Below are 57,671 nucleotides of genomic sequence, written 5' to 3' on the forward strand. Positions count from 1 at the left end.
TCGGATTCGAACGACGCGATGCCCGACGCGATCGCGCCGAGCAGGCCCGGGCTAGGTTGCGCAGACGCGGGCGCGGGCGGCCCGACGGTTTGCGCGGCGCTTTGCGATACGTCGCGCAGCTTTTTCAGCTGGGCGACCAGCGCGCTGCGCTGACGGTCGTTGTCGAGCGTGGCGATCACGCTGTCGAGCGAGCGCGCAAGCTCCGCCTGGCTGGCGGGCGATGGCGCCGACGCCGCCTCGGGCGCCGACGCACCCGATGCCGCGGACGCGGGCGTCGCGTTCACCGTCGCGCTGTTGATCAGGCTTTGCAACGCCGGAATCACCGGCGTGCCGCCGCCGACCGCGGGGCCCGCGGCTTGCGCGATGCGCGGCAGCGCGCCGAGGCACACAAGCAGCGCGGCGCACAGCAGTGCGGTGAACCAACCGACGGCATTTGCGCTCGCGCGCGCACGGGCGTCGCCGCTGGCTGCGTTGCGAACGGTGTGATCGAAGGAGATATGGGGGGCGGTGAGAACCGCCGGCTGCTGCCCGCCGCCAGACGGCGCAGCCTCGGACTCACGCCGCGACGGGCATGACTGCATGGCAATCCGTGAGAAAACGGCAGACGCCAGTGTAGCCGCAGTTTCGCCCGGCGCCCCCGAACATGCGTAACCGAATGTTAGTACGCTTGCGCTGCCGGCGAATTCGATACGCAGGTCGTCAGTACGCGACCGTCGCGATCTGGCGGATGAAGCGGCCCTGCTCCAGTTCGTCGACGAAGGCGATCGCGTAGTCTTCGGCCGAAATGCGGCTGTTGCCATCCGCATCCGCGATCAGCGTGTTCGCGCCCGTGCGGAACTGGCCGGTGCGCTCGCCCGGCGCGATCACCGCGGCCGGCGCGAAGAAGGTCCAGTCGAGATCGGTCACGCCGCGGTAGAAGTCGAACGCGTCGCGGTGCGCGAGCGCGATGCCCTTGTACGCGTCCGGAAAACCGTCGGTGTCGACCAGTTGCTTGCCCGGCGCGACTTCGAGCGAGCCCGCGCCGCCCACCACGACGACGCGTTTCAGCCCCGCCGCGCGCACCCCTTCGACCAGCGCGCGGGTGGCTTGCGTCAGCGTGGCGAGATCGCCTTGCGGCGGTGCGTACGCGCTTGCGACGACGTCCTGCCCGCGCACCGCCGCGCCGACGCTCGCGGCGTCGAGCAGATCGGCCTGCGCGGCGCGCAGATTCGCGACGCCGGCCGGCACGCGCGCCGGATCGCGCACCAGCGCCGTTACCTGATGCCCGCGACGCGCCGCTTCCGCGGCAATCCGCGAACCGATCATGCCGGTTGCGCCAAACAAGGCGATCTTCAGTTGCTTGCTCATATCAGCGTACTCCTCAGGTTGTCTTATGTGTAACTTTTATAGTTACACATAACGAGAAAAAAAGCGGGGCGCTCACCCCGTTCGTTTGTTATGCGCGCCTGCCGGAACCATTCGACCCGCGCGCCGCGACACTGCGCTTCTATCGGTTACTGCCGACGCGTGTTGCGCGCGAAGGCGCGCTCAAGCGCGACGTTTGCGCTCGCGCTGCTTCTCCGAGCGGACCACGTCGGCGGTCGCGTCGGCAAGCGTGCGTGCCGCCAGCGCCGCTTCCATCGCCTGCTGCGCTTCGTCGATGATGCCGCTCAGCACGCTCTGGATATTGCGCCCCACCATGCACGCGGGATTCGGCTCCTCGCGATGCAATGCGAACAGCTGCGCGTCTTCCACCGCGCGATAGACGTCGAGCAGCGTGATCTGCTCCGGCCGCCGGGCGAGCAATGCACCACCACCGGCGCCCATCTGCGACGTGGTGAGACCGGCGTCCGAGAGCATGGTCAGCAGTCGGCGAATCAGCGCAGGATTGGTGTTCACGCTGCCCGCGATCATCTCCGACGACAACGGCACGCCGCCCTGTAGCGACAGCAGCGCGAGCACATGCACGGCAAAGGCAAACCGGCTACTGGTGTTCACGGCAGATCCGTCCCGCAACGACAATGTGTAACCATCGTAATTACATATAGCTCAAAAGTCAAACTGCGGAAACCCGATCGAACGGTGCGCGGGTCATTTATCCATCTGCTTCTGCGCGTCGGCGGAATCGGTCGACGCGGTCGACGAAGCCGACGCGCCCGCATTCTGCGCCGACCACGCCTGCAGCTTGCGCCCCGCCGTTTCGAGGCCCTGGCCCGTGATCGATGCGGCCTTGCCGAGTTGCGCGTTGGCGGCGCTCGCGGCGTTCTGCAGGTTGGCCTGCGCGGTCGATGCGAGCGCGGACGGGTCGATCTTGATCGACGGCGCGGAGGCCGAGTCGAGGTTCTGCTGCGCGGCGTCCTTGGTCGCGTTGACCTGCTGGCCGACGTAGCTCGCGGCCTGATCGAGCTTCTGACCGGCGAGCTGCGCGGCGTCGTTGAGCTTGCCCGCGACCTGGCCTGCCGACGCGTCGTTCTTCTGGCACGCGGCCAGCGCGCCGAACACGAGGACCACGACCGCCGCGCGGCGCAATAACGATGAGGAAGGAGATGAAATCATGATCAGGAAGGAGCCGCATCGGGCGGCTCGCAGATGCGAAGACGTGCCCATGATACCGCCGTTGCGCCGCGCGGCCGCCACCGAGCGCTCGCTACCGCGTACTGATTCCTCGCACTGCGTCGATCGAAGCCACGGGCGACCCACCGCCTGCGCCCAGGCCAGTCCCCCCAGCGCCCTGCACGCTCTCACGCGCACCGCGCAGCGCCGGAGCCGGACCCGCCGCCGCGAGCGCAGGCGCACGAGCCACCACCGGTTCGGCGCCCGCGGCACCCGCCTCCGGAAGCGACAGATAGAACGTCGTGCCCATCCCTTCCTTCGATTCCGCCCACACGCGGCCGCCGTGCCGCTCGACCATCCGTCGCACCAGCGCGAGGCCGATGCCCTCGCCGACCGCCGCAGTGCCGTGCAGGCGCTGGAACGCGGTGAACAGACGCGGCAGCGCGATCGCCGGAACGCCGAGGCCGTTGTCGCGCACGTAGAAGATCCGCAGCGAATGCACGCCCGGCGGCGCCGGCGTGGTGCCGATTTCGATGCGGCCCTCGCGCGCCGGATCCAGATAGTTGACCGCATTGCCGAGCAGGTTCGCGAAGATCTGTTCGAGCGCGGTCGGGTCCCCCCATACCGCGGGCAGTACGCCCACCGTCACGCGCGCGCGCCGCGCGCGGATCGAGCCCTGCATCGCATCGACGACGCGCTGCACGATGTCGCGCACATCGACCTTCTGGCGCCGGTACTCGACACGCCCGACGCGCGACAGCCGCAGCAGCGCGTCGATGATGTGCGACGCGCGCAGCACCGCGGTCTGCAGATAATGCAGCGCCTCGCCGATGTCCTCGTCGACGATCCGCTCGATCCGTTCACGCGTGCTGATCGCGAGCGACGAGTCGCGCACCGCCTCGCGCAACTCGTCGCCTGCGCGGATCAGCTCCTTCGAAAATCCCTGCAGGTTCACGAGCGGCGCGCGCAGGTCGTGCGACACGCTGTAGATGAACATTTCGTTTTCCTGGGTCTGCTGGCGCAGCGTCTCGTTGATGCGCGCGAGTTCGGCGGCGCGGCGCTCGAGGTCCGCGTGAAAGCGCGCCTCGATGCGCTCGGCTTCGAGCAGACGGCGGCTCGTCTCGTGCAAGGTCAGATCGAGTCGCGCGATTTCATCGCGGCCCGCGCCGAGCGGTGCGAGCGGCTCGTTGCCGGCGAGCCGGCCGGCGTTGTCGGACAGCAGCGCGAGCCGGCCGCGCACGCCGCGCGTGAACATCCAGACGGCCACCGCGACGAACAGCAGCGAGCCGAACGCGGCCGCGACGATCAGCGTCTGTTCCCGTTCACGCACGGCGGCGACCGCACTCGAGCGCGAGGTATCGAGGCGGCGCTCCTCCGCCTGGAACGAGGTCACCTCCAAACGGAAATGATCGAGCACGTCGGCCTGGGCGAGATCGTGGAAGCGCGCGAGAATCTCGCCGCGCCGCCCAGCGTGCAGCAGGTCCTGGATCCGGTCGGACCACTGGCGGTACGCCTGCACCGCCTGGCGCATCTCGACCGCGCGCTCGACCTGGGCGGGATTGTCCGCGACGAGTTCGGCGAGCTCGTCGATGCGCCGGTCGACGTCCACCCATACCGCGACCCGCGTCGTGAAGTGCGCGTCGTTGGCGAGCACCGCGCCGCGCAGCGCGACCGATTCGGCCAGCACCGGATCGAGAATCGCCGTGGTCTGGCGCAGCACCTCCTCGCTATGCATCGCCCAGCGCTCGGCCGACGTCGCATCGGCCTGCGCCTTCACGAGGCCGCTGAGCAGCGCGAGTTCGAAGACGGCCGGGATCGCGATCAGCAGCAAGCCTTTAGTGGTGAGTCTCATGCGTGCCCATGGGAGGGGTTGGCCGGCGGATCATGCACGGAGTCGGCACATTATGTCGGCGTTTGCGCGCGAAAAGAAAGAGGGGCACGAACTCGTCGACGGCCGCCTCTCCCGCTGGCAGACCACGCGCCAGGATTGGGCATCGGCGCGTCCAGTCAGCATCTCGTGGCGTCAGGAATCCGAATGAATATGTAATAAAAATCGAAGATTTCGCCCTCGTCTGGGTCATCCCGCGCCGTCACGCCGATTCATGCACTTTTCTTGTGCTTCCGATGTCTGTTCAGGTGCATGACGCGCTCGGGCGGCGCACGCGTCAAAACCATCCGGATTCCCATCCCGGTGCCCAATTGCACCGCATCGACGCGACCCGCACAACTTTGGCCCGCTTCTTGCGTACATAGCGCACCTTTTTTTGGCATAAGCGGGACACATCGATGGAAAGTCTGAAATACGGCGCCGATACCGAGTTTCTTCTGATCGGCGCCGCCATGGTGCTGGCGATGCACGCGGGGTTCGCCTTCCTTGAGCTCGGCACCGTGCGCAAGAAGAATCAGGTCAATGCGCTGGTCAAGATTCTGGTGGACTTCGCGGTCTCGACGATCGCGTACTTCTTCATTGGCTACACGATCGCCTACGGCGTGCAGTTTTTCAGCAACGCCGCGACGCTCGCCGAGCACAACGGCTACGCCCTCGTGCGCTTTTTCTTTCTGCTGACGTTCGCCGCGGCGATCCCCGCGATCGTGTCGGGCGGTATCGCCGAGCGCTCCAAATTCAATCCGCAGCTGTTCGCGACGTTCGTGCTGGTCGGCTTCGTCTATCCGTTCTTCGAAGGCATCGCCTGGAATGACCGCTTCGGCATTCAGGACTGGCTGACGCAGGCATTCGGCGCGCCGTTCCATGACTTCGCGGGCTCGGTGGTGGTGCACGCGTTCGGCGGCTGGGTTGCGCTGCCGGCCGTGCTGCTGCTCGGCGCGCGCCACGGCCGCTATCATCGCGACGGCGGTATCGCCGCGCATCCGCCGTCGAACATTCCGTTTCTCGCGCTCGGCGCATGGGTGCTGACGGTCGGCTGGTTCGGCTTCAACGTGATGAGCTCGCAGACGCTCGACAAGATCAGCGGCCTCGTCGCGGTCAACTCGCTGATGGCGATGGTCGGCGGCACGCTGAGCGCGTGGTTCGCGGGCCGCAACGACCCGGGCTTCACGTACAACGGCCCGCTCGCCGGACTCGTGGCCGTGTGCGCCGGCTCGGATCTGATGCATCCGCTCGGCGCGCTGGTCACGGGCGGCATCGCCGGCGTGCTGTTCGTCTATATGTTCACCTGCGTGCAGAACCGCTGGCGCATCGACGACGTGCTCGGCGTGTGGCCGCTGCACGGCCTGTGCGGCGCGTGGGGCGGCATCGCGGCCGGCATCTTCGGCATGCATGCGCTCGGTGGGCTCGGTGGTGTGTCGTTCGTCTCGCAGGTGATCGGCACGCTCGGCGGGATCGTCGTGTCGGGCGTCGGCGGCACGATCGTGTACGGCGTGATCCGCATGACGGTCGGCCTGCGGCTCGACCAGGAAGAGGAATACAACGGCGCCGATCTGTCGATTCACAAGATTTCGGCAACGCCGGAGTGAACCCAGGCTGCGCTTGCGGAAAACGGGACCGGCGCGGGCCACGCGCCTGTCCCCAAATGCACGCGCCGATGTTAGACTTCGCGGCTGGAGATGGCATTCTCCATTAACCGCCCTTGGGGCTGATGATGCCTGCTACGCCCGGTCATGCGGACGCGGCATCAACTCGCCCGCATCAACCGGTTTGTCGACATTCCGGTTTCGATCCTCTTCCATGTATTGGTCTTTTCTCGCTGTCGCGATTGGCGGCGCACTCGGCTCGCTGTTTCGCTGGTTCCTCGGCTTCCGACTGAACGCGATCTTTAGCGACCTGCCGCTTGGCACGCTCGCCGCCAACGTGATCGCCGGCTACATCATCGGCGTGGCGGTCGCGGGCTTCGCGCGTGTGCCTCAGCTCGCGCCGGAATGGCGGCTGTTCGTGATCACCGGTCTGATGGGCGGCCTGTCGACGTTCTCGACGTTTTCCGCGGAGGTCGTGCAGCGCCTGCAGGACGGCCGGCTCGGCTGGGCGGCCGGCGAGGTGGCGATTCACGTGAGCGCGTCGCTGATCATGACGATTCTCGGCATCGCGACGGTTTCGCTGCTGGCGCGCTGAGACTGAGACGCGCACGTGAGCTTCAGCCGGCTACCGGATCGACTGCCGATACCGGAGCGCTACGGGCTTCGATCGCAAGACCGGCTTGCAGACACAGGTCCTCCCTGAAATGCGCGGCAACGATCTGAACGCCTACCGGTACTCCGTTCACGAGATCAGTCGTGACCGTGAGACCAGGCAAGCCCATCGCGGGTAGCGCTCGCATGGTGAGTTGCGACTCCCACACTCGCTCGAAGCCGTCGATTCCCTGCCGATCCAGATCGTCGGGAAACGGCAGTTCCGCCGATACCGGCAGGACCAGAACCGCATATCGATCGAGGAACGTTCGCCACTGCCGCATCAAGGTCGTCCGTCTCACGAGCGAGTCCTTGATGACGTCGGCTGGCAGATTGGCTACCTTGAGCCGCGCCGCGGCGACGACCGCAGCCGCGCCCGGGTCGCCATCGCTCTCCACCGAGCGTGCCAGGGCATCGAATCCATCTCCAAGCCACAGCCGCTCCTGAACTTGCGCCGCGTCGCGAATCGGGGGTGTGTCGTCGATTTCGTCGACGCTCCAACCGGCATCGACGAGTTTGCGCGCGGCTTCGCGCAGCGCCGCTTCGACTTCCGCAGTGATCCGCAAACCGCCCGGACGCAGACACAACGCTGCGCGCTTCGGCACCTCGGCGCCGACCAGCGGCATCGGCACATACCAGGGATCCCGAACGTCCGGCGCCGACAGCGCCAGCAGACCGAGACGCAGATCCTCCATCGTTCGGCCCATCGGACCGGCCGCCGACATCAGCTGAGCGCCGATCGCACGCTCGGGCCACGTTGCGTTATACGCCGGCACGCGTCCCAGGCTTGGGCGAATCCCATGGATACCACAGGCGTAAGCGGGATAGCGGATCGAACCGCCGATGTCGGTGCCGATCGCGAGTTGTCCGATACCCGCCGCAACGGCGGCGGCGCCGCCGCCCGATGAACCACCGGGCGTGCGCGACCGGTCTCGGGGATTGAAGGTCTTGCCGTGCACCTGGTTCGACGTGAACCAGCGCAACGCAAAGGTCGGCGAGTTGCTGCGGCCCAGCAGCACCGCGCCCGCTTTTTCAAGGTTGTCGACCAGCGGGCTGTTCTCCTGAGCGACGAGGTTTTCGTGGCTCCGCGCTCCGTTCGTCGTCGCGAACCCACGCTGGTCGATGTTGATCTTCACCGTCACCGGAACGCCGGCAAGCGGCCCCAACGTCTCGCCACGTGCGCGCGCGCGGTCCACCGCCTCGGCCTGCTGAATCACCGCTTCCGGCCGGTATGCAACGATTGCATTCAGCGCCGGATTCACCGACTCCAGGCGTTCCAATGCGGATTGCGCGGCCTCTTTTGCCGATACGTCACCGTTCCTGATCCGCGTCGCAAGTTCGTTTGCACTCAGGCGCCAAAGCTCGATCATGGTTCCTCCAGCAACTCGTGGTTAGTCTTCGCTAATCCGAACGAGGGTTTCGCCGCCGTGTCGGATTCGTCGGTCATGCACGCATGGCGTCATTTAGCGCGCACTTTGTATCCGCATGTTGTCTGATACTGCATTATTTGTAACCGAACACGGGTCCGTCTGAGTGCGGGCTGGCGCTATCCGTACTGCGCGATAAGCGACACCTGACTGCGAAATTCGGTTCGTGAGCAGCCTCAACGTAGTGATGTAAATCGGATAGATATCACTAAAGCGCCTTCAGTTATTTTTATTTTCCTTGTACGGAAACACCTCCTCATTGAGCTTCCATCCATTTTTTATCTGACTTACTTTATAGATTGAAAGTCTTTGCGCGACCCGATGTGCGGAGCATGATTCGTTGAGGCGCAGTCACCCTTATGCGCCCTTTCGCACTTATTGCTGCTACAAACCGCTTTGGTCACGCATTGCCGGAGGCGACAGTTTTAATGCTTTCAAGGCCTTCTTCGGCGCACCGCTTTTGCGAAGTTTTTCAGACCTGGCTACGAAGAGTTTTCCGATGAAAATGTATGCCAGCCTAGTTACTACGCAAGAATTTTGATGTGACGATTACCGAACCTATCCGTGAGCGCATAGCGTTTTGCCAATATGCGCATGACATATCACCGTGGCAATAGACACGGTGCCGCTGACAGTCAAGCTTCTGCTGTCGTGCGCTGATAGATGAAAAAAAAGGCGTCACGTTGCCGCGACGCCTTAAAAAGTTCTAGCCATTCCGAGGGCCGTGCTAGAACCTGAGAGAAGGTATTCGAAAGGCGCAAGCGCATTGGACGGACAAACGATCCTGCAATCCGGGATTTTTCCGCTCGCACGCACCAAACCGCAGCGGTGAAAAAGCGACTTTCGAAATGAGGTTCCATTTTTTATGGTTATGCTGACTAAGTCAAGCAAAAAGATATAGTCGCTCATGAATCGGCAATTTCTTCCGATACAATGAGATTCTTAAAGATATCTGAAGGGATGCCCCGGTTTGGAGATGCTCCCGCCCTCTACGAGCGGCCGTCAACAGGTTGTCGAACGAACAATTTGAAATACCGTTCCAAAAAAAGCGCATGAACCGATCTACACCCAACCAGACCGTCGCCGCCAAGGTCCCCGCCAGCAAAGACCGGGATGCCCCGGGCGATGAAGTCACCGCGCTCGCGCGCGGCCTCACGGTACTGCGCGCCGTCGCCGCCGCGCACGCACCGCTGAGCAATCGCGAACTCGCCGAGTTGACCGGCATCCCGAAACCCACCGTGTCGCGCATCACCGCGACCCTCGTGGGCGCCGGTTTTCTGCTGCGACTGCCCGACAGCGAGCGCTTCGTGCTGACCTCGTCGGTGCTCGAACTGAGCAACGGCTTTCTGCGCAACTTCGACATCCGCTCGCGCGCGCGGCCCTTTCTGATCGAACTCGCGGAACGCACCGCGCTGTCGGTGCATCTCGCGGTGCGCGATCGCTACGACATGGTCGTCATCGATGCGATCCGGCCGCGTTCGGCGGTGCTCGTCTCGCGGCTCGAAATCGGCTCGCGCATGAGCTTGACGCGCACGGCCGTGGGCCGGGCGTATCTCGCGGCGCTCGCGCAGCCGGAACGCGACCGTCTGCTCGTCGGCCTGCAGACGGCCGAAGGTGACGATTGGGGCTTTATCGGCAGCCGTCTCGTCAGCGCGATCCAGGACACGCTCGAGCGCGGCTTCGCGATCGCCACCGGCGAGTGGCACAACGGGCTGAACGCGATCGCGCTCGGCTTCATCGGGCCGTCGGGCGAGCGCTACGCGGTCAATTGCGGCGGCTCGGCCGACCAGTGTCCGCGCGACTGGCTGATCTCGCGCGCCGCGCCCGCGCTGCTCGAATGCATCGACAAGATCGTGCTGGAGATTGGTGGCGCACCGGGGCGCCGTCTCGACGAATAGGTCGTCGGCAACATCGTGCGCCATCGTGCACCAAACGGCGCCATCCCGACTTCGAGCCACGCCGTGGCAGTCGCATGCCGCCCTCACCCGACAATTTGCCGACATCCTGTAACCTTCGTAATCAACCGAAAAATACGCGGCTGGACTGTTACAGACGCCGCAACGTACGATCACGCATCCCGTCGCGGGACCGCGCGCGGCGAGCCGTGAGCGCCGTCGAAACGGCCTCGCCCATCCGTGTGATGATTCCGCATTGCGTTAACATCTCTGTCCCGCGCCTCGAGTAGCATCGCGCTGAACATTGCGCGGAGCCCACCGCCACGACCGCCTGACCTGCCGCCCATGTGCCGGCCGCCGTCCTTCGAACGGCGGCGAGCGCATCGGCGGCTCACATCACAAAGCCAGCCACCTGACCGAACCGATGGACGAACAACAAAAGCACCCGGAAACCCAACGCCCTACCGCTTCCCAGCCAGCCGCGAGCGGCGCGCAATCGAGCGCGCCCGGCACCGCGAAACGCCACCGCGGCCGCACCGTCGCGCTGATCGTCGCGGCGCTGGTGGTGCTCGGCGTCGTGCTGTGGCGCTGGCATCCGTGGGGCGGGCCCGGTAGCGGCGCGAGCGCGCCGGGTGCCGCGAGCGGCGCGCGCAGCGGCCGCTTCGGCCGCGGCGGTCCGAACGCGATGGCCAACCTCGCGCAGCCGGTGCACGTCGCCGCCGCGACGCAGGGCGAGATGCCGGTCGTGCTGACCGCGCTCGGCACGGTCACGCCGCTCGCCACCGTCACGGTGCTGCCGCAGTTGAGCGGCGTGCTGCAGGACGTCTATTTCAAGGAAGGCCAGATGGTCAAGAAGGGCGACGTGCTGGCCCAGATCGACCCGCGCCCGTATGAGATTTCGCTACGCAACGCCGAGGGCACACTGGTGCGCGACGAGGCGCTGCTCGCCACCGCGCGTCTCGATCTGAAGCGCTATCAGACGCTGCTCGCGCAGGACTCGATCGCGAGTCAGCAGGTCGACACCCAGGCGTCGTTGGTGCGGCAATACGAAGGCACGGTGAAGTCCGACCAGGCGAACATCGACAGCTTCAAGCTCGACCTCGTGTACGCGCGCATCACCGCGCCGGTGTCGGGGCGCGTCGGCCTGCGCCAGGTCGATCCGGGCAATTACGTGACCTCGGGCCTCACCAACGGCATCGTCGTGATTACGCAACTCGATCCGATCAGCGTGGTGTTCACCACTTCCGAAGACAACCTGCAGCAGATCATCCAGCACACGCAAAACGGCGAGTCGCTGTCGGCGACCGCGTACGACCGCAGCAACACGCATCCGCTCGAAGTCGGCTCGCTGAAGACGATGGACAACCAGATCGACACGACCACCGGCACGATCAAGCTGCGCGCGGTCTTCCAGAACAAGGACAACGGCCTGTTCCCGAACCAGTTCGTCAATACGCGCCTGCTCGTCGATACGATCAGGGACGCGGTGATCGTACCGACCTCGGCGGTGCTCAACGGCTCGATGGGCACCTTCGTGTACGTCGTGAAGGCCGACAATACGGTCACCGTGCGCCAGGTCAAGGTCGGCCCGGTCGACGGCGAGCGCACCAGCATCCAGTCGGGCCTCGCGGTCGGCGAGCGCGTCGTGATCGACGGTTCGGACCGGCTGCGCGAAGGCGCGAAGATCACGATTCCGGCCGAGCGGCCGCGTGGCGCAGCCGGCGCGCACGGCGCGAGCGCGCCGGCTGGCGCCTCGGCCGCCTCGGGCGCGCACGCGCATCACGGCCGGCACGCGTCGCAGGCATCGTCATAAAGTAAAGGCTCGGCACTTACCGCATGAATCCATCCCGCGCTTTTATTCTGCGTCCCGTCGGCACCGCGCTGCTGATGGCGGCGATCATGCTGGTCGGTCTCGTCGCGCTGCGCTTTCTGCCGCTGTCCGCGCTGCCCGAGGTCGACTATCCGACGATCCAGGTGCAGACCTTCTATCCGGGCGCGAGCCCGGACGTGATGACCTCGTCCGTGACGGCGCCGCTCGAGCGGCAGTTCGGGCAGATGCCGTCGCTGAACCAGATGTCGTCGCAAAGCTCGGCCGGCTCGTCGATCATCACGCTGCAGTTCAGTCTCGACCTGCCGCTCGACATCGCCGAGCAGGAAGTCCAGGCGGCGATCAACGCGGCCGGCAACCTGCTGCCGTCCGACCTGCCCGCGCCGCCGATCTACGCGAAGGTCAACCCGGCCGACGCGCCGATCATCACGCTCGCGATCACGTCGAAAACGCTGCCGCTCACGCAGGTGCAGGATCTCGCCGATACCCGTCTCGCGCAGAAGATTTCGCAGGTCGCGGGGGTGGGTCTCGTGAGCCTGTCGGGCGGCCAGCGCCCGGCGATCCGCATTCAGGCGAACCCGCGCGCGCTCGCCGCCTACGGCCTGAATCTCGATGACCTGCGCACCACGATCTCGAACCTGAACGTCAACACGCCGAAGGGCAATTTCGACGGCCCGACGCGCAACTACACGATCAACTCGAACGACCAGTTGACGAGTGCCGACGAGTACCAGAGCGCCGTGGTCGCGTACAAGAACGGCCGTCCCGTGATGCTGACCGACGTCGCGAGCATCGTGTCGGGACCGGAGAACACCAAGCTCGGGGCGTGGGTCGACAACACGCCCGCGATCATCCTGAACGTGCAGCGCCAGCCGGGCGCGAACGTGATCCAGGTGGTCGACAGCATCAAAACGCTGCTGCCGCAACTGCAGCAGTCGCTGCCCGCCGCGCTCGACGTCGAGGTCGTCACCGACCGCACGACCACGATCCGCGCGTCGGTGCGCGACGTGCAGTTCGAACTGGCGATGTCGGTCGTGCTGGTCGTGCTGGTGATGTACCTGTTCCTCGCGAACGTCTACGCGACGATCATTCCGAGCCTGTCGGTGCCGCTGTCGCTGATCGGCACGCTCGCCGTGATGTACCTGTGCGGCTTCTCGCTGGACAATTTATCGCTGATGGCGCTGACCATCGCGACCGGCTTCGTCGTCGACGACGCGATCGTGATGATCGAGAACATCGCGCGCTACGTCGAGGAAGGCGAGACGGCGCTCGAAGCCGCGCTGAAGGGCTCGAAGCAGATCGGCTTCACCATCATTTCGCTGACGGTCTCGCTGATCGCGGTGCTGATTCCGCTGCTCTTCATGGGCGACGTGGTCGGGCGCCTCTTTCATGAATTCGCGATCACGCTCGCGGTGACGATCGTCATCTCGGCGGTCGTGTCGCTGACGCTCGTGCCGATGATGTGCGCGAAGCTGTTGCGCCACACGCCGCCGCACGACAGTCACCGCTTCGAGGCGAAGGCGCACCGCTTCATCGACTGGGTGATCGCGCGCTACGGGGTCGCGCTCACCTGGGTGCTGAACCGTCAGCGCTCCACGCTGGTCGTCGCGGTGCTCACGCTGGTGCTGACCGGCCTCCTGTACGTGTACGTGCCGAAAGGCTTCTTCCCGGTGCAGGACACCGGCGTGATCCAGGCGATCACGCAGATGCCGCAGTCGGTGTCGTTCGCGTCGATGGCCGAGCGTCAGCAGGCGCTCGCCGACCAGATCCTGAAGAATCCGGACGTCGAAAGCCTGACCTCGTTCATCGGCGTGGACGGCAGCAACATCACGCTGAACAGCGGCCGCATGCTGATCAACCTGAAGCCGCGCGACGACCGCAGCAACACCGCGAGCGACGTGATCCGCCAGTTGCAGAAGGACGTCGCGCATATCCCGGGCGCGTCGCTGTACATGCAGCCGGTGCAGGACCTGACGATCGACTCCACCGTGAGTCCGACGCAGTATCAGTTCATGCTGACCGATCCGAACATCGGCGAATTCACGACATGGGTGCCGAAGCTGGTCGACCGCTTGAAGCAGTCGCCCGAGCTCGCCGACGTCGCGACCGATCTGCAGGACAACGGCCGCTCGGTGTTCATCGAGATCGACCGCGCGACCGCCGCGCGCTTCGGCATCACGCCGGCCACGATCGACAGCGCGTTGTACGACGCGTTCGGCCAGCGCATCGTGTCGACGATCTTCACGCAGTCGAACCAGTACCGCGTGATTCTCGAAGCGCAGCCGACGATGCAGCACTACACCACGTCGCTGAACTCGATCTACCTGCCCTCTTCCACATCGTCGGGCGGCCAGGTGCCGCTGTCGTCGATCGCGAAGTTCATCGAGCAACCCGCGCCGCTTCTGGTCACGCACCTGAGCCAGTTCCCGGCCACCACGGTGTCGTTCAACCTCGCGCCCGGTTCGTCGCTCGGCGCGGCCGTGCAGGCGATCGGGCAGGCCGAGAAGGACATCGGCCTGCCCGCGTCGTTCCAGACGCGCTTCCAGGGCGCGGCGCTCGCGTTCCAGGCGTCGCTCGCGAACGAGCTGTTCCTGATCCTCGCGGCGATCGTCACGATGTACATCGTGCTCGGCGTGCTGTACGAGAGCTTCATCCATCCGATCACGATTCTGTCCACTCTTCCGTCGGCCGGCGTCGGTGCGCTGCTCGCGCTGCTGATCACCGGCCACGATCTCGACATCATCGGCATCATCGGCATCGTGCTGTTGATCGGTATCGTGAAGAAGAACGCGATCATGATGATCGACTTCGCGCTCTACGCCGAGCGCGAGGAAGGCAAGCCGCCGCGCGAGGCAATCTACCAGGCGTGTCTGCTGCGCTTCCGGCCGATCCTGATGACCACGCTCGCCGCGCTGCTCGGCGCGCTGCCGCTGATGCTCGGCACCGGCGCGGGCTCGGAGCTGCGCCGTCCGCTCGGTATCGCGATCGCCGGCGGTCTGATCGTGAGCCAGCTGCTGACGCTGTTCACGACGCCGGTGATATACCTCGCGTTCGATTCGCTCGGCCGCCGGCTGCGCGAGCGCTTTCACCGCGGCGATTCGTCCGGTAGCGCCACGCCGCCCGCCACCGATGCAGGGAACTGAGCGATGAATCTGTCGCGTCCGTTTATCTCCCGCCCGGTCGCCACCACGCTGCTGGCGATCGGCATCGCGCTGTCGGGCGTGTTCGCGTTCACCAAGCTGCCGGTGGCGCCCCTGCCGCAGGTCGATTTCCCGACCATCTCGGTGCAGGCGACGCTGCCGGGCGGCAGTCCGGAGACCGTCGCGACGAGCGTCGCGAGTCCGCTGGAACGGCATCTCGGCTCGATTGCCGACGTGACCGAGATGACGTCGCAAAGCTCGGTCGGCTCGACGCGCATCACGCTGCAGTTCGGCCTGAACCGCAACATCGACGGCGCCGCGCGCGACGTCCAGGCGGCGATCAACGCGGCGCGCGCCGACCTGCCCGCCAGCCTGCGCAGCAACCCGACCTATCACAAGGTCAATCCGGCCGACGCGCCGATCCTGATTCTCGCGCTGACGTCGAGCACGCTCACGGCCGGCCAGCTCTACGATTCGGCGGCCACGGTGCTGCAGCAGTCGCTGTCGCAGGTGCAGGGGGTCGGCGAAGTGGACGTCAGCGGCTCGGCGAATCCGGCGGTGCGCGTCGAGCTGGAACCGAACGCGCTGTCGCATTACGGCATCGGCCTCGAAGACGTGCGCGCGGCGCTCGCGGCGGCCAACGCGAACAGCCCGAAGGGCTCGATCGAGTTCGGCGAAAACCGTGTGCAGCTCTACACGAACGACCAGGCGAGCAAGGCGTCGCAGTACAAGGATCTCGTGATCGCCTATCGCAACGGCGCGCCGGTCAAACTCTCCGATATGGGCGAGGTCGTCGATTCGGTCGAGGATCTGCGCAACCTCGGCCTCTTCAATGGCAAACGTTCGGTGCTGGTGATCCTGTACCGGCAGCCGGGCGCGAACATCATCGAAACCGTCGACCGTGTGAAGGCGATGCTGCCGCAACTGCACGCGTCGCTGCCCGCCAACGTCGATATCGCGCCGACCTCGGACCGCTCGACGACGATCCGCGCGTCGCTGAAGGACACCGAGCGCACGCTCGTGATCGCGGTCGCGCTCGTCGTGATGGTCGTGTTCCTGTTCCTGCGCAACTGGCGCGCGACGCTGATTCCGAGCGTGGCCGTGCCGATCTCGATCATCGGCACGTTCGGCGCGATGTACCTGATGGGTTTCTCGATCGACAATCTGTCGCTGATGGCGCTGACCATCGCGACCGGCTTCGTCGTCGACGACGCGATCGTCGTGCTCGAAAACATCTCGCGCCACATCGAAGACGGCGTGCCGCGCATGAAGGCCGCGTTCCTCGGCGCGCGCGAGGTCGGCTTCACGGTGATGTCGATCAGCATTTCGCTCGTCGCCGTGTTCCTGCCGATCCTGCTGATGGGCGGCATCGTCGGGCGGCTGTTCCGCGAGTTCGCGCTGACGCTGTCGCTCGCGATCGCGGTGTCGCTGGTCGTATCGCTGACGCTCACGCCGATGATGTGCTCGCGCCTGCTGCGCGAGCCGCACGAAAAAGAACAGGAAAGCCGCTTCGGCCGCTGGCTCGAACGTGGCTTCACGTCGATGCAGCGCGGCTACGAGCGCACGCTCGGCTGGGCGCTGCGACATCCGCTGCTGATCGTCCTCGTGCTGCTGCTGACCATCGCGCTGAACGTCGCGCTCTACATCATCGTGCCGAAGGGCTTCTTCCCGCAGCAGGACACCGGGCGTTTGATCGGCGGCATCCAGGCCGACCAGAGCACGTCGTTCCAGGCGATGAAGGGCAAGTTCTCGCAGATGATGGAGATCGTCGGCAAGAACCCGGCGGTCGACAGCGTGGTCGGCTTCACCGGCGGCCGGCAGACCAACTCGGGCTTCATGTTCGTGTCGCTGAAGCCGAAAAGCGAACGCAAGATCTCCGCCGACCAGGTGATCCAGCAGCTGCGCGCGCCGCTCGGCGACGTGGCCGGCGCGCGCACCTTCCTGCAGGCGGTGCAGGACATCCGCGTCGGCGGCCGGCAATCGAACGCGCAGTATCAGTTCACGCTGCTCGCCGACTCGACGCCCGATCTGTACAAGTGGGGGCCGAAGCTCACCGAGGCGCTGCAGGCGCGCAAGGAGCTCGCCGACGTGAACTCCGACCAGCAGCAAGGCGGTCTCGAGGCGATGGTGACGATCGACCGCGCCACCGCATCGCGTCTCGGCATCAAGCCCGCGCAGATCGACAACACGCTGTACGACGCGTTCGGCCAGCGCCAGGTGTCGACGATCTACAACCCGCTGAACCAGTATCACGTCGTGATGGAGGTCGCGCCGCGCTACTGGCAGAGCCCGGAAACGCTGAACCAGATTTTCGTCAGCACCTCGGGCGGCAGCGCGAGCGGCGCGCAGACCACCAATGCGCCGGCCGGCACCGTGACGTCCAAAGCAACCAGCACGGCGAGTACGACGAGCGCGGCAACCGGCGGCACGGCGGCCACCACCGCGACGAGCGCGGCCAGCATCGCGGCCGACTCCGCGCGCAATCAGGCGATCAACTCGATCGCGGCGAGCGGCAAGTCGAGCGCTTCTTCAGGCTCGGCGGTGTCGACCGCGAAGGAAACGATGGTGCCGCTGTCGGCGATCGCCAGCTTCGGGCCGGGCACCACGCCGCTGTCGGTCAATCACCAGAGCCAGTTCGTCGCCTCGACGATCTCGTTCAACCTGCCGCCGGGCGTGTCGCTGTCCACCGCCACCCAGGCGATCTACGACACGATGGCCGAGATCGGCATGCCGGGCACGATCCACGGCAGCTTCCAGGGCACCGCGCAGGCGTTCCAGCAGTCGATGTCCGATCAGCCGATCCTGATCCTCGCCGCGCTCGCGGCCGTGTATATCGTGCTCGGCATCCTGTACGAGAGCTACATCCACCCGCTGACGATCCTGTCGACGCTGCCGTCCGCGGGCGTCGGCGCCCTGCTCGCGCTGCTGCTTTTCAACACCGAGTTCAGCATCATCGCGCTGATCGGCGTGATCCTGCTGATCGGCATCGTGAAGAAGAACGCGATCATGATGGTGGACTTCGCGATCGACGCGTCGCGCAAGGGGATGTCATCGCGCGACGCGATCCACCAGGCCTGTCTGCTGCGCTTCCGGCCGATCATGATGACCACCTTCGCCGCGCTGCTCGGCGCGTTGCCGCTCGCGTTCGGCAGCGGCGAAGGCGCGGAGATGCGCGCTCCGCTCGGTATTTCGATCGTCGGCGGCCTGATCGTCAGCCAGATGCTGACGCTCTATACGACGCCGGTCGTGTATCTGTACATGGATCGCCTCCGCGTGCGCTGGGAAGCGAGAAAGGCGCGCCGCGCGGGTGGCACGGCGCCGACGTCGTCATGAGGTAGCGGCGGTGGCGCTTACAGCTTCTGCTCGATGGCCAGCGAGAAAATCCGCTGCCATTGGCGCGCCACCCGTTCGTTCGACATCGGCACGAGCCACTCGCCGTGCCGTGTGTCCTTGACCTTCAGCGCGAGCCGCGCCTGTGCGTTGCGGCCCTGCACTTCGGCGCCGAGCAGATCGGCGAAGATATACGCACCCTGCTCGTCGCCGACGCGAATCTCGCAGAACCGCTTGGCCGCCGCGAGCCGCACCGAACCCCAACTGCCCTTCAGTTCATGCGTCCAGTCGCCGTCCCGCACGTTTGGCGCGACTTCGCGGCGCCGCTGTCGCCAGTACGCGAGCGCACCGGCGATCAGCAACGCAACCAGCACGGCCACGCCCTCCGCCACCGCCAGCCCGAAATCGGCCCGCAGCGCATCAAAGGCGCGCACCGCGCCGTACCCCAGCGCGATCAGCGCAATCAACGCAACGACAATCGGCATCGCAAGCTCATCCGGCAAGAGGTTTTAGTCGGCTGGCACGGGCAAACGCGATGGCGCGTACGGCCCCTCACTGCCCCTTATGCGCGGCCGCCCACTCCTTGAGCGCGTTCAGCGTGTTCTCGACATGCTTGTCGGGCGACAGGCTCGTGTACTCGTAGATGATCTTGCCGTCGGGCGCGATCACGTACGACACGCGATTCGCCATGCCGGCCTTCAGCGGCATGGCCGCGTCGTACGCGTTGATCACCTTCGCGTCGGCGTCGGCGGCGACCGGGAATTTGCTGCGGCATTCGCTGACCGAAAACTTCGTCAGCGTGTCGATGTTGTCGTGCGACACGCCGATCACCGTCGCGCCGTACTTCTTGTATTCGTCGACCGCATCGGCGAACTCGTGCGCCTCGATCGTGCAGCCCTTCGTGAACGCGGCCGGATAGAAGTACAGCACGACCGGCCCCTTCTTCAGTTCGTCGGCCAGCGAATACGTGTAGGTCTTGCCGCCGAGCGAGGCCTCGGCGGTAAACGTCGGCGCGGTATCGCCGGGCTTCAGGGTTGCCGAAGCGAGCGGCGAATGCATTGCGAATCCGAACGCCATGACGGCGGTCAGTACCGCCGGTATGTGTTTTATCTTCATCTGCTCCTCCATGCGTGAGCGCACGCGGCTGATCCGGTCCATCGAAGAGAGCTTCGGCCGGCGTTACGGGCCGTCGCTGAACTTATTATTGGACCACGGATGCGCCCGCCGCGTCGCTCGGCGCCCCGGACCACAAGCGAATCGAAAGAATGCGGCGCGCGAGCTCAGCGCATCAAACGCCCAACTCCGCCACGTGCGCGCCGAACCACGCCGCCGCCGACAGGTTCAGCTCCGACAGCACGTCGGGCGTCAGCGCGTGGAAACCCGCCGCCGTCGCGACCGGCGCGGCGTCGCCGCCCTCGCCCGCGACCTCGGCGATCAGCAGCAGCGCGCCCAGTTCGCCCTTGCGCGCAACGATCGCCTCGCGGATCTGCGGCGCGAGGCCGAGCTTTTCGAGGACCGTCTCGGGTGTGCTGTCGAGCACGATGTGCACGAGCGAAAAAATCCCGGTCATGAACGCGGCGTCGGCGAATTCGCCGTCGGCCGGATGCAGCCAGTTCGCGGCGAGCTCCATGAAGCGCGAGCGCGTCGCGGCCAGTTGCACGAGCGGATCGGCGCGCCACGGCAGATCGCCGGTATCCGAGTAGAGCAACAGTTGCGCCCAACGCGCGATCTGCCGCGTGCCGGTCGCGATGATCGCCTCGCGCAGCGACGCGATGTTGCGCCCGAGGCCGAACGCGCTCGAATTGACCAGCCGCAGCAGTTGCACGACCACGCCCGGATTGACCTTCAGCTCCGCCTCGAGCTCGACGATGCCGGCGTCGCGCGACAGCAGCGCGAGCAGCCGCAGCAGGCCCGGGCGCAGCGAACGGTTGCGCGGCGCGGCCAGCACCTGCGGCCGCGCGAAGAAGTAGCCCTGGAACAGATCGAAGCCGAGTTCGTGGGCGAGCGCGAAGTCCTCGTGCGTCTCGACCTTCTCGGCGAGCAGCGTCTTGCCGTGGCCGCGCAGTGTCTTCGCGAGTTTCGCGACCATGGGGCGCGGCGTCTGCAGGAAATCGATCTTGACGATGTCGGCGTAAGGCAGCATCGCGTCCAGCTCGTCGGTCAGATCGCGCACGTCGTCGAGCGCGACCTGGAAGCCGGCGCCGCGCAGCTCGTCGAGGCGGCGTCCGAGCGAGGCGTCGTAGCGTACGGTTTCGAGGATTTCGAGCACGAAGCGCTCGGGCGGCATCAGATGGACGATGTCGCTAAAGAGCAGCGCGCGGTCGATATTGACGAACCCGCGATGCTGGCCGAGCACGGCCGGCACGCCGATTCCGCCGATCGTGCGCGCGACCACCTGCGCGGTGGCCTGCGCGTCGTCATTGATTTCGGCGTAGTTGTACGTTCCGGCACGGAACAGCAACTCGTAGGCGTGAAGCGCGCCGGTGCGATCGAGAATCGGCTGACGGCCGACGTAGACGTACTGCGGGACCGCGTCCGGGTGCCCGTGCTCACGATAGCCGGTCAACGCGCCGGCGAATACATCACGCACCTCGACGTCCCGCGGGACGGGCCGTGGGGGTCGGGCAGACCTGACGACGGGGCGTTCGGACATGGATCATCGGTGCAAGGTTCGGAAAGTCAACGCTACGCGACGTCATCAGCGTCGCCAGATTAGGGGAGATTCGCCGTGTTAACGGTCACTAAGCGGCGTCACTTTAACCGAATCGTCCCGGCGACGGCACCGGGCTTCTCCTTACCAGATGTTTTTCTCCGCGGGCCGCTAAAGATTTCGCCATAAGAGTCGTTATCTCGTTCTGATGGGGCGGCCTGATATCTCCCGGCCGCCCGGACCGGCGGACAAGCAGCCCCGCCAGCGGACGAAACCAGGTTGCCAGCGACAAACATGGAAGCGAACACGATCACCGCGCCCCGCCGGGGCTCCTTGCGCACGGTCATCGACCGGCTGCGGGCGTTCGGCCGGCGCGAGGACGACGACCAGCCGAGCAGCACGAACCGACCGCCCCCACTGGAACAGGTGGTGGGCGCGGTCGACCTGCTCGCGCACGTCGACGACGCGTTGCACTTCGTCTACGTGTCCGACGCGAGCCTGCGCTTCATCGGCTATCACCGCGAATACCTGAAAACGGCGACGCTGCACGATCTGGTCGCGCCCGCCGACGTGCCGCGCCTCGACGCGCTGCTCAAGCACGCGGCGGCCTCGGGCAACGTCGAGAAAGCGACCCTCGGGCTCGTCAAGTCGCTGACCTACCCGATCACGGTCGAGCTGCGGGTCGTGCGCAGCAGCCACGACGGCGTCGACGGCTATGCGATCGCCGGTTTCGACGTGTCGTCGTGGCGCGCCACCGAAGAGCGCCTGACCCAGGCGTTGCATCTGGACCGGCTGACCAGCCTGCCGAACCAGTCGGGACTGCTGCACGCGTTGCTCGACGCGCAGCACAAGGCCGACGCGCACGGCACGCCGGTCGCGTTGCTGCTGCTCGATCTCGACGACTATCAGCGCGTGAACCGCGCGCTCGGCTACGACGCCGGCGACGAAATGCTGCGCGACACGTCGCGGCGCCTGTTGAACATGACGAGCCCGAACGAAACGATCGCGCGCGTCGCCAGCGACGAGTTCGCGATCCTCGTGAAGCCGGCCGCGAGCCGCACCGACGCGGCGGCCGCCGCCGAAGCGCTGGCGCGGCGCCTGTTGAGCGCGATCCAGCAGCCGTACGTGTTCAAGGGTCAGCAGGTGCATCTGTCGGCCAGCATCGGCATCGCGCTGTATCCGGACGTACGCCACGCCAACGACACCGGCGGCCACGATACCCACCTGCTGCGCTGGGCCGACCACGCGCTGTTGCAGGCCAAGGCCGCGGGCGGCAACACGCTCGCGTTCTACGTGCCCGACGACAACCCGGCCGACGCCGAACGACTGAAGCTCGAGGCCGACCTCTACGACGGCGTCCGCAACGGCGAGTTTTCGCTACACTTCCAGCCGATCACGAGCAGCCGCACGCGGGGCGTGGTCGGTGTCGAAGCATTGATCCGCTGGTCGCATCCGGTGCATGGCCTCGTGCCGCCGTCGATGTTCATTCCGCTCGCCGAGTCGATCGGGCTGATCAACTTCCTCGGCAACTGGGTGCTGAAGGTCGCGTGCATGCAGCTGATCCAGTGGGACGCCAAAGGCATCCCGCTGCAGTACGTGGCGGTCAACGTGTCGCCGCAGCAGTTTCGCGATCCGCGCTTCAAGGACTCGGTGCGCGAGGCGATCGAGCTGACCGGCATCGATCCGCGCCGCGTCGTCTTCGAGATCACCGAAAGTCTGCTGATGCACGACCCGGCGCACGCCAAGGGCTTGCTCGAAGACCTGACGGCGATGGGCATCCGCTTCGCCGTCGACGACTTCGGCACCGGCTATTCGAGCCTCGCGTACCTGCAGCGTTTTCCGCTCGCGAAGCTGAAGATCGACCGGAGTTTCGTCGAGAATCTGCTAACCTCGCGAAACGATCAGGCAATCGTTAGCGCTGTCGTCGGCCTGGCGCAGACGCTCGACCTCGAACTGGTTGCCGAGGGCGTCGAAACGGAAGCGCAACGCGCGCTGCTCACCGAGATGGGCTGCGATCACATTCAGGGCTGGCTCGTCTGCAAGGCGCTGCCGTCCGAAGAACTCGCGCAGCGCTTCGAGACGCGCGAGCTTCAGTTGCACGGCGCGTAACGGGCGATGCGGACTCGACGCCCACGCAGCGGAACAAGCCGGCTCACGACCGGCATGGCATTCACTGGAACACGTATGGCTTTTGCGGGACTCACATGGTAAAGGCGGCAGTGCTCGACCGGCTCTGGACGCGAATGAGCGAGCGCGGCGATTTCCCTATGCTGTCGCAATCGCTGCGCACCACCATGGCAGCAGTGACCAACGACGACCTCGACTTCACCGGCCTCGTGCAAGTGGTGCTGTCGGACTTCGCGCTCACGCAGAAGGTGCTGCGGCTCGCGAACTCGGCGATGTACATGGCGTTCGGCGGCAACATCACGACCGTGTCGCGGGCGCTGATGGTGCTCGGCATGGATGCGGTCGGCCATCTGGTCGTCGGCCTGAAGATCGTCGATCACTTTCATCACAGCGCGCCGCGCCGCATCGATGCGAAACTCGAACTGAACCGCACGCTGCTGTCAGGCTGCGTCGCGCGCAAGCTGACCGAGCGCGGCGACCTGCGCGCCGGCGAAGAAGCGGTGGTCTGCACGCTGATGCGGCAGATCGGCAAGCTGCTGGTCGTGTTCTATCTCGACGCCGAGTGGGACCAGATTCGCCGCCATATCGACGGCGGCGCGCAGGAAGCCGATGCGTGCGTGCTGGTGCTCGGCGTCACGTTCGATGAAATCGGCCACGAAGCCGCGGTGCGCTGGCGCCTGCCCGACACGATCCGCTCGGGCATGGGCGAGTTCGATCCGGAAGATGTGACGCAACCGCGCCAGGTGCAGTGGTTGCGCGCGATCACCAATTACTCGACCGCGGTCGCCGACGTGCTCGCGCAGCAGAGCATGCCCGAGGGGGAGCGCGAGGCGCGCATCGGCGAGCTTGCGCACGAGTACAGCGGCGCGCTGAACACCGACCCCGAGGTGCTGCTGCAGATGAGCGTCGCGCTCGCGCGCGAGGATGGCGGCGACGGCGTGATGCGCGAAATCGTCGAGTTGCGCGCCAATGCCGATGCGATCGCGCGCGAGGCGATGACGCCCGAGGCGCGCATCGAGGTCGGGGTGAAGGATCTGCGCGGTCTGCCCGAGGGCAGCCCGCTCGCACCGGCGCTCGGGATGGCCGCCGAGACCGTGCTCGCGGCGCTCGGCTTCGCGCGCACCGTGGTGTACGTCAAGCATAGCAACGGCACGTTCAGGGCGCGTCTCGGCTTCGGGCCGAAGATCGACGCGGCGCTGCCGCGGCTCGCGTTCAGCACCGCGTTCGCACCCGACGTGTTTCATCTGGCGATCGCGAACTCGGTGGGCATCTTCATCGAGAATGCGCGCGACCCGAAGATGGTCGCGCGGCTGCCCGAGTGGTTCCGGCGCTCGTTCGACGACGCCCGTGCGTTCGTGCTGCTGCCGATACTCGACGAAACCGATCAGACCGTCGCGCTACTGTACGGCGACTGGTCGCATACGCAGGAGGCGCGCCGCATCTCGCAGAAGGAGATGAGCGTGCTCAACGAAATGGCACAGGAGTTAGGACGTTTTTTCGGCCAGGGGCAGATGCGGGAAATGGAGATGATGTGAAGACCTGGCGTGATCGTTGATCACTCTGCTTCACTTTGATCCTTGCCGTGTTTGCCCGAAAACGATTTTATCCGGGCACGATGTGGGGTTTTCACCCCACTCAATCCTCGATTCGCTCCAGCCCTTCCGCGCTGCGATCCGCGACGCCGGCCCATGCGCCGGCCGCGAGCCCCATCTGCGCGACCTCTTCCACCGTCAACGGCGCAAGACGCTCGCATAGCGTGGCGACGCGCTCCCATGCGCCGCCTTCGAGCGCCTCGACCGCGCTCAGCAGCAGACCCAGCCTGCCCTCGCGATGCAGGATCGCGGCCTGGATCGGCCGTGACAGCGTAAGGATGTTAAGGGTTTTTTCGAGCGAGCCGCCGAACACCGCATCGACGAACGAGAACACGCCGGTCAGGAAGGCCGCGTCGGCTTCGTCGCGGCCCGCCTCGGGCATGCGCTCGATCGCGAGCTCCATGAAGCGCGCGCGGCTGGCGGCGAGTTGCAGCAGCGGATCGTCCTCGAGCGCGACCTTGCGGCCGTCGGCGTAGAGCAGCAGCTGCGTCCAGCGCGCGATGCGGTCGGTGCCCGTCGCGTTGATCGCGTCGCGCAGCGTCGTCACCTTGTGACCGACCGCGAGGCCGCTCGAATTCGCGAGCTTCATCAGATGCATGACGAGCACCGGGTTCATCTTCAGCTCGGCTTCGAGCTGGGCGACCGTCGGGTCGCCCGCGAGCAGTTGCAGCAGATTGAGCAGCGCGTGGCGCGGCGCGCTGACGCGGCGCGTCGCCGAGCTTTGCGCACGCGCGAAGTAATAGCCCTGGAAGCGGTCGAAGCCGAGCTCATGCGCCGTTTCGAAGTCGGCCTGCGCGTCGACAGCCGATGCGAGCAGCAGCTTGCCCGCCGACTTCAGCACGCTCGCCAGCTTCGGCAGCAGCGCGCGCGGCGTGCGCGTGACGTCGATCTTGACGACTTCGGCGTAGGGCAGCAGCTTCGCGAAAGTTTCGTTGGGCTGCGTGACGTCGTCGAGCGCGAAGCGGTAGCGGCGGCCGTGCAGATACACGACACGCGCGATCAACGCGTCGTCGACTTCGAGAGACGAAGGCAGCTCGAGCATGAAGCGCTCGGCGGGCAGTCTCAGGATCGCGTCGTCGAGCAGCAGTTCGCGGTTCACGTCGACGTAGGCCGGATGGCCAGTCAGCGCGCCGCGCACGTCGGCCTGCACGAGTCCGCGCACGATCGCGCGCGCGACGCGTTGCGCCGGCGTGGGCGAGCGTCCCGGCAACGCGTCGGTGTCGGCGTCGGATTGGGAATGGGTCTCGGCGTGCGGTGCATCCTGATCGGCGTCGGCGAGCGGCAGCTCGGGCGCACGCACCTTGATCTCGTAGCCGCACAGCATGCCGTCCCGATTCAGAATGGGCTGCCGCGCGTAGCTGGCGGCGAGCGACGCGTCGTCGGTCGTGCCGCTGTGGCTCAGAGTCTCGATTGCGATGGTGGTCATTCCGGTCCCCCGCTCGGCGCCGCTGGCGCCTGGCCGCTATGTTCTGTTTTTCGCTGCACGTAGGCGCGTTTCTTTGACGTTAAAAGCTGCGTCGCGCGTGGCAGAGTGCGTCGCAATTTTATCGCAGCGTCATTGGGCGCGAACAGGCTTACGAGGCAATATCTCGAAATATTGTTGAACGTTTGCGACACGCGCGCGAAAAAGTAAAACGGCCGCATTAGCGGCCGTTCTGCATTGCGAGTCACGAATCGCTCGCTGCACCCGTTGCGCGTCGCTGGCGACGCGCAACACATCGATGCATCGTTACTTCAGCACGACTTTCACGTCGAAGTATTTGGCGGCGAGACGGTCGATCGTGCCATCCGCCTTCAGTTCCTTCAACGCGCCGTTCAGCGCATCCTTCAACGCCTTGTCGTTCTTGCGCACGCCGTAGCCGACACCCGCGCCGAGCAGCTTCTCGTCGCTGACAGCCGGACCGGCGAACTCGAAGCCCGCGCCCTGCGGCTTCTTCAGAAAGCCCTTCGATGCCGCTTCGGCGTCCTGGAACGACGCGTCGAGACGGCCCGACGCGAGGTCCGCGTAGATCTGGTCCTGCGTTTGATACGGTACGACGTCGACGCCGGCCGGTGCCCAGCGCGCCTTCGCATAGGTTTCCTGGATCGTGCCCTGCAGCACGCCGACGTGCTTGCCCTTCAGCGACGCGGGCGTCGGCTGCAGAGCGCTGCCCTTCTTCGCGATCATCTGGTTCGGGATCGTGTAGATCGGATCGGTGAAGTCGATCGCCTGGCGACGCTGGTCGGTAATCGTCATGTCGGAGTTGATCGCGCTGAACTTGCGCGCTTCGAGCGCCGGAATCAGGCCGTCGAACGAGTTCTCGACCCACACGCACTTGACCTTCAGCTTCGCGCACACGGCATTGCCGACGTCGATGTCGAAGCCCTGCAGTTCGCCAGCGGGCGACTTCGATTCGAACGGCGCATACGACGCCTCGACGCCGAAGCGCACTTCCTTGATCTCAGCCGCCGACGCGGTGCCTGCCGTCAACGCCGCCGTCGCGAACAGCGCGAGCGCGGCCAGGTTGGGCCAATTCATCTTCATTACGGGTGTTCCTTTACGGTGTGGACTGAAACGGAGCCGATTCGGCACGTGCAGGCGGGTTATGCCCGCCGCGCCTCGGACTCGCGCGGCCGGCGTGACCGGTAGGTGCGACAGCCGCGAAGCGCGCGATTGTACACGGAACCTGTCTAGACAAGTTTGGACAGCGTCTCGGCGGTGGTGTCGACGACGAGCAGTCCGGCGCGCAAGCCGGGCTTGACGCTCGGGTTCGGAAACACGATGCGCTCTTCGTCGCGCTGCACCGAGTACTGATAGTCGCCGTCGCGCGCGAGCAAGCTGCCCTTGGCGAGCGGCGTGAAGTTCGGCACGTCGGGGGCGAGCAGCAGTTCGAACGCGTCGCTTTGCTTGGTCAGTTGATCGACGACGGTGAAGACTCGCGGCAGAGCGGCTTGTGCGTCGGCTCGCGTGTCGGCTGGCGAGCTCACACGCGAGCCGGCCAGCAGCGCGCGCAGCGCGAGATCCGCGCCCTCGAAGCGCGTCAGGTCGTTCTCGCCGAACGGCCGCACCTTGCCGAGTTCGAGCGTGACCGCATCGGCGCCACACGCTTGCGCGGTGAAGTGCGAATAGGTGTTGCCCTTGGTCGTGTGCAACAGCACCGCGCTGATGCGAGCGTCGCCGAGCCACTCGAACATCGCGCGCGAAAACGGCTTGCCGGTATGCGGCAGCAGCGCGAAGCGCTCGAATACCGACGCGCGAATCGCGGTGTGCATGTCGATATGCCAGCGCGCGCCGGGGGCGTCCGACGCGGCCGCGAAAAAGCGTGTCGCCGCCTGTTCGAGCGCCGCCGCGCGCGGCGCTTCATGACTGTGCGGCAACTGCAGATGACGGCCGCTGAACAGCCGGTTCAGATCGTCGTCGCGATAGCGGCCGCCGTCGCGCATCGCGTCGATGTTGCCGAGAATTACGAGCAGCCGGCACGTGAGCGCGGCACGGCCTTGCGCGATATCGGCGACGATGCGCGACAGCAGTTCGATCGGCGCGGTTTCGTCGCCATGCACGCCGGCCGAGACGAGCACGCTGCGTCGGTCCGCATGCTGCTGCGCGGGCTCGATGACTGGCTCGATGACAAGCACACCGTCGCCCTGCCACGTCCAGCGCACGCCGTTCGCGCACACCCCTTGCGCCTCCCGCGCGCTCGGCCGCGAACCCGCGAGCGTCCACGCGAGAAAATCGTCGAGCATCGCGCTCGGGGCCGGCATCGCGTGTTCAGCGCTGGAAGTCATACAGCGAGCCCAGAGCGAGGATTTGCGTCAGTTCATCGAGCGCGGTGCGCGATTCGACCAGCAACTGCGGATCGGTCAGATCAGCCGGCGCGAGACGATCGCGATAGTGCTTTTCGATCCACGCATCGAGACGGCCGAACAGCGTGTCGTCGATCCACACGCCAGGGGCGACCGCGGCCCGTTCGGTGTCGTCGAGTACGACGCGCAGACGCAGACATGCGGGGCCGCCACCGTTCTTCATGCTCTCGCGCAGATCGAACACCAGCACTTCGTCGATCGGACCGCTGTGCGAAGTCAGCTCATCCAGATACGCGGCCACGCGCGGATTTTCGCGGCACTCCTGCGGCACGACCAGCACCTGCTTGCCATCGGGCCGGGTCAGCAGCTGGCTGTTGAACAGATACGAGGTCACCGCGTCGGCGACGCTGACCTGCGCGTCGGGCACTTCGATCACGTTGAAGCCGGCTTGCAGGCTCGCCAGCTTCGAGCGCAGCTCGTCGTACACCGCGTGCTGCTCGACGAACGCGAGCTGATGGCAGAACAGCGTATTGCGATTGCCGACCGCGATCACGTCGTTATGGAACACGCCCGCGTCGATCACTTCCGGGTTCTGCTGCGCGTACACGGTCGCCGCTTCCTGCAAGCCGTGACGATGCGCAACCGCGCGGCTCGCCTCGAACGTCTGGCGCGCCGGATAGCGCTTCGGCTCCGGCCCGCGACGATACTCACTGCGGCCGTACACGAAGAATTCGACACCGCGCGCCCGGTACTGCTCGCAAAAGCGCGTGTGATTCGCCGCACCTTCGTCGCCGAGCGCGGGCGTGCCGGGCAACGCCTCGTGCACGACGAAGCGGTCGGTGTCGCTGAACATCGCGCGCAGCGTGCGGCGCGTCGATTGATGCTCGATCGCGCGATGCAGCTTGCTGCACAGATTGGCCGGCGTGAAATGCACGCGGCCGTCGTGCGTATCCGCGGACGGACTCACCGTCGCCGCATTCGCGGTCCACATCGCCGAGGCCGAACTCGCCGCCGCGAGCAACTCGGGCGCGTCCTTCGCGACACGCGCGATCACCGACGCGTCGTCGCCGGAAAAGCCGAGCTCGCGCAACAGCCGCATCGACGGACGCTCCTGCGGCGGCAGCACGCCCTGATGAAACCCGAGGTCCGCCAACTGCTTCATCTTGCGCAGACCCTGGCGCGCGGCGGCCTTCGGGTTCGCGACCGACTTCTCGTTGTTCTGCGACGCGACGTTGCCGAACGACAAGCCCGCGTAGTTGTGAGTCGGGCCGACCAGGCCGTCGAAATTGGCTTCAGTGGCTTGCAGCATCGTCGATCCTTAGAATTGAAGGCCCGGCGAGACGCTCGCGGGCATGTTCAGTTGCGCGCTCTCGACGGAGGCCATCGGGTACGCGCAGTAGTCGGCCGCATAGAACGCGCTCGGCCGATGATTGCCCGAGCGGCCCGGCCCGCCGAACGGCGCACCCGACGAAGCGCCGTTGGTCGGCCGGTTCCAGTTGACGATGCCCGCGCGAATCGTGCGCTGGAAATGCGCCCACAGCGCTTCGTCGTCGGCGAGCAGGCCCGCGGACAGACCGAACTCTGTGTCGTTCGCCTGTTCGAGCGCGTCGTCGAAGTTGCGGTAGCGGATGATCTGCGCGAGCGGGCCGAAGTGTTCCTCGTCGGGCAGATTCTTCACATCGGTCACGTCGAGAATCGCGGGCGTGACGAAGCCGAGTTGCGGATCGCGCTGCTCCATCTTCAGAAGCGCCTTCGCGCCGCTCGCGAGCAGACTTTCCTGCGCGCTCATCAGACGCGAAGCCGCGCGCGCCGACACCACGGCGCCCATGAACGGCTGCGGCTCGGCGTTATATTCGCCCACGCCGATGCGCTTCGTGACTTCCGTCAGGCGCGCGAGGAAACGCTCGCCGAACGCATCGTCGGGCACGAAGATGCGGCGCGCGCACGTGCAGCGCTGCCCGGCCGACAGAAACGCCGATTGAATCGTGTGATGCACGGCGGCATCGAGGTCCGCGACCGGGCCGATCACGAGCGGATTGTTGCCGCCCATTTCGAGCGCGAGCACGATCTCCGGCCGGCCGCCAAACTGCTTGTGCAGCAATGTTCCGGTGTCCGAACTACCGGTGAAGAACAGGCCGTCGATCTGCCGGTGATTCGCGAGCGCGACGCCGGTATCCTTCTCGCCCTGCACGAGGTTCAGCACGCCGGCGGGCAGCCCCGCATCGCGCCAGATTTGCACGGTCAGCGCCGCGACGCCAGGCGCGAGTTCGGACGGCTTGAACACGACCGCGTTACCGGCGATCAGCGCGGGCACGATATGCCCGTTCGGCAGATGGCCGGGGAAGTTGTACGGCCCGAACACCGCAACCACGCCGTGCGGACGATGCCGCAGCACCGCGGTGCCGTCGGCCATCGCCGAGCGCTTTTCGCCGGTGCGTTCGTTGTACGACTGGATCGAAATCTCGACCTTCGCGGCCATCGACGCCGCTTCGGTGCGCGCTTCCCACAGCGGCTTGCCGGTCTCGCGGCCGATCGCTTCGGCGAGCGCTTCCTTGCGCTCGGTCACGAGCGCGGCGAAGCGGCGCACCACCGCGCAGCGTTCGTCGAGCGTCAGCGCCGACCATGCGGCGAACGCGCGGCGCGCGCTGCGTACCGCGCGATCGACGTCGTCCGCCGACGCGCTGTTGCCTTGCCACACCACCGCGCCCGTGCCGGGATTGTGCGATGCGAATACGGGTCCTGTGCCGGCGGCCCATTCGCCGTCGATGAAAAGCTCGCTCATGATCATCCTTGTTTGTGTTTCACCGGCAGCACCCGCAGCGGGTCGCCTGCCTTCACGTCGAGCGCGGCGGCCTCGGCCGCGCTCAGGCGGAATACGCCTTCGTGCGGCACCCCCGCCACGACGCCGACGCGAAAATCGCCGAGCGACGTGTTCGATACCATCGACTTCGGTCCGTCCTGCGCGGCCGGCTCCGATGCCTCGCGGATCTCGGCCGTCACCAGCACGCTCTCGCGCACCGTGCGCAAATCGGCGATATGGCATTCGAGCACCGGACCCGCGTCGAAAATATCGACGTGGTTCTCGTAGCGCAGCCCTTCCGCTTCGAGCATGCGGCGCGCCGGAATCGTGTCGTTGTGCGTGAGGCCGACGCAGCGCTGCGCCTCTTCCGGCAGCAGTTCGACGTACACCGGATAGCGCGGCATCAACTCGGCGAGAAACGCCTTGCGGCCGTGCGAGCTCAGATAGTCGGCCGCGTTGAAATCGATCTGGTAAAAATGCGAGCCGACCGCGCGCCAGAACGGCGACGTGCCCTGCTCGTCGAAATGGCCGCGCAACTCCGCGCACAGACGCTGCGGAAAACGCTCGCGAAACTGCGCGAGAAACATGAAGCGCGAGCGCGACAGCAAGCCGCCGACGCCGCTCGTGCGATAACGCGGGCTCAGGAACAGCGAGCACACTTCCGCATAACCGGTGAGGTCGTGCGAGATGTTCAGCGCGTGCATGCGCGTCCAGATGCCGAGATCCTGGCTCGCGTGCACGACCGTGCTCACGCGATAGTTGTAGAACGGCTGCTGCAGACCCACCGCCGTTTCGATGCCGCACACACCTGCCACGTCGCCGGTCGCGGTGTCTTCCATCACGAAGAAATAGCCGGCCTCGTGCGGCTCGGCCTGATCTTCCATCGTGCGGCGCGCGCGTTCGACCCGCGCCGCGAGTGCGTCGCGATCCGGCTTGAAGGTGGTCAGGCCCGGCCCGGTTTCCTGCGCGAGCCGCATCAGCGCATCCACATCGCCTCGTTGTACTACGCGAACGACGATCATTGCGCGTCTCCCGATGGTTCATCCTGCGGCTGATGCAGCGGCACGCAGCGCACCGTATCGCCTTCCCCTACGCCGAGCGCGGCGCGCGCCGCCTGCGACAACACGGCGCCCGACTCCTTGCCCCGCGCGAGATCGCCGAGCACGCAACGGAACTCGCCAGCGGCGCCGTTGTGCGCAATCAGGTAGGTTTCGCCGCGCGGCGCCGGCGCCTCGCGCACCACGCGCGTTTCGTTGTGCTTCACGCTGACGCTGCGATCCATCTGCGCGGTCAGCACCGGACCCGCGTCGAAGATGTCGACGTAGCGATCGGTCTCGAAGCCTTCCTCGAGATGAATCTCGTACGCGAGCAGCGCGTTCGAATCCGGCTCGCCGAGCACGCGCTGCGCCGCTTCGGGCAACAGCGGCACATACACGGGATAGGTCGGCATCACTTCGGCGATGAACGTGCGGCTGCGGCCGCCCGATTCGATTTCGATGTCGGCGAAATTGCGGCCGAAGAACTTGCGGCCCACCGCTTCCCAGAACGGCGACACGCCGTTCTCGTCGGTCACGCCGAGCAGCAGCGAGAACACCTCGGGCGTGAAGCGCTTGCGATTCGCGGCGATGTACATCATCCGCGCTCGCGACATCAACTGCGCGGCCGCGTCGCCGCGCAGCGACGGGTCGATGTAGTAGCCCGCGAGCCGGCTCTTGCCGGTCAGCTCGTGCGACATCGTCAGCGCGTGAATCTTGCGATTCACGTGCAGCTCGCGCGACGCATGAATCAGCGCGTCGTTGCGAAACACGTAGAACGGGTCCGCGTAACCGGCCGCCGCGACGATGCTCGCGGTGCCCATCAGCTTGCCGGTCTCCGAGTCTTCGAGCACGAACAGATAGAACTCCTCGCCCGGGAAGTCGACTTCCGCGCGAAACGAGTCTTCCGACAACGCGACGCGCGCTTCGAGCGCGCGCCGGTCGTGCGGCAGGGAATGCAGCACCGGTTGCGCGGTGCGCGCCATATGCTCGAGCGCATCGAGATCGGCAAGGCGGGCGGGACGTACGAAGTACATCATCGTTCCTGTTGAATGTGACGCATGATCCGCTGCATCAGCGTGGGCATGCAGGACTGGACTGCCTGAACATCAATGCGACGCCGCCTGCGCGCTCGCGCCGACGAGTTCGCCGAACGCCTTCTCGAGACGCGCGAAGCCTTCGGCCATGTCGTCGAGCGGCATGATCAGCGAGGGCACGAAGCGCAGCACGTCGGGGCCCGCCATCAGCATGATCACGCCATGCTGGCCGGCCGCGGTGACGAAGTCCTTCGCGCGGCCCCGGAACGGCTCATTCAGTTCGGCGCCGATCAGCAGGCCCTTGCCGCGCACTTCGGTGAATAGGCCGAAGCGCTCGTTCAGTTTCGCGAGGTGGCCCTTCAGAACTTCGCTGCGCGAGCGCACGCCTTCGAGCACCTTCGGGTCGCTGACGAGTTCGACCACCTTCTCCGCGATCGCCGAGCCGAGCGGATTGCCGCCGTACGTCGTGCCGTGCACGCCGACCTTGAAGTGCGCGGCGAGCTCTTTGGTGGTCAGCATCGCGCCGATCGGGAAGCCGTTGCCGAGCGCCTTCGCGGTGGTCAGGATGTCCGGCGTCACGCCGGTGTCCTGGTACGCGTAGAAGTAGCCGCTGCGGCCCACGCCGGTTTGCACTTCGTCGAAAATCAGCAGCGCGTTGTGCTGGTCGCACGCTTCGCGCAGCGCTTTCAGGAACGCCGGATCGGCCGGAATCACACCGCCCTCGCCCTGGATCGGCTCGACGATCACCGCGCAGGTCTGCGCGCCGATCGCCTTCTTCGCCGCTTCAATGTCGTTGTACGGCAGATGCGTGATGCCGGCCGGCACCGGGCCGAAGCCTTCCGAGTACTTCGGCTGGCCACCGACGCTGACGGTGAACAGCGTGCGGCCGTGGAACGACTGCGTAAACGAAATGATTTCGTCCTTCTGCGCGCCGTGACGGTCGAACGCGACGCGGCGCGCGAGCTTCAGCGCGGCCTCGTTCGCTTCGGCGCCCGAGTTCGCGAAGAACGCGCGGTCGGCGAACGTGAGGCTTTCGAGGCGCTTCGCGAGGCGCAGCACCGGCTCGTTGGTGTAGCCATTGCCGATGTGCCACAGCTTGCTGCCCTGCTCGTGCAGCACCTTCAGCAGCTCGGGATGCGCATGACCGAGCGCGGTGACGGCGATGCCGCCGGCGAAGTCGATATAGTCGCGGCCTTGCGTGTCCCACACGCGCGAGCCGAGACCGCGATCCGGTACGAAGGCGGCGGGGGAAAACACCGGCACCATGACTTCGTCGAAGGTCTGGCGTGTCACAGTCAGGTCGTTCATGGCAAATCCTTTTACGGGTGACAGGTAATACAGCTAGTGTAGGAAACCGCGCGCGGCACGTCTTGCGCATACGCGACGCTTTCTATGAGGTTCCGCGCGTCGCGGCGCCGCCGCGGGTACTTTTCGGGCAGGCGTTTCGTTCGCACTCTGTGAGCGGTTCGTGTCGGGATTGTGTCGGGGCTCGTCGGGGCTCGTCTGGGCTCGTCGGGCGTGTCGCGCGCGGGTCTCGCGCCTTAGCGGCGCAGCTGTCGAGCCCGCCAGCGGGCCTGCGCCGGCTTCGCTTTCAGACGGCTTCCAGCTCGCGCACGAGCCATGCCTGCCGGGCGCGCCGCCTTGCGTCAATCGATCTCGGGCGGCTCGATCAGCGCGGCCGGTCGCGGCTCGCTTGCGCCGCCGTGCGCGCCGGTCTGCCGGTCGATCCAGTTGCGGCGATCCTCGCGCGGCGTGACGCCGAAGCGCTCGCGATACGCATTCGAAAAATGCGCCGCCGATGAAAAACCGCACGCGAGGCTGATCTGCACGACCGACTTGCTGGTGCGCTGCAATTGCGTGCGCGCCTTCGACAGCCGCAGCCCCAGGTAGTACTTGGACGGCATCGAGCCGAGATACTGGCGAAACAGCCGCTCCAGCTGCCGCCGCGAGACGCCGACGAGGCCGGCGATTTCGTCGGTCGTCAGCGGGTCCTCGATATTGGCTTCCATCAGCAGCAGCGCGTCGTTCAGGCGCGGATGACGCTCGCCCGGCGCGGTCACGAACGGAATGCGCTGACGCTCCTCGCCCGCGCGCAGCACCCCGACACCGAGCGTATCGGCGATGCGCTCCGCGAGTTCGGGCCCGTGTTCGCGGCCGATCATCGCGAGCATGAAGTCGACGGTCGCCTGACCGCCCGCGCAGGTCGCGCGATCGCGATCGATTTCGAAGATCTGCTGCGTGACGATCGAGCGTTCGAACTGTTCGGAGAACTGCTGATAGGTTTCCCAGTTCACGCTGACGCGATAGCCGGACAGCTGGCCCGCCATCGCGAGCCACCACACGCCGTGGTGAATGCCGGTGACGAGCGGCGTGCGCTGACCGACGCGCGCGAGGCTCGCGAGAAAGAGACGATAGTCGGCGAACTGCTGGAACCGCTCGCTGACGATGATCAGCCAGTCGCACGCGATCGCGTCGCCGAACGCGGCATCGGCCGGCCATTGCGCGCCGCCCGCGAGCGGCACCGCGCGGCCGTCCCACGAGCAGACTTGCACGCGATACAGCGCGCGGCCGTCGATTTCATTGGCGAGATTGAGCGCGTCGACGATCGGCCCGACGCCCGACATCGACACGGGCGGCAGAGCGACGATCGAGACCTGCGTCGTGCGAGCCGGGCTGGACGTGCGGGCCATCGGGTGTCCGTGAAAAGCGGGCCGCGCGTTACTTCAGGCTGCCGGAGAGAAACTGCTTCAGGCGCTCGCTGCGCGGCGCGGTGAGCACCTCGGCGGGATTGCCCTCTTCCTCGGTGCGGCCCTGATGCAGGAACATCACATGGTTCGACACATTGCGCGCGAAGCCCATTTCGTGCGTGACGACGATCATGGTGCGGCCTTCCTCGGCGAGCTTCTGCATCACCTTCAGCACTTCGCCGACGAGTTCGGGGTCGAGCGCGGAGGTCGGTTCGTCGAACAGCATCACGTCCGGGTCCATCGCGAGTGCGCGAGCAATCGCGACGCGCTGCTGCTGGCCGCCCGACAGATGCGACGGGTACTGCTTCTCCAGACGCGGCGCGAGCCCGACCTTCTCCAGGTATTCGCGCGCACGGTCTTCGGCTTCCTTGCGCTTCAGGCCGAGCACATGGATCGGCGCTTCGATCACGTTCTCGAGCACGTTCATGTGCGCCCACAGGTTGAAGTGCTGGAACACCATCGCGAGCTTCGTGCGGATGCGCTGCAGTTGCTTGTGATCGGCGACTTCGAGGTTGCCGGCGCGATCGGTCTTGGTCTTCACCGCCTCGCCATCGACGACGATCTGCCCCGCGTTCGGCCGCTCGAGAAAATTGATGCAGCGCAGGAAGGTGCTCTTGCCCGAGCCGCTCGCGCCGATGATGCTGATCACGTCGCCCTTGTTCGCGTTGAGCGACACGCCCTTGAGCACTTCGTTGTCGCCGTAACGCTTGTGGATGTCCTGTACGGCGAGCTTGCAAGCTTCGGTCTGAGTGGTATGGAGCAAGATGCTCTCCCAGTGAAAAAAACGGATCAGTCTGGTGCGAACGCCGCCTTGCTGAAAGCGCGCGGCGCCCGATGCTTTATCGTCGACGCGCGCTCAGTGCGTGCGCACCGCGAGATACGCTAGCCAGCGGCGCTCGGCGCGCCGGAACAGCGCAACCAGCGCGAACGACACCACGAGATAAATCAGCGCCGCGAGCCCGAATGCGTTGAACGACTGGTAAGTCGCCGAGTTCGCATCGCGCGCGACCTTCAGGATGTCGGGCACCGTGGCCGTGAACGCGACCGTGGTCGCATGCAGCATCAGGATCACTTCGTTACTGTACAACGGCAACGCGCGGCGCAGCGCGGACGGTATCACAATGCGCCGGTACATCGTGAACCAGCTCATACCGTAGGCGCGCGCCGCCTCGACTTCGCCGTGCGAGGTCGAGCGGATCGCGCCCGCGAAAATCTCGGTCGTGTACGCGCAGGTATTCAAGGCGAACGCGAGGATCGCGCAGTGAAAGCCGCTGCGAAAGAACGCGTCGAGCAGACTGTGCGCGCGCACGAACGCGAGACTGTACACGCCGGTGTAGATCAGCAGCAGCTGGACATACAGCGGCGTGCCGCGAAATACGTAGGTGTACAGACGTACGGGCGTCGACAGCCAGCGCTTCTTCGACACGCGCGCGACCGCGAGCGGTATCGAGCACACGAAGCCGATCGCGATCGACGCGACCAGCAGCCACAGCGTGACCGCGAGCCCCGACAGGCGCTGCCCGTCCCAGAACAGGTACGCCTTCCAGAATTGATTGAGGATGTCGATCATGGCGTTCAAAGCTCCGCGTGTCGCACGCCGATCGAATAGCGGCGGTTCAGCCAGATCAGCGCGACGTTCGAGACGGTGGTGATCGCCAGATAGATCAGCGCCGCGACGAGGATGAAAAAGAACATGTTGAAGGTGCTCTTGCCCGCGTCCTGCGCCGCCTTGACGACGTCGGCGAGACCGATGATCGAAACCAGCGCGGTGGCCTTCACGAGCACCTGCCAGTTGTTGCCGATGCCGGGCAGCGCGAAGCGCATCATCTGCGGAAACAGGATGCGGGTGAATACGCGCACGCCGCTCATGCCGTACGCGCTGCCCGCTTCGAGCTGGCCGCGCGGCACCGCGAGAAACGCGCCGCGAAACGTCTCGGTGAAGTACGCGCCGTAGATGAAGCCGAGCGTCAGCACGCCGGCCACGAACGGATCGATGTCGAACTGCGGCAGATCGAGCGCGTCGGTGACGTCGTTGACCGCCATCTGGATGCTGTAGAACAGCAGCAGCATCAGCACGAGGTCGGGCACCGAGCGGATCAGCGTCGTATAGCCGGTTGCGATGGCCCGCAAGGGCCGGTTGAACGAGAGTTTCGCCGCCGCGCCCGCGAGGCCGAGCAACACAGCGGCCGCCAGCGACAGAACGGACAGTTCGATCGTCTGAATCGTGCCGGCGAGCAGCACGGGACCAAAGCCGTATAGGAACACGCGTGTCTCCATCCAGGTTTTGTTGAATTGGCGCGGATGGCGGCGGCTTCGTGGGCTGCTCGCTGCTCCGGCATGGCGCGGAGTCTCGCAAGCGGAAATCAATATCTCAAATACTAGGTGGGTGGTTTGCTGCGGCGCAACATTGCAACCCGACGAGCGGATAACGGCTCGTAGCGCTTGGTTTAACAAGAGTTAACGTTTTGTCAGGCGAGCGATGCGCGCGTGGCCGTGCTGCGATTTCGCAAGTTTCGGGTCGCTTTTTCGATAGGCCGCGCTCATTCGACGGTGAGCCGCGCGCGGATCGCCGGCAGCATGTGCTCGACCGCCGCGCGCCCTTCCTCGATGGCCGGCGCCGCGCGATGAAAATCGAAGATGCCCATGCCGCCCAGGCGCGGCTGGATCAGGATATCGGCCGGTTCGCCCGCGAGCCGGCTGCGCGAGATGCGCACCTGCATGATGTCGATGCTTTGCGCGATCGAACTCAGCATCGATGGCACTTGCGCGCTCGGCTTCGGCGGCACGCGCACGTCGTCGGTGGCGCTCGCTTCGGCTGGCGCGAGCCAGCGCGGCCATGGCTTGCCGTTGCGGCGCAGCGCGACGGGCGGCGGCGCGGTCGGATCGAGCGCGGGCGTTTCGATGACCGGGCCGCCGAAGTCGCGGCCGTTCAGGATGTCGTTGTTCAGATCGATCGCGATCACGCAGTCCGCGCGCATGCCGCGCGCGACCGACACCGGCACCGGGTTGCTCAGGCCGCCGTCGACGAGCCACGCGCCGTTGTGCCACACCGGCGTGAAGATGCCCGGAATCGCAATCGACGCGCGCACCGAGTCGATCGTGCTGCCGTCCTGCAGCCAGATTTCGCGGCCCGTATCGAGCTCGGTCGCGACCGCCGCGAACGGGATGTCCAGTTGCGCGATCGAGCGTCCGCCGAATTTGTCGGCGAATAGCTGGATCACCTTGCGCCCGCCGAGCAGGCCGCCCGAGATACGCAGGTCTAGCAGCCTTACCACGGTCTGCCACGTGAGACGCGACACCCACTCCTCGAGCCAGTCGAGATCGCCGTTCGCATAGACCGCGCCGACCAGCGCGCCGATCGACGTGCCGCACACGACGTCGGGCTTGATGCCCGCGTCCTGCAGCGCGCGAATCGCGCCGATATGCGCCCAGCCGCGCGCGGCGCCGCCCCCCAACACCAGCCCGATCCGGCTGTATCGACGTCGACGTATCATACCTACCCCGCTCTTTCGGACCGCTCATGCGGCCACCTTCTGAACGACACTTCCCCCCGCCTATCGCCCGCGAATCACGTCCGAGCGCGACGTGGTGTACACCCTCTGGCTCTGGTCGAAGTGAACGTTGAAGATGCCCTCTTCGGTCACTCCGCCCTCGCGCCATTTCCAGCTCCACACGGTTTCCGGCTTCAGCGGAAACACCGCGACCTGTCCAGGTTTGCCGAGCAAGCGGCGCACCTCGTCCTCGGTCATGCCGGAGCGGATCTTCGCGAAGTTGGCCGCGGTCAGCACTTGCGTGATCGCCTGCAGCTTGCCGTCGCGATCGACGTCGACCATGTAGGTGTTGAGGCCCTGCGGGCCGCGCGGATATTCGAAGCGCTTCGAGCCGTCGGTGAAGGTGCGCGCGGTTTCGGGCTTTCCCATTTGCGCGAGGATTTGCGCTTCGGTCGTGACGCCGGGCGTCATGTCCTTGAGCAGCAACGCGTCCGGTTTGACGGCGTTGAAAAAGTCCTTGAGTTTTTGCACGGCTTGATCGCTCTGCTGTTGGTCGCAGCCGGTCAGCGCAAAGCACGCCATCAGCAGCGTGACGCCCAGCGGTTTGAGGCTCACTTCGATTCCTGTCCGGATGCGCGGGATCTGCCTTCGCCGCGCATGGCCGGTCTGTAGTGTGTACTACAAGGATAACCGCGCCCGCGGAAAACCGCGAGTCACGCAGACACGACGAGTGCGGCTACGCACGTAACGTGTTGCGCGCAGCGCTAAAAGATCGACTGGGGATCAACCGAAGTGGTGGGCACGCCAGAAGCAAAAAGGCGACGCTGTTCACAGCGTCGCCATGTCGGTCGATATGATCAACCGGAAGTGACGGCGGCCCACATTGGCCGCCTTGCGCGAAGCACCGTGGACGACGCGCAGCGGTCTGTTCCAAACGAAGCGATGAGCAACCTTGGCTGCTCACCTTGCGCCATCGCCGAATGACAAACCGCTGCCTTTTATGGCCGCCCTGGTCCCTCGATAAGCCTTCCTGATCCCGCTAATTTAAACGCATTGGACGCATTCGACGAGAGCGCGTTTACACCGAATCGGCAGAAGATTCTGCGCGGAGCAACAGGGGCGCCGGACCGCCGGACCGCCGCCTGGTCAAATCACGCGAAAGCCGTGCGTGCCGTCGCGCGCGAGTTGCGCGACGAGCCCATGCTCCCATTCCAGATACGCGCTCATCGCTTCGCGCGCGTTCTCCGTGCCCTCATACGGCCGCTGATAACGATCGATGCGTGGCGACGCCATTCGCGTGCCGCCCGACTCCACGGGCAGGCCCGCGTCGATCCACGCGATCGTGCCGCCGCGCAGCACCTGCACCGGCCGCCGGGTCGCCGCGGCGAGTTCCGGCGCGACGAAGCGCGCGATCACGTCGCTGCCGCACGTGAGCACATAGCGCTTCGCGTCGGGCAGCGTGCGCAGCGCATCGGCGAGCTGGCTGCGGATCACGAACCACGCGCCCGGAATATGCCGCGTCAGATAGTCCGCGCTGCTCGTGAAATCGAGCACCACGGTACCCGGCGACTGCAGCAGCGCGGCGAGCTCGGCCGGCGCGATGTCGTCGACGTCGGGCGGCGTGACCGCGTAACGCGCGGGCGGCGCCATGCCCTTCTCGGCGAAATCGGCCGACGTCAGGCCATCGACCACGTATGCCTCGACGTTCATCTGCGCGAGCCACGACGCGGTCATGTTCGCGCGCACGCCGTCGTTGTCCGCGAGGATCACGCGCGCGCCGCGCACCGTCACGAACAGGTCGGTTTCCTGCACCAGCTGGCCGCCCGGCGCGCTGCGAAAACCGGGCACGTGACCCGCCTCGTACTCCTCGGGCGTACGCACGTCGAAGCGATACACGGTGCGCACCGCTTCGTCGGCCCAGCGACGCGCTTCGTCGCGCGAGGTGCGGCGCACGCGCGCCCGATCGGCGACCGCGCGCGCGCCTTCGGCCGCGGCGAGACGGGAAGCGTCGTCGACCACGCCTTCGACGCGCCGCGCGCTGCCATGCGCGAGCGGCTGACCGGCGAGCGTCCAGCCAATCGTACCGTTGCGCAGCGCCGCGACTGGATTCGGCAGCCCCGCGTTGATCAGCGACTGAGCGCCGATGATGCTGCGGGTGCGCCCCGCGCAATTGACGATGATGCGCGTGGCCGGATCCGGCGCGAGCTGCCGCGCGCGCAGCACCAGCTCCGCACCCGGCACGCTGATGCTGCCGGGGATGTTCATGGTCTGAAACTCGTCGAAGCGGCGCGCGTCGAGCACGACGACATCGGCCTCGCGATCGAGCAGCGCCTGCACCTGCTGCGCGGACAGCGACGGCGTATGACGCACGCTTTCGACCAGTTCACCGAACGCCTTGCTCGGCACGTTGACGTCCCTGAACAACTCGCCGCCCGCTTCGCGCCAGCCTTGCAGGCCGCCTTCGAGCAATGCGACGTTGGTATAGCCGAGCTCATCGAGACGCTGGGCCGCGCGCCTCGCGAGGCCCTCGCCGGCATCGAACACGACGATCGGTAGCGCGGGGCGCGGCAGCCGCAGCGGCGCGTCGAGTTCGAGCCGCGACAGCGGCAGATTGGCGGCGAACAACGGATGACTGCGCGCGTGCGGATCTTCCTCACGCACGTCGACGAGCGCGATCTCCTCACGGTCGAGCAAGGCGTGGCACACGTCTTGGTATGACCGGGTACGAAACTCTTTGACGACATTCATGGGATCAGGAACTCCTTCGCTACATTCCAGATTTCCGGCAACGGGTCGCGTTGCCGCGTCGATACTTAACCGTACACTCGAATTCCGATCAGCGCACGGTCACTCGCTGGATTACTTATTCGGGCGCACTGCGAATGCGACGCACCCGCCGCTCGAACACGCTACCCAGGCGCAATTTCCGCGCCACGCGTCGATCCTTACCGAATCTTTCCGACCCTTCGGCCGATATGGGCATCGCCGCGCCGCCAGCAGAAATGCCGCCGCTTTGCCACAATGCCCCATCGCGCGAAAGCGCCGCTCATCGCTATCAACAGACAATGATCCCCTTCTCGGTTCTCGATCTCTCGCCAGTCACCGCGGGAGCCACGCCTGCGGACGCGTTCAGGAACACACTGTCACTCGCGCAGCACGCGGAAAAGCTCGACTACAAGCGCTACTGGCTCGCCGAGCATCACAACATGACCGGCATCGCGAGCGCGGCGACCTCGGTCGTGATCGGCTACGTGGCCGGCGGCACGAACACGATTCGCGTCGGCTCCGGCGGCATCATGCTGCCGAACCATGCGCCGCTCGTGATCGCCGAACAGTTCGGCACGCTCGCGTCGCTGTATCCGGGGCGGATCGATCTCGGCCTCGGCCGCGCGCCCGGCACCGATCAGACCACTTCCCGCGCGCTGCGCCGCGATCTGCAGGCGAGCGCCGAGACCTTCCCCGACGACGTCGTCGAATTGCAACGGTATTTCGCCGAACCGGTCGCGGGCCAGCGCATTCGCGCGGTGCCGGGCGCGGGCCTCAATGTGCCGCTGTGGCTGCTCGGCTCGTCGCTGTACAGCGCGCAACTGGCTGCAGCGCTCGGGCTGCCGTTCGCGTTCGCGTCGCACTTCGCGCCCGATTACATGATGACCGCGCTGCAGGTGTATCGCTCGCAGTTCCGACCGTCCGCGACGCTGGCGAAGCCCTACGCGATGGTCGGCGTCAATCTGTTCGCCGCCGACACTAACGACGAAGCCGCGCGGCTGTTCACGTCGCTGCAGCAACAGTTCATCAATCTGCGGCGCGGCACGCCGGGGCAATTGCAGCCGCCGGTCGAGCGGCTCGACGCATCGGAGATGGAGTTGAACAACGTCGCTCGCGCACTCGCGTGCACCGTGATCGGCGATCGCGACGCGATCCGCGAAGGTCTGCAATCGATCATCGAGCAGACCGGTGCGAACGAGTTGATGCTGACCGCACAGATTTACGATCACGAAGCGCGGCTGCGCTCGTTCGAGATCGGCGCCGAGGTGCGCGATGAACTGATGGCGGCCAACTGAGCGTTTCGCGAACCGATCGGCCGACCCGGCAACGCACGAAAAAAGGGCGGCTCATCGCGAGCCGCCCTTGTCTTTTGCACTGAGTTGGGTCAGGCCGGACGCATCGGCCCGGCATTTCACGTCGACCGCAATCTCGGTGCTTCGTCCGCACCGCCCCGGCGTGAGATCTAGAAGGCGCTCTTTATCACCCCCCCGTCGGCCCGCAACGCAGCTCCCGTCGTGGCCGACGAAAGCGGACTGGCGAGATAGGCCACGAGCGACGCGACTTCCTGCGGCGAACCAAATCGCTTGATCAGCGATGTGGGACGGACCTTCTCGAAAAACTCTTTTTCAAACGCTTCGAACGATTTGCCGTCGGCCTTTGCAAGGGTCTCGACGAATTCGCCCACGCCCCGCGATTTCGTCGGCCCCGGCAGCACGCTATTGACCGTGATGCCTGTGCCGGCAACGGCTTCGGCGAGCCCGCGCGAGACCGCCAGCTGCGCGGTTTTCGTCACTCCGTAGTGGATCATTTCAGCCGGAATCTGCACCCCGCTCTCGCTCGAAATGAAAATGATGCGCCCCCAGTTGGCCCGCCTCATCGCGGGCAAAAACAGGCGAGCGAGGCGTACCCCACTCAACACATTGACGTCGAAGAATCGCTGCCAGTCCGCGTCGGGGATCTCTTCGAACGGCTTGGGCTCGAAGATGCCCAGGTTGTTGACCAGAATTTCCACGTCCGGATAGCGTCGCGCCAGCTCTTCCGCTGAAGCGGCCGTACTGAGATCGCCTGCAAATCCCTGCACGTCGCCGCCCGTCTCCGCTTTCAGCTGCGCGACCACGTCATCCACAGATGACTGGGAGCGGCCGTTCACGATCACACGAGCGCCCTCCCGCGCCAACGTGCTGGCGATAGCGTGACCGATGCCGGCCGTGCTGCCACTCACCAGTGCGAGTTTGCCTGTCAGATTCAGGTCCATAAGTGATTTCCTTTCAATGGATGAATTAAGAGTGGCGACATCGGGTCTTGAACGCCGGATGCCGCCAGCAGGTTCACGTACGTGTAATCGATGCGCCACCATCGACCAGTGAGGCGGTGCCGGTCACGAAGGACGAATCGTCCGACGCGAGATACAACACCGAACGCGCCAGTTCTTCGGGCTTGGCGACGCGCTTGAGCGCATGCAGTCCGGTCACGAATGCCTGCGATTCGTGGCTGTCGTTCATGCCGCGATACATCTCCGTGTCCACCGCGCCCGGCAACACCGCATTGACGCGCACGCCTTGCGCGCCGTACTCGGCAGCGAGTGCCTGCGTCAGGCCTATCAGGCCGGCCTTGCTCGCCGCGTAGGCCGCGGTGCCGGGAAACGCGAACGAGTAACCGACGAACGTCGACGTGAAGATGATCGAGCCACCACCCTGCTTCAGCATTTCGGGAATCTGGTGCTTCGCTCCGAGGAACGCACTGGTCAGATTGGTCGCCAGCGCGGCGCTCCAGCCAGCTTCGGAAATGCCGGTGCTCGGGCCCATCTCGCCAAGCGTACCGGCGTTGTTGTAGGCAATGTCCAGACGGCCGAAGCGGCTCACTGCGAGCGCGACCAGCGCCTTCGCGAAGTCCTCCGATTGCACGTCGCCGGCGAGATACACGGCTTCGCCGCCTTCGCTGGCTATCTCCGCGACGAGGGTTTCAAGTTCCGCCGCGCGGCGCGCCGCGATCACCACCTTGGCGCCTTCCTTCGCGAACAGCTTCGCGGTAGCGCGGCCAATTCCTGAGCTTGCACCTGTCACGATGGCGACCTTTCCCGTCAAGCGTTGCATGTTCTTCTCTCCTGATCCATTTGGTCGGCCAGTGCCCTATGCGTTGGCCGGTGAAAGGAATATAGGCTTCAGTCCTGATGGCGGAAAGGCCAAAAACATGGTCCTATCGGTCAGCTTTTGTGAACGATAGGAGGGCTTGCATGGACCGCCTGCGCGCCTTCGAGGTCTTCGTGACGGTGGTGAGCCGTGGTGGCTTTGCGCGCGCAGCGGATGCGCTCGGCACGTCGCCCGCCAACGTGACCCGCTATGTGAACGAGCTGGAAGCGCACCTGGGCACGCGCCTGCTGAACCGCACGTCGCGCACGCTGTCTCTGACCGAGGGCGGCGAGACGCTTTACGCCCGCTGCAAGTCCATTCTCGACGATGTCGCCGAGACGGAGGGGCTTGTGTCATCGGCGTCGGTCGAACCACGTGGACGCTTGCGCATCAATGCGCCCGTGAGCTTTGGCATTTTGTATCTGGCGCCGCTATGGCCCGAGTTCATGCGCAAATATCCTGGCATCGAACTCGACGTGGGGCTGATCGACCGCGTCGTCGATATCGTCGATGAAGGCTACGATCTCGCCATTCGCATCTCGCGCGCCGGCTCGACTAGCCACGCCGCGCGCAAGCTCGCGACATCGCAAAACATTCTGTGCGCGTCGCCGGCCTATCTGGCTCGCGCCGGAGTTCCGATGGCGCCCGCGGACCTGATCGGGCATCACTGCATCGGATACACCTATGCGGCCACCGGCGACGAGTGGCAACTGATCGACGGTGGCGGCAAGACTCACGCGGTGAAGGTCGACTGCCGCATGCATACGAATAACGGTGATACGGCGCGCGCAGCAGCGCTCGCCGGGCAAGGCGTGATCTGGCAACCCACGTTCCTGATCGGCAGCGATCTACGTGCCGGCACGCTCGTTCGGGTGTTGCCTGAGTATCGCCTGCCCGAGATCGACATACTCGCCATGTACCCGAGCCGTCGACACCTGAGCGCCAGAGTGCGTGTGATGATCGATTATTTGGTCGATGCGTTTGGTGGGATACCCCCTTGGGATCGGCATGACGAAAATTGAATTGGACAGGTGTCATGCGGTGGACGAGTTGATGGCGCGTCCGGAATATCCAGATGCGCCATTTCGGCTCAGCAGACGAATGGCGGCTTTGCGCGCAGCATATCTTCCCGCCGCGACGAACTGCCGGCCCTGAATCACGGTTCCGCGCGCGGGAGTAACACTGAAAAAATCGTCTCCGCATCATCGGAGCGCGTTTCGATTGCACCGTGGTGGGCCTTGGCGATTTCGCTTGCGATGTACAAACCCAGTCCAAGGTTGCCCGCCGTCTCGTCTTCGTTCTGGCGGATTGGCCCCCGAATCAACGGATCGAAGATGTGAGCCAGGGTTGCGGACTCGATCGCAGCACCGTGGTTGCAGACGTCGATGCGGACCTGTGTTGCATCACCGCTCACCGTCACGCGCACAGGAGTGTCCGGAGCCCCGTACTTGATGGCATTGAGAACAAGATTGCCCAGCAATTGCTGCAGGCGCTGCCTGTCCCACACCCCCTTTAGATCACCGGTTACTTGCAACTCAATCTGCCTGTCGGGATGAATGACACGCAACTCGTCCAGTTCGTCAGAAAGCACATCCGCGAGATTGACACTCGTGGGCGTGACGCTGATGCCCAACCCCAGTTTGGTTGGGTTGAATTCGGTCAGGTCATCAAGCAACGCCTGCATCCGCGCCCCGCTGCGGATCAGACGGCCTGCGGCCGTGGATACCTGCTCTCCGGCATTCAGAGCTGCCAGATACGATGAGGTGACCTTGATCGCCTGGAGGGGGCTGCGCATGTCGTGCCCCAGCATGCCAAGCAGGAGGTTACGGTTCTGCTCGATCTGCGAATTGAACGAGGTGACCGATTCGGCCAGGGCCTGATCGATCGCTTCATTGAAGCGAATGACATCATCGAAGTGAGGTACTTCGGGCACGCAATCGTCCATCCACAAGCGCAGCACGCTTGCACGCAGCGCGCGATATTCGGCGGCGAGCTGGTTGACATCGAAGCCGGCACGAGCCCGCAGAAATCCATGCGTTCGCGCGGCTGATTGGGTCACCCCGACGAGACCGGAGCCCTGGCCCCATGACTTTGCGTGTTGGGCGTCTCGGCTTTGCGGTGTTCGCAAGTCTGTTGCTACGGCGAGCAGCATTTGCTGCGCCTCTTCGCGTAGCTCCGTCGATCCCATTTTTGTCGCCGCTGGCGTGAGGGTGGCGGCGAACGCCTCCCAGTGCGCGAGTATCGGCTCGATGTCTCGCAAGATAAAGTCTGCAAGTCGCACGTCCGCGTCTCCAACCGGTAAATGGGCGGCTGCCGAGGCAATCAGCGTACCTATGTTACGCGCAAATTGGTGACGGACTTCAAGCGAAGGAGCGTTGCAAATGACGACAGGCAATGCCGCGGCAGCCCAATCCGGCTTCGAACAGGCATCTGCTTGAAATCCGTGTGGGACGCGGAATAACCTCGCATCTGACGGGTTCACTCCAACGAGACATCGGTTTGTCACAACGGGAGAACGATCGTGCGTACCCCAAGTCCTCGTACCGTGCGGACGATCCTGAGCGTCGTCGTTGTCCTGGCGATCTCCGCGTTTTGCGACTCGCCTGCCGTCACCGCCGGCTTACGGACCGACGCTACGTCTGACGAAGCAGCTTTCCTGGCGGAGAACGATGCCGCCATGACAAGGATGATGGATGGCATGTCGACGAGACCGACAGGCGACGTCGATCGCGATTTTGTCGAAATGATGGTACCTCACCATCAAGGTGCCATCGACATGGCGCAGGCCGAACTGCGTTACGGACACAACGAACAGTTGCGCCGCATCGCGCAAGAGATCGTCGTCGAGCAACAACAGGAAATCGTCGCCATGCGCGCCGCACTCGGACAACCGTTGCAGCCACCAGCCCCCGCGCCGGACCAGCAAAAGCCCGCTTCTCTCCCTGCTGCCACTGCCCACCCCGCATCCGACCACGGCATGTAAATGAACATGCCAAACCCAATGCAAGAGGAGCAACAATGAAACGCTCATCGAGAATCACCATCGGGTTGTCCGCAGCCGCGCTGGTGGCAGCGCAGTTCGCCTCGGCTGGGCAGGCCCCTGGATCGCAGTCCGATCCTGACATTCCCGTCAGCCACCACGATCGCGTGTACGCTGCCGAGCAGTTTTCGAACACGGTGTCGGTGATCGACCCGGCCGACAACAAGCTGCTCGGCCTGATCCGACTCGGCGATCCCTCGCCGGCCAATTTCAGTCCGTTGTACAAAGGTCAATTACTCGTGCATGGGATGGGATTCTCGCCGGACCATCACACGATTGCGGTCGTCTCGATCGGATCGAACTCGGTTTCATTCATCGACACGCAGACTAACGCGGTCAAGCATGTCACCTACGTCGGCCGCTCGCCTCACGAGGCCTTCTTCACTCCCGATGGAAAGGAGGTCTGGGTGACTGTGCGAGGCGAAAACTATGTGGCGGTACTCGACGGGAACACGTACGAGGAGAAAGCACGCATTACCGTTCCGGCTGGCCCCGGCATGCAGATATTCTCACCGGACGGGAAGTATGGTTATGTCTGTTCGTCCTTCAACCCGGAGACCGAGGTGGTGTCCGTGGCCGACCACAAGATCGTCGGCACGGTCAGGCAGGCCAGCCCCTTCTGTCCCGACCTGGCGGCGACGCCCGACGGCAAGCAGGTCTGGTTCACGCTCAAGGACACCGGCAAGGTTCAGGTGTTCGATGCAAGGCCGCCATTCGCGCTCATCAGTACGCTGGACACGGGCCCGATCACGAATCACGTGAACATCGTGCATAACGCCAATGGCACGTTCGCGTATGTCACCGTTGGAGGCCTGAATGTGGTCAAGGTGTTTCAAACCGATAACTTTTCGCAGGTCGCGACGATCCCTGTCGGCAACCTGCCGCATGGGCTATGGCCGTCGGGGGATGGCAGCCGCATCTATGTCGGACTCGAGAACGCCGATGCGATGACTGCGATCGACACACTGACCAACAAGGTCATCGCGACTGTGCCCATTGGCCAGGCGCCGCAGGCTGTCACCTATGTGCCGAACGCGGTGCCGGAAGGTGATGGTACGCAGAACCTGCAGGCACTCGGGCTGGCTGGTCAGAGCGTCCATATCGCACTGGTTCCGGTGGGGTCGAACAAGACGGCCGATGCCGCCAGTGCACCTACGACTGTCGCGTTGTTCGACCAGGGGCTCGTGCAGGTTCTCCAGGCCGCTGTCACCGGCCTGCAACCGAAGCAGCCCTACGTACTGGGTCTTGCCGATAAGCCGGATGGCTCGGGTGACATGCAAGTGCTTGCGAATTTCGTGTCCAATCCGGCCGGCTCGGCGATCGTCAATGCTCTCGGCCAGATTCGCCAACTGGTCACACCGGGAGTGAGCACCGCCGGAGACAAGCGCCGCTACCTCGTGGTCGCCCCCCTGGTGGCGGGTAAGCCCGGGGCTCCCGTGCAAGTGCAGTCGCTGTAACCGGGTCCGTCGCCAGAATGGCCGGTTCCTGAGTGGAACAGACGCCTGATCGTCTGAGCGACAGGGTGAGCAAACGACTCGTCATGGCCGCACTGAGCAGGACGGCGTGACGCTCTTACCCGACGCGTCGACCTCGATCCCCCAGTCGCCCTGCTCGAGCCAGTCATCACCGAGCAGTTCCACCGGATGCTGGGCGCGGCTCTGCCCGTTGCCGCAGCGCATATCGTCGGCCGGGCAGTAGTGGTCGCAGCCCCAGCACACGCGTTCCGGGTGCAGCGGATGAATCGGAAACTTCTTGGCCATGATGTCGTCCCCGGGCGATCACGGAAGCTCGCCCCGCCACAATTGTCGTCTTTGCGCGGCCCATGGGCAGATGGCAGAGTGTCGCGGCCCGCGCTGAGCGTTGCGACTGAAGCATGGTCCGAAAGGAACCCGGAGTTGCTGAACTTCAGGTGATTGATGCGCGTGGCAGTACGAAAGCAAGGCCATGTCAGCGATTTTCCAACTTCGTTCGGCTGAGTGACGGCCGCGCCCAAACTCACATCATCGCGGGTCACGTGGGGATGCGCTTTGCGCAGATCACGCCCGAATGGCATGACATCTGCATAGTGTGCCGCAAGCAGCCGGCCGCTTGAATGCTTCTCAACCCTTTCGTTCAAGGAGACACGCCATGAACACGCTGAGCATCAACGACATCCCGAACTCCGCAGAACTCGATCACGAGGAGATGACCCACATTCAAGGTGGCCGGATGAAACTACCCGGCCAGCACGTCGGCTCGATCCTCACGACCGCTGATGGCGACCCGGTCGACGTCTATGTCGACGGCGTGCTGCAAAACTCCGTTACCGACGGCTTCTACCACGGCTGACAGCAATGAGGCGCGCAGCTCTGCGCGCGCCCCCCTTTTCATAGCTCCGATTCGATCGGCAGCAGGCCCAGGAACCAGATGCTTGCACGCTGCGTGAATGAAGTCCCTGGCTCCGTGTCAAATTCCGTCACCGTTCCGTTCTCGGCGGTGTCGATCCAGACGATGCGGTGCTTGCCGTTCGCATCGGTACGTTGCTCGACTCGCCAGGCGATCACGTCCAGGTTCGGCTCGACGTCATCGACCACCTGGCCGGCAATCGCCGGACTGTTGCAAAGCACGCCAATCTCCGTGTTCAGATGGCTCGAGCGGGGATCGAGATTCATCGAGCCGATGAAAACGCTTTGTCTGTCGAAGACATACGTTTTCGCATGCAACGAGGCCTTTGAAGAACCGAAATACCTGTGTTGCGCTTTGGCCTTGCCCGAACCGGACGGCTTCAGCTCATAAAGCCGTACGCCCGCCGTCAGCAGATCCTCGCGATAGTGTTGATAACCCGCATTCACTGCGACGACGTCGGTTGCGGCCAGCGAGTTGGTCAACACCGTAACCTTGACCCCGCGCGCGGTCTGTTCGCGTATCCATGCAACGCCCGCTTTGCCTGGTACGAAGTAAGGCGAGATGATCAGCATTTCGTGCTCGGGTTCGAGGTGCAAGGCCGCAAACCGCGTCATCAGGTGGCCCTCCGGATCGTTCGGATCACGGGTGACCTTGGCCGGATCGTCGTACAGAAGCGTGGCTTGTCCCCATGAGAAATCGACGTTGCCTGCTGCGAGGACCCGGGCCATCCGCTGTCGCGCTTCCACGATGTATGGCGAGTCATGCTGCGATTTGATGTACTCGTTCAATTTCGCGCGGTAGCCCGCCAGCGCGGACGGATCGGCCTGATGTCCGATCAGTTGCTCGATCGCATACGACGATTGCGCATTCCAGAACTGGTCGAAGGCGTTGGAAACGTCCCGGACAACCGGACCGTGCACCAGCACGTCGAGATCGCCCATCACGACGACCTTCGATGCGCCGAAGTATTCGTCGCCGATATTGCGTCCGCCGAGAATGGCGGCTTCGTTGTCCGCAATCATCGCCTTGTCGTGCATGCGCCGATCGACGCGGGAAAATTCCAGGGCAGCCGCGAGCGACTTGAAGTGACGGCTCGCGACCGGGTTGAACAGCCGTATCTTCATGTTCGGATGCGAGCTGAGCGCGAGCAAAACCTGATCGTCGGCGTTCGTCCCGAGGTCGTCGAGCAGGACGCGCACACGTACGCCCCGGTCGGCCGCTGCGAGCAGCGCTGCCGCGAGTTCGCGGCCCGTCAGATCGTCGTGCCAGATGTAGTACTGCAGGTCGAGCGAGCGCTCGGCAGTTTCAGCGAGCACCACGCGCGCCACGATCGCGTCGACCGGGTCCTGCAGCAGATGAAACGCGCTGTTGCCCGGATGGCTTTGCTCTTCGGGCGTGAAGATCGCGCCGAGCCGGGTGGATTCTGTGTTTTGGAGCGCGAAGGTGGGAGTGCGGTTGCTTTGCGGCGGCAGACTCGCGCACGCGGCCAACAGGAAAACCAGAACGCTTGCGACGAGACCCTGTAGCTTTGTCATGTCCACACTCCGTCGAGATGTCGATCGGTATCAGGCTTGATGCCGTGGCGCAGTATGCGGTCATGGAGCGCGTTGCTCACGTGGTTTTCAAATCGCCCGCTGTGATTTATGCGTAATCCAGGGTGATTCTTGCCTCCAATGCGATATAGAAGAGCGGGAGAAAGTTGGGAGAGTGTAATTCCTGGGGCACGGTGCGACTCACTCGGCGATGGCCTCAATGTGAATTTTTAGCGCACGCGATGCGCTGTTGCGATCATCGGGAAGCCGTAGTGTCCCGGGCGCAGCGAGCGGCCGCTTGCGAGTGAGGAGCGGGACCGGCATCGCTCCTTCTTTGAGATTGCCGATTCATTACGTCGGCGGCAGCTTCCGAAGTGCAGCGGCCGTTTGCGGCGCCGCATCCTTGCCTATCGAGGTGGTCTTTCTAACCGATCAGCGGCAGCGTTGGCATGCTGAATTGCCCAAGCTAAGAAAACCCAATTGCGCATAATAGTCAACACTAAAAATTTTGTTTGCCGACGCCCCCAAATCCTTATCCCATAAAGGTTTTCCGGAAAACCAAGATATGCAGAGGCAGTAGAATAGTTTCTCGCAGATGTCCGTTGAAAGGCGCTTGCAGATCCAATTGAGATGCTCGCCCGCCGAACCTGAAAGTCCGCTGTGCGGATTGCAAGCGAACCCTCGAACTGGACGCAGTAGCCATTGCAGCTTTCCAACGGATTCCCTGCACATCTGCTAATCAGCGCTTTGGTAGTCTTGAACAAGGGCCGACGACGTTGCTATATGGAAAAGGAACTACAATGCCTGTCATCTATGCCCATCGGGGTCACGCCATGCGCAAGACCTATCGTTTCGCGCTCAATCACGCCGAAGAGATCGCGGCAATCCTCAGCGCCCACAAATTTTCGAATCCCGTTTTCGTGGAGGAATACGCGAAGGAATTCGACTTGACCATCGGCGGCAGTCCTGTAGGTAAGCCCACTCTTTTGGATATGGGTGCAATTCTCAACGAGCTTGAGGCGCTGTTCAGTGCTCGCGTTCAGTTCGTGACGACAAACTCCATTCCCTACGAAATGCAGGATCTGGTGAAGCCGCTCGTCGAGGAAGATCACGGTGCGTAACGGACGTCAGTTGTGCCAGGACATTCTGGATTCTGCCAAGCAGGTTATTGATTACGCTGCGCCGTCGTTTGTCGAATCTGCGGACTTTCTCGCCCGGTCCACAGACCGGTCAGAGGAAACAATGGCGACCTTCCATGAAGGACGCATGATCATGCCATTCACCGGGCAGGCGCACGAGTTCGCAAGCAATGGCATTGCCGATGCGGTCTTATACCGGCTTTGCGTAATTGGCGAGGCGACCGGCGACTTGCAGGATTACGACTCAACCCAGATTGTTCAAGCCGGTTTCGGTGACATGATGCCGACGCTCAGCGCGTTCCGCCGCATGCGTGATCTCCTGATTCACCAGCACTGGAAGGTGGATTTAGAGATCGTTTGGAATACGGTCGAAACGGATATTCCCACTCTGCATAAGCGCGTAGCTTTGCTGTATCCACATTTCGCGAATTAGCCACGCCCTTCGCTTTCATCGCCACTGACGGGTTTACGAGGAATTTTCGCCGGGCGGTGAACATACGGCAACGAAAAAGAAGGCCTTTTGAACGCTCAGCGATTGGTCGGCAGCGCCGCCAGTCCTTCGAGCAGCACCTTATGAAACGCGTCCGGATCCTGCATCTGCGGCGCGTCCCCAAGCCCCGCGAACTCGACGAGCGTCGCATGCGGAATCGACTTCGTGGCCGCGCGGCCCAATTCCGGGTAATGACCGAGCTTCGCCCGCACTTCGGGCGGCGCGGCGTCCTTACCGATCGCGGTGGTGTCCTTCTGGCCGATCAATAGCAGCATCGGCATGCTGAGTTGCCCAAGCTCATAAACGACGGGCTGCGTGTATCTCCGTGCATCTATAAACTTTTCGCCGATGCCGCCTACAGTCCTATCTCATGGCGGTTTGGGCAAAATCCAGGCGCACCAAAGGTACCAAAAGGCTACTCATGAAGTTTCACAGGAAGGGCGATTGCTGCCCCCAAGCGACCTCTCGACCAATCAAAGTAGCTCGGCGAAAGGCGGTCTCTCAACTAAACTATCTCGCTCCGCTGGGTAAAGCACCTGTGATTTGTTTGTTGCTGGGGGGCTCGCAGAAAGGACAATGCCGGGACTGCTTCGGGAATCCAGGAGCCTAGAGCACGCAACAAATTGCCAACAGCCTCGACGGCCCAGTTTCGGGTTCAGCCTTTCTTCTTCCGAATCAACTGCATCAGTTCCTCGCGGTCTGACTCCAGAATGGCCCGGACAGACGTTTTGGGCCTGCGCCTAGCTCGATCAAGAAAAGCTTCCGGTGAGATGTTGATGTTCACGCAGAATTGACCCACTAAGGGGCGTAATTTTCATCGAATTTTGACCCACGTGATTGAATGTCCTGCTCAATCTTTGAGCAGGGGATACAGAGGTGATCACGGTGGGCATATTGGCCAAGATCAGGCGGATGTATTTCCGCGAGCAGGTCCCGCTGCGCGAGATTGCGAGGCGTACGGGCCTGTCCCGAAACACGGTGCGCAGCTGGCTGCGGCAGACCGATTCTGTCGAGCCGAAGTATCCAAAGCGCGTCAGTCCGAGCGTTGTTGACGAGTGGGCCGCACAGCTGACGGGCTGGCTGCGGGCGGACAGTCATCGCCCGAAGCGCGACCGGCGCACCGCGCGATTCATGTTCGAGGCGATCCGCGGCGAGGGTTACGCGGGCAGCTACGGCCGCGTCAGCGCGTTCGTGAGGCGCTGGCATGAGGAACAGGCCGAAGCGCCGCGCAGAAAGGCCTACGTGCCGCTCGCCTTCGAGCCCGGCGAAGCCTTCCAGTTCGACTGGAGCTGCGAATACGCCTTCATCGGCGGGCTGCGGCGGCGCCTCGAGGTTGCCCACGTCAAACTCAACGCCAGCCGCGCGTTCTGGCTCGTCGCCTATCCCACCCAGAGTCACGAGATGCTGTTCGACGCGCACGCCCGCGCATTCGCCGCATTCGGCGGTGTGCCCAGGCGCGGCATCTACGACAACATGAAGACCGCCGTGGACAAGGTTGGCCGCGGCAAGGAGCGCGCGGTCAACGCACGCTTCGAAGCGATGTGCAGCCACTATCTGTTCGAGCCAGAGTTCTGCAACCGGGCGGCAGGCTGGGAGAAAGGCATCGTCGAAAAGAATGTTCAGGACCGCCGACGGCAGATCTGGCACGAAGCGGCGCTACGGCGCTGGGAGACGCTGGAGATTCTGAACGAATGGGTCGCCGGCCAGTGTCGCGAAGCCTGGCACATGCGGCACCCGCAATGGCCCGAGCTGACAGTCGAGGACGTGTTGCAGGACGAGCGCACCCGGCTGATGCCCAACCCACGGCCGTTCGACGGCTACGTCGAGCAGACCCTGCGGGTTTCGTCGACCAGCCTGATCCACGTCCAGCGCAACCGCTACAGCGTGCCTACCGAGTACACGAACCAGCTGGTGAGCGTGCGCTGCTATCCGGCGTATCTCAGCGTCGTCGCCGACGCGCACGAGATCGCCCGCCACGAACGCAGCTTCGAGCGGCACATGACCTTTTACGACTGGCGACACTACATCACGCTGGTCGAGCGCAAACCCGGCGCACTGCGCAACGGTGCGCCCTTCATCACGATGCCGCAACCGCTGCAGCTATTGCAGCGGCACCTGCTCAAACACCCGGGCGGCGATCGCATCATGACGCAGGTGCTCGCCGCGGTGCGCGAACACGGACTCGATGCTGTGCTGCTCGCTGTGCAGGCTGCGCTGGATTCAGGGCGCCCCAGTGGGGAGCATGTCCTGAACGTGCTGAGCCGGCTGAAGGCGCCTGTCACGAGTGCCAGTCTCGCCACCACGAAACTCCAGCTCAAGGAAGAACCGGCGGCTGACGTGAATCGCTACGAGACGCTACGCGCCAACCCACCGGAGGATCGTCATGTCTAACGACATCATTGCCCAGCTCAAGGGCCTCAAACTGCACGGCATGGCGAGTACCTGGCCGGAGCTACTGGCACAGGCGCGTCACACTGACTTCGAGCCGGAGCGCTTCATGAAGCAGCTGTTGATGGCGGAAACCGCCGAACGGCAGGTCCGCTCGATCGCTTACCAGATGACCGCCGCACGCTTCCCGGCTCACCGCGACCTGAAAGGCTTCGACTTCGCACAGGCACAAGTTGATGAAGCGCTGATTCGTGAACTCAGCGAACTGTCGTTTCTCGCAAGCGCACACAACGTCGTGTTCATCGGCGGCCCCGGGCACGAGACATAATGCTCACCTCCCTATGTCATTGAAGATCAATGGATAATTGATTTGAGTTATCTGATTGCGGACGGTCCGCAGCTCGTCGCTCCAGATAATTGTCGACGTCCACCTGCTGGATGATCCATGGCGCACCCAGACAAGCCTGTGACGCCGGCAACCTCCCGACTCGAATCAGGCGGATGACGGTTGGCGCACTGATACCCAGCAGGGTGGCTACTTCTGTAACCGTCAGTTCGCGGCGCTCCTGCCGTTCGCCTTCGCGATATGCAGGGATTCGATGGTCCTTCCGCAGCGTGCAGATTCGCGCGGCGGTCCAGGTGTGGCCCTTCGCCGTCCGTTTGCCTAGTCGATTGATGACCGCCGCTACGCCTTGATCTGCCAACGTTCTCGCCAACGCGCGAACGATGTCTATCGTTGCGACATCGGTGGCCCAGCGATGCTCACCTGTGTGGTTCTTCTCGAACACGATCTCGGTGTGATCGCCTCCTTGCCAATGCACGAGTGCACGAATCGTGTCGTCCTGCTTTGTGGCAACGATCTCCTTGACGACCGTCCTAAGAATGCGTTTCTTGATCTCGACCGAACTGGCCGGGTGGTGCCATAGCCGGGGCAGGTCTTCACCGAGTCGCAGAAGTTCATCACGCGCGCCCGCACTCAGCGCCCTCGATGACTGTTCGCGCAGGAGGTCGAGTTCGGTCTGTATTTGCACCTGCGTCTTCAGCGTTTCATTCCACCGTCGCTCAAGTTCCGCCGCAACCAGCCGGTTCTCAGGATCAATCGCATCGTATTGCCGACGTGCTCGCGCAGCTTCATACCGCGCCTGTTCAAGTGCCAGCTCCTTGTGCCGCACGCGTTCGTCCTGCTCTGTTCGTGTACGTTCAATGGCCTCGAGTGATGCACGAATACCTAACGGTTGAAGTTGGCGCAAAACTTCTTCAGTAACGCG

The 57,671-nt window shown here is 64.6% G+C and carries 46 protein-coding genes, 2 pseudogenes and 1 riboswitch (2 of these 49 running past the window's edge); of the genes and pseudogenes, 17 read left to right on the forward strand and 31 right to left on the reverse strand.

Annotated features, from left to right (window positions below; translation table 11 throughout):
• The 5 genes from L0U84_RS12670 to L0U84_RS12690 all read right to left on the reverse strand — a co-directional run.
• On the reverse strand, nucleotides 1–581 hold the 5' end (the start) of the coding sequence (locus L0U84_RS12670; RefSeq protein WP_233850292.1) for a mechanosensitive ion channel family protein. The gene continues 2,224 nt to the left of window position 1, outside the view; 581 of the gene's 2,805 nt are visible here — the first part of the coding sequence; its start codon is at nucleotides 579–581; the stop codon falls past the left edge of the window.
• 118 nt (nucleotides 582–699) lie between these two features.
• The gene (locus tag L0U84_RS12675; RefSeq protein ID WP_233850293.1) at nucleotides 700–1,347 is read right to left on the reverse strand and encodes an NAD(P)-dependent oxidoreductase; all 648 of its coding nucleotides are present in this window, start codon (nucleotides 1,345–1,347) and stop codon (nucleotides 700–702) included.
• 180 nt (nucleotides 1,348–1,527) lie between these two features.
• Nucleotides 1,528–1,977: an Rrf2 family transcriptional regulator gene (locus L0U84_RS12680; RefSeq protein WP_233850294.1), complete on the reverse strand. Its 450-nt coding sequence runs from the start codon at nucleotides 1,975–1,977 to the stop codon at nucleotides 1,528–1,530.
• A 93-nt stretch (nucleotides 1,978–2,070) separates the two neighbouring features.
• Nucleotides 2,071–2,535, reverse strand: a complete 465-nt coding sequence (locus L0U84_RS12685) for a hypothetical protein (protein ID WP_233850295.1) — start codon at nucleotides 2,533–2,535, stop codon at nucleotides 2,071–2,073.
• 91 nt (nucleotides 2,536–2,626) lie between these two features.
• Nucleotides 2,627–4,384: a sensor histidine kinase gene (locus tag L0U84_RS12690; RefSeq protein ID WP_233850296.1), complete on the reverse strand. Its 1,758-nt coding sequence runs from the start codon at nucleotides 4,382–4,384 to the stop codon at nucleotides 2,627–2,629.
• Nucleotides 4,385–4,818: 434 nt separating this feature from the next.
• Here L0U84_RS12690 and L0U84_RS12695 point away from each other — a divergent pair, with 434 nt between their 5' ends.
• On the forward strand, nucleotides 4,819–6,006 hold the full coding sequence (locus L0U84_RS12695) for an ammonium transporter (protein WP_233850297.1): 1,188 nt from the start codon (nucleotides 4,819–4,821) through the stop codon (nucleotides 6,004–6,006).
• A 77-nt stretch (nucleotides 6,007–6,083) separates the two neighbouring features.
• Nucleotides 6,084–6,145: riboswitch (Fluoride riboswitch) on the forward strand.
• 72 nt (nucleotides 6,146–6,217) lie between these two features.
• A complete protein-coding gene (gene crcB / locus L0U84_RS12700) occupies nucleotides 6,218–6,598 on the forward strand; it encodes a fluoride efflux transporter CrcB (RefSeq protein WP_230560409.1) in 381 nt (126 codons plus the stop codon).
• A 22-nt stretch (nucleotides 6,599–6,620) separates the two neighbouring features.
• Here crcB and L0U84_RS12705 read toward each other — a convergent pair whose 3' ends face one another.
• Entirely contained in the window at nucleotides 6,621–8,024 is a 1,404-nt protein-coding gene (locus L0U84_RS12705; protein ID WP_233850299.1) for an amidase family protein, read from the reverse strand.
• A 1,109-nt stretch (nucleotides 8,025–9,133) separates the two neighbouring features.
• On the opposite strand from L0U84_RS12705, the gene L0U84_RS12710 reads away from it, so the two are divergent.
• The 4 genes from L0U84_RS12710 (at nucleotide 9,134) to L0U84_RS12725 (ending at nucleotide 18,277) form a co-directional block, all read left to right on the forward strand.
• Nucleotides 9,134–9,979: an IclR family transcriptional regulator gene (locus tag L0U84_RS12710; RefSeq protein ID WP_233850300.1), complete on the forward strand. Its 846-nt coding sequence runs from the start codon at nucleotides 9,134–9,136 to the stop codon at nucleotides 9,977–9,979.
• Nucleotides 9,980–10,400: 421 nt separating this feature from the next.
• Nucleotides 10,401–11,789 carry an MdtA/MuxA family multidrug efflux RND transporter periplasmic adaptor subunit gene (locus tag L0U84_RS12715; RefSeq protein WP_233850301.1) on the forward strand — a complete coding sequence of 463 codons (1,389 nt, stop codon included), beginning with the start codon at nucleotides 10,401–10,403 and terminating at the stop codon, nucleotides 11,787–11,789.
• 23 nt (nucleotides 11,790–11,812) lie between these two features.
• On the forward strand, nucleotides 11,813–14,947 hold the full coding sequence (locus tag L0U84_RS12720) for an MdtB/MuxB family multidrug efflux RND transporter permease subunit (RefSeq protein WP_233850302.1): 3,135 nt from the start codon (nucleotides 11,813–11,815) through the stop codon (nucleotides 14,945–14,947).
• Nucleotides 14,948–14,950: 3 nt separating this feature from the next.
• Complete coding sequence (locus tag L0U84_RS12725; protein ID WP_233850303.1) at nucleotides 14,951–18,277, forward strand: efflux RND transporter permease subunit; 3,327 nt, start codon at nucleotides 14,951–14,953, stop codon at nucleotides 18,275–18,277.
• A gap of 17 nt (nucleotides 18,278–18,294) precedes the next feature.
• On the opposite strand, the gene L0U84_RS12730 is transcribed toward L0U84_RS12725, so the two are convergent.
• The 3 genes from L0U84_RS12730 to L0U84_RS12740 form a co-directional block, all read right to left on the reverse strand.
• Nucleotides 18,295–18,759, reverse strand: coding sequence for a hypothetical protein (locus tag L0U84_RS12730; protein WP_233850304.1), 465 nt, complete (start codon nucleotides 18,757–18,759; stop codon nucleotides 18,295–18,297).
• Between the two features lie 67 nt (nucleotides 18,760–18,826).
• Entirely contained in the window at nucleotides 18,827–19,390 is a 564-nt protein-coding gene (locus L0U84_RS12735; protein WP_233850305.1) for a peroxiredoxin, read from the reverse strand.
• A gap of 172 nt (nucleotides 19,391–19,562) precedes the next feature.
• Nucleotides 19,563–20,927 (reverse strand): EAL and HDOD domain-containing protein, encoded by a 1,365-nt coding sequence (locus tag L0U84_RS12740; RefSeq protein ID WP_442793999.1) that lies wholly within the window; start codon nucleotides 20,925–20,927, stop codon nucleotides 19,563–19,565.
• 291 nt (nucleotides 20,928–21,218) lie between these two features.
• On the opposite strand from L0U84_RS12740, the gene L0U84_RS12745 reads away from it, so the two are divergent.
• Both L0U84_RS12745 and L0U84_RS12750 read left to right on the forward strand, forming a co-directional pair.
• Nucleotides 21,219–23,033 (forward strand): putative bifunctional diguanylate cyclase/phosphodiesterase, encoded by a 1,815-nt coding sequence (locus tag L0U84_RS12745; RefSeq protein WP_233850306.1) that lies wholly within the window; start codon nucleotides 21,219–21,221, stop codon nucleotides 23,031–23,033.
• A gap of 95 nt (nucleotides 23,034–23,128) precedes the next feature.
• Nucleotides 23,129–24,586, forward strand: a complete 1,458-nt coding sequence (locus tag L0U84_RS12750) for an HDOD domain-containing protein (RefSeq protein ID WP_233850308.1) — start codon at nucleotides 23,129–23,131, stop codon at nucleotides 24,584–24,586.
• Between the two features lie 100 nt (nucleotides 24,587–24,686).
• Here L0U84_RS12750 and L0U84_RS12755 read toward each other — a convergent pair whose 3' ends face one another.
• From L0U84_RS12755 to L0U84_RS12825, 15 genes are all read right to left on the reverse strand, one after another.
• A complete protein-coding gene (locus tag L0U84_RS12755) occupies nucleotides 24,687–26,069 on the reverse strand; it encodes an EAL and HDOD domain-containing protein (protein WP_233850310.1) in 1,383 nt (460 codons plus the stop codon).
• Nucleotides 26,070–26,372: 303 nt separating this feature from the next.
• Nucleotides 26,373–27,167 (reverse strand): ABC transporter substrate-binding protein, encoded by a 795-nt coding sequence (locus L0U84_RS12760; protein ID WP_233850311.1) that lies wholly within the window; start codon nucleotides 27,165–27,167, stop codon nucleotides 26,373–26,375.
• A gap of 146 nt (nucleotides 27,168–27,313) precedes the next feature.
• A complete protein-coding gene (gene astE / locus L0U84_RS12765) occupies nucleotides 27,314–28,408 on the reverse strand; it encodes a succinylglutamate desuccinylase (protein ID WP_233850312.1) in 1,095 nt (364 codons plus the stop codon).
• On the reverse strand, nucleotides 28,392–29,732 hold the full coding sequence (astB, locus tag L0U84_RS12770) for an N-succinylarginine dihydrolase (protein ID WP_233852013.1): 1,341 nt from the start codon (nucleotides 29,730–29,732) through the stop codon (nucleotides 28,392–28,394). Before astB ends, astE begins: the two co-directional genes overlap by 17 nt.
• A 12-nt stretch (nucleotides 29,733–29,744) precedes the next feature.
• Complete coding sequence (gene astD, locus L0U84_RS12775; RefSeq protein ID WP_233850313.1) at nucleotides 29,745–31,208, reverse strand: succinylglutamate-semialdehyde dehydrogenase; 1,464 nt, start codon at nucleotides 31,206–31,208, stop codon at nucleotides 29,745–29,747.
• Between the two features lie 2 nt (nucleotides 31,209–31,210).
• Nucleotides 31,211–32,248, reverse strand: coding sequence for an arginine N-succinyltransferase (gene astA / locus L0U84_RS12780; RefSeq protein WP_233850314.1), 1,038 nt, complete (start codon nucleotides 32,246–32,248; stop codon nucleotides 31,211–31,213).
• Complete coding sequence (gene aruF, locus L0U84_RS12785) at nucleotides 32,245–33,297, reverse strand: arginine/ornithine succinyltransferase subunit alpha (protein ID WP_233850315.1); 1,053 nt, start codon at nucleotides 33,295–33,297, stop codon at nucleotides 32,245–32,247. The genes astA and aruF overlap by 4 nt, the downstream gene beginning before the upstream one ends.
• A 72-nt stretch (nucleotides 33,298–33,369) precedes the next feature.
• Entirely contained in the window at nucleotides 33,370–34,605 is a 1,236-nt protein-coding gene (locus tag L0U84_RS12790) for an aspartate aminotransferase family protein (RefSeq protein ID WP_233850316.1), read from the reverse strand.
• 338 nt (nucleotides 34,606–34,943) lie between these two features.
• Entirely contained in the window at nucleotides 34,944–35,987 is a 1,044-nt protein-coding gene (locus L0U84_RS12795; RefSeq protein WP_233850317.1) for a GlxA family transcriptional regulator, read from the reverse strand.
• Nucleotides 35,988–36,015: 28 nt separating this feature from the next.
• Nucleotides 36,016–36,807: an ABC transporter ATP-binding protein gene (locus L0U84_RS12800; protein ID WP_233850318.1), complete on the reverse strand. Its 792-nt coding sequence runs from the start codon at nucleotides 36,805–36,807 to the stop codon at nucleotides 36,016–36,018.
• A gap of 93 nt (nucleotides 36,808–36,900) precedes the next feature.
• Nucleotides 36,901–37,614, reverse strand: a complete 714-nt coding sequence (locus L0U84_RS12805; protein ID WP_233850319.1) for an ABC transporter permease — start codon at nucleotides 37,612–37,614, stop codon at nucleotides 36,901–36,903.
• A 5-nt stretch (nucleotides 37,615–37,619) separates the two neighbouring features.
• Nucleotides 37,620–38,309, reverse strand: a complete 690-nt coding sequence (locus L0U84_RS12810) for an ABC transporter permease (RefSeq protein ID WP_233850320.1) — start codon at nucleotides 38,307–38,309, stop codon at nucleotides 37,620–37,622.
• Nucleotides 38,310–38,584: 275 nt separating this feature from the next.
• Nucleotides 38,585–39,538, reverse strand: a complete 954-nt coding sequence (locus L0U84_RS12815) for a patatin-like phospholipase family protein (protein ID WP_233850321.1) — start codon at nucleotides 39,536–39,538, stop codon at nucleotides 38,585–38,587.
• A 60-nt stretch (nucleotides 39,539–39,598) separates the two neighbouring features.
• A complete protein-coding gene (bamE, locus tag L0U84_RS12820; protein ID WP_233850322.1) occupies nucleotides 39,599–40,150 on the reverse strand; it encodes an outer membrane protein assembly factor BamE domain-containing protein in 552 nt (183 codons plus the stop codon).
• Nucleotides 40,151–40,681: 531 nt separating this feature from the next.
• The gene (locus tag L0U84_RS12825; RefSeq protein ID WP_233850323.1) at nucleotides 40,682–42,283 is read right to left on the reverse strand and encodes a rhodanese-related sulfurtransferase; all 1,602 of its coding nucleotides are present in this window, start codon (nucleotides 42,281–42,283) and stop codon (nucleotides 40,682–40,684) included.
• Between the two features lie 317 nt (nucleotides 42,284–42,600).
• Between L0U84_RS12825 and L0U84_RS12830 the strand changes: the two genes are divergently transcribed.
• Nucleotides 42,601–43,596, forward strand: a complete 996-nt coding sequence (locus L0U84_RS12830) for an LLM class flavin-dependent oxidoreductase (protein ID WP_233850325.1) — start codon at nucleotides 42,601–42,603, stop codon at nucleotides 43,594–43,596.
• 167 nt (nucleotides 43,597–43,763) lie between these two features.
• Here the strand turns inward: L0U84_RS12830 and L0U84_RS12835 are convergent, their stop codons facing one another.
• Both L0U84_RS12835 and L0U84_RS12840 read right to left on the reverse strand, forming a co-directional pair.
• On the reverse strand, nucleotides 43,764–44,555 hold the full coding sequence (locus L0U84_RS12835; protein WP_233850327.1) for an SDR family NAD(P)-dependent oxidoreductase: 792 nt from the start codon (nucleotides 44,553–44,555) through the stop codon (nucleotides 43,764–43,766).
• 73 nt (nucleotides 44,556–44,628) lie between these two features.
• Complete coding sequence (locus tag L0U84_RS12840) at nucleotides 44,629–45,393, reverse strand: SDR family oxidoreductase (RefSeq protein WP_233850329.1); 765 nt, start codon at nucleotides 45,391–45,393, stop codon at nucleotides 44,629–44,631.
• A gap of 140 nt (nucleotides 45,394–45,533) precedes the next feature.
• Between L0U84_RS12840 and L0U84_RS12845 the strand changes: the two genes are divergently transcribed.
• On the forward strand, nucleotides 45,534–46,451 hold the full coding sequence (locus tag L0U84_RS12845; protein ID WP_233850331.1) for a LysR family transcriptional regulator: 918 nt from the start codon (nucleotides 45,534–45,536) through the stop codon (nucleotides 46,449–46,451).
• Between the two features lie 134 nt (nucleotides 46,452–46,585).
• On the opposite strand, the gene L0U84_RS12850 is transcribed toward L0U84_RS12845, so the two are convergent.
• Nucleotides 46,586–47,710, reverse strand: a complete 1,125-nt coding sequence (locus tag L0U84_RS12850) for an ATP-binding protein (protein ID WP_233850333.1) — start codon at nucleotides 47,708–47,710, stop codon at nucleotides 46,586–46,588.
• A gap of 240 nt (nucleotides 47,711–47,950) precedes the next feature.
• Here L0U84_RS12850 and L0U84_RS12855 point away from each other — a divergent pair, with 240 nt between their 5' ends.
• On the forward strand, nucleotides 47,951–48,412 hold the full coding sequence (locus L0U84_RS12855) for a DUF305 domain-containing protein (RefSeq protein ID WP_233850335.1): 462 nt from the start codon (nucleotides 47,951–47,953) through the stop codon (nucleotides 48,410–48,412).
• 35 nt (nucleotides 48,413–48,447) lie between these two features.
• Nucleotides 48,448–49,926: a YncE family protein gene (locus L0U84_RS12860; RefSeq protein ID WP_233850337.1), complete on the forward strand. Its 1,479-nt coding sequence runs from the start codon at nucleotides 48,448–48,450 to the stop codon at nucleotides 49,924–49,926.
• 81 nt (nucleotides 49,927–50,007) lie between these two features.
• On the opposite strand, the gene L0U84_RS12865 is transcribed toward L0U84_RS12860, so the two are convergent.
• A complete protein-coding gene (locus L0U84_RS12865) occupies nucleotides 50,008–50,229 on the reverse strand; it encodes a DUF3079 domain-containing protein (RefSeq protein WP_233850339.1) in 222 nt (73 codons plus the stop codon).
• A gap of 367 nt (nucleotides 50,230–50,596) precedes the next feature.
• Between L0U84_RS12865 and L0U84_RS12870 the strand changes: the two genes are divergently transcribed.
• Nucleotides 50,597–50,797: a hypothetical protein gene (locus tag L0U84_RS12870; RefSeq protein WP_233850340.1), complete on the forward strand. Its 201-nt coding sequence runs from the start codon at nucleotides 50,597–50,599 to the stop codon at nucleotides 50,795–50,797.
• A 38-nt stretch (nucleotides 50,798–50,835) separates the two neighbouring features.
• On the opposite strand, the gene L0U84_RS12875 is transcribed toward L0U84_RS12870, so the two are convergent.
• The gene (locus tag L0U84_RS12875; RefSeq protein WP_233850341.1) at nucleotides 50,836–52,389 is read right to left on the reverse strand and encodes a phospholipase D family protein; all 1,554 of its coding nucleotides are present in this window, start codon (nucleotides 52,387–52,389) and stop codon (nucleotides 50,836–50,838) included.
• 797 nt (nucleotides 52,390–53,186) lie between these two features.
• Between L0U84_RS12875 and L0U84_RS12880 the strand changes: the two genes are divergently transcribed.
• Together L0U84_RS12880 and L0U84_RS12885 are read left to right on the forward strand one after the other, a co-directional pair.
• On the forward strand, nucleotides 53,187–53,507 hold the full coding sequence (locus tag L0U84_RS12880) for a hypothetical protein (RefSeq protein ID WP_233850342.1): 321 nt from the start codon (nucleotides 53,187–53,189) through the stop codon (nucleotides 53,505–53,507).
• A complete protein-coding gene (locus L0U84_RS12885; protein ID WP_233850343.1) occupies nucleotides 53,500–53,958 on the forward strand; it encodes a HepT-like ribonuclease domain-containing protein in 459 nt (152 codons plus the stop codon). Before L0U84_RS12880 ends, L0U84_RS12885 begins: the two co-directional genes overlap by 8 nt.
• 95 nt (nucleotides 53,959–54,053) lie before the next feature.
• On the opposite strand, the pseudogene L0U84_RS12890 reads toward L0U84_RS12885, so the two are convergent.
• Nucleotides 54,054–54,335 (reverse strand): annotated as a pseudogene (locus tag L0U84_RS12890) (alpha/beta fold hydrolase); the annotation flags it as partial.
• A gap of 592 nt (nucleotides 54,336–54,927) precedes the next feature.
• On the opposite strand from L0U84_RS12890, the gene istA reads away from it, so the two are divergent.
• Both istA and L0U84_RS12900 read left to right on the forward strand, forming a co-directional pair.
• Nucleotides 54,928–56,406: an IS21 family transposase gene (gene istA, locus L0U84_RS12895; RefSeq protein ID WP_267939715.1), complete on the forward strand. Its 1,479-nt coding sequence runs from the start codon at nucleotides 54,928–54,930 to the stop codon at nucleotides 56,404–56,406.
• Nucleotides 56,399–56,719: pseudogene (locus L0U84_RS12900) on the forward strand (ATP-binding protein); the annotation flags it as partial. The gene istA and the pseudogene L0U84_RS12900, both read left to right, overlap by 8 nt.
• A 28-nt stretch (nucleotides 56,720–56,747) precedes the next feature.
• Here L0U84_RS12900 and L0U84_RS12905 read toward each other — a convergent pair.
• Nucleotides 56,748–57,671, reverse strand: partial view of a recombinase family protein gene (locus L0U84_RS12905; RefSeq protein ID WP_233845960.1) — the final stretch only. The gene runs 1,134 nt beyond the window's last position; only the last 924 of its 2,058 coding nucleotides appear in the window; its start codon lies off the right edge, out of view — the gene reads right to left on this strand; its stop codon occupies nucleotides 56,748–56,750.

This window comes from Paraburkholderia sp. HD33-4, from assembly GCF_021390635.1.
Classification (GTDB): domain Bacteria; phylum Pseudomonadota; class Gammaproteobacteria; order Burkholderiales; family Burkholderiaceae; genus Paraburkholderia.

Bases quoted from the DNA above. Each gene is read 5' to 3' on its own strand.
- L0U84_RS12805 (WP_233850319.1), bottom strand. From the start codon at position 37,614: ATGATCGACATCCTCAATCAATTCTGGAAGGCGTACCTGTTCTGGGAC.
- L0U84_RS12755 (WP_233850310.1), bottom strand. From the start codon at position 26,069: ATGACCACCATCGCAATCGAGACTCTGAGCCACAGCGGCACGACCGAC.
- L0U84_RS12725 (WP_233850303.1), top strand. From the start codon at position 14,951: ATGAATCTGTCGCGTCCGTTTATCTCCCGCCCGGTCGCCACCACGCTG.
- L0U84_RS12735 (WP_233850305.1), bottom strand. From the start codon at position 19,390: ATGAAGATAAAACACATACCGGCGGTACTGACCGCCGTCATGGCGTTC.
- L0U84_RS12880 (WP_233850342.1), top strand. From the start codon at position 53,187: ATGCCTGTCATCTATGCCCATCGGGGTCACGCCATGCGCAAGACCTAT.
- L0U84_RS12830 (WP_233850325.1), top strand. From the start codon at position 42,601: ATGATCCCCTTCTCGGTTCTCGATCTCTCGCCAGTCACCGCGGGAGCC.
- L0U84_RS12710 (WP_233850300.1), top strand. From the start codon at position 9,134: ATGAACCGATCTACACCCAACCAGACCGTCGCCGCCAAGGTCCCCGCC.
- L0U84_RS12795 (WP_233850317.1), bottom strand. From the start codon at position 35,987: ATGGCCCGCACGTCCAGCCCGGCTCGCACGACGCAGGTCTCGATCGTC.
- L0U84_RS12760 (WP_233850311.1), bottom strand. From the start codon at position 27,167: ATGAAGATGAATTGGCCCAACCTGGCCGCGCTCGCGCTGTTCGCGACG.
- aruF (WP_233850315.1), bottom strand. From the start codon at position 33,297: ATGTACTTCGTACGTCCCGCCCGCCTTGCCGATCTCGATGCGCTCGAG.
- L0U84_RS12875 (WP_233850341.1), bottom strand. From the start codon at position 52,389: ATGACAAAGCTACAGGGTCTCGTCGCAAGCGTTCTGGTTTTCCTGTTG.
- L0U84_RS12720 (WP_233850302.1), top strand. From the start codon at position 11,813: ATGAATCCATCCCGCGCTTTTATTCTGCGTCCCGTCGGCACCGCGCTG.
- astD (WP_233850313.1), bottom strand. From the start codon at position 31,208: ATGAGCGAGCTTTTCATCGACGGCGAATGGGCCGCCGGCACAGGACCC.
- L0U84_RS12730 (WP_233850304.1), bottom strand. From the start codon at position 18,759: ATGCCGATTGTCGTTGCGTTGATTGCGCTGATCGCGCTGGGGTACGGC.
- L0U84_RS12860 (WP_233850337.1), top strand. From the start codon at position 48,448: ATGAAACGCTCATCGAGAATCACCATCGGGTTGTCCGCAGCCGCGCTG.
- L0U84_RS12840 (WP_233850329.1), bottom strand. From the start codon at position 45,393: ATGCAACGCTTGACGGGAAAGGTCGCCATCGTGACAGGTGCAAGCTCA.
- L0U84_RS12705 (WP_233850299.1), bottom strand. From the start codon at position 8,024: ATGATCGAGCTTTGGCGCCTGAGTGCAAACGAACTTGCGACGCGGATC.
- L0U84_RS12845 (WP_233850331.1), top strand. From the start codon at position 45,534: ATGGACCGCCTGCGCGCCTTCGAGGTCTTCGTGACGGTGGTGAGCCGT.
- L0U84_RS12745 (WP_233850306.1), top strand. From the start codon at position 21,219: ATGGAAGCGAACACGATCACCGCGCCCCGCCGGGGCTCCTTGCGCACG.
- L0U84_RS12835 (WP_233850327.1), bottom strand. From the start codon at position 44,555: ATGGACCTGAATCTGACAGGCAAACTCGCACTGGTGAGTGGCAGCACG.
- L0U84_RS12790 (WP_233850316.1), bottom strand. From the start codon at position 34,605: ATGAACGACCTGACTGTGACACGCCAGACCTTCGACGAAGTCATGGTG.
- L0U84_RS12865 (WP_233850339.1), bottom strand. From the start codon at position 50,229: ATGGCCAAGAAGTTTCCGATTCATCCGCTGCACCCGGAACGCGTGTGC.
- L0U84_RS12690 (WP_233850296.1), bottom strand. From the start codon at position 4,384: ATGAGACTCACCACTAAAGGCTTGCTGCTGATCGCGATCCCGGCCGTC.
- L0U84_RS12825 (WP_233850323.1), bottom strand. From the start codon at position 42,283: ATGAATGTCGTCAAAGAGTTTCGTACCCGGTCATACCAAGACGTGTGC.
- astE (WP_233850312.1), bottom strand. From the start codon at position 28,408: ATGACTTCCAGCGCTGAACACGCGATGCCGGCCCCGAGCGCGATGCTC.
- astA (WP_233850314.1), bottom strand. From the start codon at position 32,248: ATGATCGTCGTTCGCGTAGTACAACGAGGCGATGTGGATGCGCTGATG.
- L0U84_RS12815 (WP_233850321.1), bottom strand. From the start codon at position 39,538: ATGATACGTCGACGTCGATACAGCCGGATCGGGCTGGTGTTGGGGGGC.
- crcB (WP_230560409.1), top strand. From the start codon at position 6,218: ATGTATTGGTCTTTTCTCGCTGTCGCGATTGGCGGCGCACTCGGCTCG.
- L0U84_RS12750 (WP_233850308.1), top strand. From the start codon at position 23,129: ATGGTAAAGGCGGCAGTGCTCGACCGGCTCTGGACGCGAATGAGCGAG.
- L0U84_RS12870 (WP_233850340.1), top strand. From the start codon at position 50,597: ATGAACACGCTGAGCATCAACGACATCCCGAACTCCGCAGAACTCGAT.
- L0U84_RS12695 (WP_233850297.1), top strand. From the start codon at position 4,819: ATGGAAAGTCTGAAATACGGCGCCGATACCGAGTTTCTTCTGATCGGC.
- L0U84_RS12675 (WP_233850293.1), bottom strand. From the start codon at position 1,347: ATGAGCAAGCAACTGAAGATCGCCTTGTTTGGCGCAACCGGCATGATC.
- L0U84_RS12715 (WP_233850301.1), top strand. From the start codon at position 10,401: ATGGACGAACAACAAAAGCACCCGGAAACCCAACGCCCTACCGCTTCC.
- L0U84_RS12740 (WP_442793999.1), bottom strand. From the start codon at position 20,927: ATGTCCGAACGCCCCGTCGTCAGGTCTGCCCGACCCCCACGGCCCGTC.
- L0U84_RS12685 (WP_233850295.1), bottom strand. From the start codon at position 2,535: ATGATTTCATCTCCTTCCTCATCGTTATTGCGCCGCGCGGCGGTCGTG.
- istA (WP_267939715.1), top strand. From the start codon at position 54,928: ATGTATTTCCGCGAGCAGGTCCCGCTGCGCGAGATTGCGAGGCGTACG.